This is a genomic window from Legionella massiliensis, from assembly GCF_000756815.1.
Classification (GTDB): Bacteria; Pseudomonadota; Gammaproteobacteria; order Legionellales; family Legionellaceae; genus Tatlockia; species Tatlockia massiliensis.
Map to the genome: position 1 here is coordinate 1 of NZ_CCVW01000005.1, position 57,671 is coordinate 57,671.

The following is a 57,671-nucleotide window of genomic DNA, read 5'->3' on the forward strand; positions in this document are numbered from 1 at the left end:
CATTTTCTTATCTGAATTCATTTTCTTATCTGAATTCATTTTCTTATCTGAATTCATTTTCTTATCTGAATTCATTTTCTTATCTGAATTCATTTTCTTATCTGAATTCATTTTCTTATCTGAATTCATTTTCATGCCTGAATTCATTTTCATGCTAGCCATTGAGGACGAATGATCCATATCCCCCATCATTAGCGACATCATTTCTCTCATCACCGGTTTGGGCTCAGGAAAGGGTTGTACTTGCTTAAAATTAACCACTTGATGAGGCGTTGTTACTAAAGCACCATAAGCTGCTCCTACAGTATCGATTGATTCAGCATAAATAATATAAGGGTCATTTTTTTTTATTTTAACCAACACATCAAAGGTCTCTCCTGGCGCTATTTTAAACTCATTAATAGTGTAAGATGTTACATCATTTCCTTGCACATGAACCATTTGCAGGGTGGTATTTGGAATTTTTACATTAAATATAGTACTGCCACCTGCCCCAATAAAGCGCAACCGCACCACATCGCCAACTGTCACAGGAGCAGTCCAAGGAGAGGCGTTTGGTTGTCCATTTAATAGAAATGCATCATAAGCCACATCACTAATATCATAAATACTCATGCGCATCTGCTGCATCATTTTATAATCATCAATGATTTTTTTACGCTCATCAGCAGATGCTTTTTTATAATCATGAATAAATTTGACAAGAGAGGGTTGAAGTGGAAATTTAGGAGAGTAATAATCCCCTTCTTTTTTTAAATTCGCTAAAATTTGTTCTGGGTAGGTATTGCTCCAATCGGATAAAACAACCACATAATCTTTAGTGTATTGATAAGATGGTTTCTTTGGCGGATCAATTAAAAAAGCACCATACATACCCTGCTGCTCTTGCAGACCCGCATGCGCGTGATACCAATAAGTTCCTGCTTGATGAAGAGTAAATTGATAGTGAAAAACGCCACCTGGTGGAATACCTTTTTGATTTACGCCTTCAACCCCATCCATTTGCCAAGGCATAAGGATTCCATGCCAATGGATAGCCGTATCCTTATCTAGACGGTTATACACATTAATTGTTACGTGATCACCTTCTTTAAAATGTAAGGTAGGCGCTGGAATTTGATCATTGACCGCAATTGCTTTTCTGGACTTGCCTGCAAAATAAACTGTTTTATAAGCAACCGTTAAATTAATCACACGCACCGCTGCAAAACTACTGGATACAAAAAACAGCACAAGACTGATTATTAATATTTTTTTTAACACGTGTATTCTCCCTGAATACCAATCAGCCTAACGATGTATCTATTATTTCAAGAAAGGCATTTCAAAATTCCGCACCGTGATGATGCCCCTCGCCCTCTGCTTTAGGTAGCGACATCACACCAAGTCCATAACGAAACACTAATTCAGCGCCTCGCCATGCAGTAGCCAATAATAACCCTTGTACACTAAGTAAAACAATAATAAATGTAATGGTAATTACTTTGCGTTTATAGGTGCGCCAAATAGACCAAAGCGCCGTCAGTATCATCGTGCCCGCAGTAACAAGCGCCCAATTGCGAGGATCAATCATTACAAGGTGAGAAGGAGCATCGTGCCTCACCGTATTAAAGGCATAAAGACCTGCTAACACCGTACCAATGACTAAAACACCTACTACCCATAAACACCAGCGAGCAACCAGTTCAAATTCAGCAGCTGTCTTTGGAAGGATAGCTAGCTTGCTACAGAGATAAGCTAAACTATAAAAACCTAATGAGGTGCTGAACAAAGCCACGGTAAAATGAACAAAAATGGGATGCCAATGGGTATAATTTCTATCATTTTTTAGTCCTTATGAATAGAGCGTTTAACCCTTCTTATTATTTTCTAAAGCAGTCAATTTGTTTTTCATCCAATCAATTTCTGATTGTTGAGATGATATAATTGAATCGCATAGTTTTTTAATTTCCAAATCTTGAAGAGGCGCATTCTGACACATTAAAATAGCTCCCGCATGATGCGGAATCATCGATTTAAGAAACTCTTTATCAGATATTGCCGTTTGATTTCTAATGAGCACAATAAACAGGATTAAAAAAACAACCATTAAACTGATGAGAACTGTATTAACTACCCTATTGGGGTACATCGCATTCATTAACACTAATTCAATTAAAATCATAGGGGCCATCATCATGCATAAAATGATAAAGCATTCACATCCTCATTATCCGGATGTTCATCATCGGCATGATCATAAATAAGTATATTTCAATGTAAATTTTGGGCTTGAATTGATGTAGAGGCTCACTTTCTATCTGGTTTGTTAGGCGCAGTCATTATTTTATTGCTGTGGTCACTTTAAATAAATTTTTATACAATAAACGATTGGCTTGTAAAATGCGCAGCGCTTCGGTCCAGTAATAAAGTTCTAACCAAGTTTCTCGTACATTGCGAATTAACGTTAAGGCTTTTTCGTGCGCTTTTCTATGCTCCGCAAGTGCTAGCGCCCGGCTTTGTTTTGATTTCATGGATAAGGAACGACCACGAGCAAACGTTTGTTGCAATCCTACTTGCTCCATCGTCATTTCGTCTTGGGTAAAACTAAAAGAATCAGTCGGCACATTAGCAACTCCAACGACCAATTGCGGATCAGTTAATTGACCCTCAGCAATAGCTTGTTGTTGTAATGCCGCACTCGCTGCTTGAAAGCGGTGTAATTCAGGCGAAGTAGCAAGAGCTAACGATTCTGCTTCAGATAAAGTAAGCTTTTTTTCCTTGTTTATGGCCAAGGAAGGAAAATTTATGGTCACAAAGATTTATTAGAATAACCCATCGAATAGGGCAATGTTGTTTCATGTGATACAGTCCATTCCATGTGCTCTAATGGATGAATAAATTATGGGTCATCTCAATAGTAATTATTGATTCTAACACCATAAATTCTTTCATAACCACTAAATCCATAAACATTTAGTTTCTTGTTATTATGGGCTATAAAGCGGCTAAGAAAATTTAAATCTTTATTGGATTAATTAAATAGTCTCCCTATATTGTGTTTATGATTCCGTTACACTTCTAATAGCCATTTAATAGTCAACATTATTAACCCTACGGCATAGATAAAGTGTCTTTTTGCATTCTATTTGCAAGGTAGTATGGGAAATTTTAAATTGGTTTAATAATAATAACTGAACTTCATCCCTGACCAGTTCTTCCTTAAAACGAGAATCAATGACAAGGTGAGCTGTTAAGCTAATCTTATCGGAAGTAATAGCCCAAATATGTAAATCATGTACGTCTAAAATACCTTTTATAGACATTATTCGAGACTTAATTTGGTTAAAATCAATTCCTGCGGGTACGCCTTCTAAAAGGATGTTTATAGTCTCTTTTAAAAGTATCCACGTGCGGGGCAATACCCACAATCCAATTAAAACTGCGATAGCTGAGTCCACCCAGCTCCAATCTGTGAAGCGAATTAAAAGCGCTGCAATAATCACCCCTACAGAGCCTAACATATCACTCCAGACCTCAAGATAAGCACTTTTTAAATTTAAATTTTTATCTTTGTCACGGGATAATAAATACATAGATGCTAAATTAATAAGCAGACCGAGACTGGCAATAATTAACATACCGGTGGAATAAATTTCAGGAGGTTGTTTTAACCGTTGATATGCCTCATATATAATATAAAGCGCTACTACAAAAAGAAGAGCGGCATTAAATGCAGCAGCTAGAATTTCAAATCGATAGTAACCAAAGGTACGGCGTGCATCAGCCGGTCGTTTACTTACACGGATAGCAATTAGTGCAATAATTAACGCAGTAACATCGGTTAACATATGCGCAGCATCGGAGATTAATGCAAGGCTACCGGTTAAAATACCGCCGATTACCTCAGCAATCAAAAAACCACCTGTTAATGAAAGAGCCCACCAAAGTGATTGTTCTCTCGAAACTCCTTGAACATTGGGCTTAATCTTTTTGTCCATAATGTCTTCCTAACAATGATGTGTCACATCACTCCCGATGCATCTAACAATTAGCACTTAAAGGCACTTGGCACACCCTTTATAACATTCTAAATGAAACCCCATGTAAAAAAATGGCTGCAAACATTAGAAAAATAAAGAGAACAATAATGAAATACCGGCTTTTTCTTTTTTTAAAAATGAAAAGAGAAAGCCCGCATAACACAATAACTGCGGCTGACAGAGCGACTAAAAACCATGGAGTAAGTTCCATCATCTTTCCTAGACTGATTAAACACCTGAGCTATTCTTTAGGTTCATGCAGATGTCCACCATCACCACCAAACCCTCCTTGATATCCTTCCTCAGGATGAGCTGTATCAGGATTGTTTTTTGCACAGGACATTAAACTGCAACCTAATAAGAATACCCCTATCAAAACAATAATTTTTTTAAATCCCATAGTCATTTTTTATTTCCTTTTGAATCGATACCTATTAAGCATAACATACTGAATACTAGTATGTATTCCTCTTCTATTTGAGGATAATATGTCCCAACCCCAACACTACATCATTTATTTTTATTATATTCCTCCAAATAATTAATTATCTTGGTGACATCGTTAATGTTCATAGGCTTTGCAAAGCAAGGGTAAAGACTGTTTTTTAAAATTTTATGAGGTGATGTACTCAGTAATATAATGGGGGTCAGTTTATTAAAAATTGATTGTTCCCGGATCAGGTCAATCAGTTCAAAACAATCACCTTCTTTATTAAGCTCAGCATCAATCAAAATGACATGATAGGTTTTTAATTCCACCAAAACTAAGGTGGATTCAACATCCAAAGCCATATCGACACAATGCCCCAATTGAGTTATTTGAGCGCGTATGATAATACGTGCGCCAAGAGAGGGTTCGGTTACTAAAAAATGCAATGACCCATTCATATATCACCTCTCAATACATAATCTCTTTTGTTAACACGACCCTTCTTTCTTATTTTTAATGCCTACACACGGCATGCCTTAAAGCACTACAAATCCAAACATTCAAACTCACCCTTAAGTTTTTTGCAGCCATGAATACATCCCGATGAAGTTCGGGCGAAACAGTGAGTGCCAATTGGCCTGATAAAGGTACTTCAGGCTCTTTCAATTGTTTCTCACAACTTTTTAGATAATTATCAATCGCTTCCATGAACGCATTTTTTAACTGATGAGACATGGTTGCCTGAAAAGTAATTACCGTCTGCGTATTAATTATTTCTCCAAAAAACAATTCATTGAGATCGTCAAATACCACATGACCTATGTAGCCTTTATACTGCAACATAACGACCTCCTAACTCATGTAACAAGCGTACTATTTACGCCCTTTAATTACTTAATTAACGTGTCACTTTCGGCTAAATGACTCTTTTTCATATAGCTTTTATGAGAATTCAGCAATCGTAAACCATTTGCCACCACAATTAAACTAGCGCCCATATCAGCAAATACAGCCATCCACAGGGTAGCTAATCCACTAAGAGCTAAAATAAAAAACACCAATTTAATAATCAGAGACAAGCTGATGTTTTGTCGTAGAATACGAGACGTTTTACGACTTAAATAAATGTATAAAGGCAGCATCGCCAGATTATCATTCATTAAAGCGACATCTGCTGTTTCTAAAGCAGTATCAGTGCCTTTCCCCATAGCAAAACTTACAGTAGCTGCAGCCAGGGCTGGGGCATCATTAATCCCATCACCTACCATCCCCACAGCTTTATATTCCTTAAGAAGAAGACTAATTGCCTTCATTTTGTCAGTAGGTAACACATTCGCTTGTACTTCATCAATTCCTACACGTTTTGCAATAGCACGAGCGGTAATGGCATTATCTCCTGTAAGCATCGCGGTTTTTATGCCTTGTTGATGCAAGGCTTCAATAGCCTTTTGACTGGTGGAACGAAGCGTATCCGCTACAGCAAAAATCGCTAACACCTTCATCTTATTGCTTAAAATCACTGTTGTTTTGCCTTCTTCTTCCAATCGCTCAAGCTCTTGTTCAACTCCTAAATTACATACTTCATTGTCTTCAGCTAATTGATGATTACCCACATAATAAAGTTCTTGGTCAACGAGGCCTTTAACACCTCGACCGGGTAATGCGGTAAATTGATCTATAGAGAGCATTTCTTCATTAGGTTGCTCTTTATGCCAATAGGCCACCAATGCGTGTGCTACGGGATGTTCGGAGTGAGAATCAAGGCTTGCTGCCAAGAGTAATAACTCGCTCTTTGTATGGTTTTTATCATAAGCAATAAAATCAGTAACTACCGGTTTTCCTTCGGTTAATGTGCCTGTTTTATCCAGAGCAATTAATTTTAAGCGGTATCCATTCTCTAAATAACTTCCCCCTTTAATGAGTATCCCGCTCTTTGCTGCAGCGGCTAAACCACTTACCACTGTAACAGGTGTCGAGATAACTAAAGCACAAGGACACGCAATGACCAGTAAGGTTAATGCTTTATAGATCCAATCATAAAAGGGATAGCCAAATACCAAGGGTGGGATGAGGGCGATTAGAACGGCAATGAGGACCATTATTGGGGTATAGTATCTCGCAAATTGATCGACAAATCGCTGAGTTGGCGCACGCTCACTTTGTGCTTGTTCAATTGCTTTGCCAATTTTTGCAAGTAGGGTATCCCCTGAAGCATTACTCACTTTAACCTCAAACGAACCATGTTCATTGAGTGTTCCGGCAAAAACACTATCCCCTACTCGTTTACTCACCGGCATTGATTCTCCAGTAATAGGCGCTTGATTCACCGTACTTTGACCTGAAATCAAATGACCATCGAGAGGAATACGCTCACCGGGTTTCACTCTAAATACGGCACCAGGTTGTACTTCTGTAACAAGTAGTGTGTGCCATTGACCATTGTCCCCTTTAACCAGAGCGACCTCTGGGGCAATTTCCATTAAACTTCGAATCGCCTGACGTGCCTTATCTAAGGAATAACGCTCAATACGCTCAGCAAGTGCAAATAAAACGGTCACCATTGCAGCTTCTGGCCATGCACCAATAAAGGCAGCACCCGTTATGGCAATTAACATTAAGCTGTTAATGTTCATCGCTTTCGTGCGTAAAGCAATCCACCCTTTTTTAATGGTTGCAGGACCACTTAACGCTATAGCTAATAAGGCAGGAACAATGACCCAAATGGATTGTTCTGATGCAAAATAATACGCAGCTAATTCTGAAAAAAGTGCAAATAATCCAGCAATTCCAATGGCACCCCAAGACGCATCAATACCAAAACGCTTGCCCTTTTGGTCTGACACATTGCTACTTTTAGAACGAACGCTCATACCCAGGCTTTCAATTTTTTGCTGGATGGGCTCAATAGTGGGTAAACAATGGTGTACGGTTACTTCTTCCGCGATGAAATTAAAATCTAATTGTTTTATTTCAGGTATGGTTTGTAATTGCTTTCTGATTAATTGTTCCTCAGAAGGACAATCAAGGCCTGCAACAAAAAAGGTCGTTAATGTTAAAGGTGCGGTCATAATTAACACTCCAAATAGGCCTTGTTCTACCAATTAAGATATTCAACACCTTGCTCTCAAAGACGTGTTCCATTAGAAAAATCCTATTAACTGTCCGTCTCTTCGGTAAAGTGCTTTAGCATGTCATCTAAAATACAGCGTACATGCGCATCATAAATACTGTAATAAATGTGTTTGCCTTCTCGGTTAGCAACGAGCAGTCGAGCCGAACGAAGTAAACTCAAATGATGACTGGTTAGTGGTACCGATAATTGTAATTGTTGTGCCAGTTCAGAAACAGACTTAGCACCTTCCAAACAAGTCACCAAAAGTCTTAAGCGATTAGGTTCACCCATTAAATGTAAAATATCGCTTAGCGTTATCATTTGATCGTGTGTTAGCATAATGACTTAAACAATTAAACAAGTATTTAACTATTAATATAGCTAAATACCGTGCTTTGTCAAATTCACTCTGACTTTTTTTGTGGACTGAGTTGCCCTTTTTTACGGCGGTCATGAAAAATGTAATATAGTCCTGGTAAAACCAACAGGGTCAGGAAAGTGGATGAAATAATCCCGCCAATAACTACTGTTGCCAAAGGGCGTTGCACCTCAGAACCGGTGCCTGTTGCAAGTGCCATAGGCACAAAACCCAAGGAGGCGACTAACGCGGTCATCAATACTGGGCGAAGTCGTGCTAGGGAGCCTTGCAATACTGCATCTTTTAAATAAAACTTTTTTTGTTCCCGTAACTTTTTGATGAAGGTAATCATTACTAGGCCATTTAATACAGCAACACCTGATAAGGCAATAAACCCAACACCTGCTGAAATGGATAAAGGAATTCCTCGTAGCCAGAGTGCGAAGATACCCCCTGTTAATGCTAAAGGGATTCCAGAGAATACTAAAAGGGCATCTTTTACGCTTCCAAAGCTCATAAACAGCAATAAAAAGATGGTCACTAAGGTGATAGGGATAACGATTTGTAGTCGAGAAGATGCGGACTGCAATTGCTCAAACTGACCGCCCCAAGTAATCCAATACCCACTGGGTACTTTAACATTTTGTTCGATGCGTTGTTTTGCATCCATCACAAAGGAGCTTAAATCCCGACCTCGAACATTCGCACTAACAACCACTCGACGCTTGCCTATTTCCCGGCTAATTTGATTTGGGCTTTCGCTGCGCGTCATTTTCGCAACCTCACTCAGCGGAATGAAATGGCGCATACCATCTTTAGACAATGGTAATGGGATAAAAACCTGTTTTAGCACGTCAGGGTCGAGCCGCAATGATTCAGGCAAACGAACCACCAAGTCAAAGCGCTTATCCCCTTCAAAAAGTTCCCCACCTTTTTTACCACCGGTAGCGATGACAACCGCGTCTTGGACAGTACCAATTTGTAAGCCATAGCGTGCCAGTGCATCTCGATTAATGTCCACTGTTAGCAAAGGAAGGCCGCTGACTTGCTCCACTTTCACATCCGCAGCGCCCGGTGTTTTTTCAAGTTGGGCATCAATTGTTTCAGCAATTTTTAATAGGGTGCCCATGTCATCACCAAATACTTTGACAGCCACATCGCTCCGAACACCAGAAATTAATTCGTTAAACCGCATTTGAATGGGTTGAGTAAACTCATAGTTATTTCCTGGGATTTTTTTTATGGCCTCTTCAATTTCTTGCACCAACTCTTGTTTGGTTTTTTTAGGATTTGGCCAGTCGTCCCGTGGCTTTAGCATGATAAAGGTATCCGCTGCATTAGGCGGCATAGGGTCTGTTGCCACTTCAGCAGTACCAATCTTAGCAAACACGCTCTTAACCTCAGGAAATTGCTTTACCCGCTTCTCCACCATATCCTGCATGGCAATGGATTGGGTAAGGCTGGTACCCGGTATACGCATGACCTGCATGGCAATGTCTCCTTCATCAAGGCTTGGAATAAATTCGCCACCCAGACGAAAAGCAATAATAAGGCTTACAACCACTAAGACCCCAGCAATACTCACCACCCAGATTCGCGCATGAAAGCAACGTCTTAAGGCACGCTCATACCCCTGGGAAATATAATGAACTAACCAGTTTTGCTTTTCCTGAACTCGGCCTCGCAAGAAAATAGCAATAGCCGCAGGAATAAAGGTTAAGGCAAAAAGCATGGAGGCCATTAGCGCAATAATCACCGTTTCAGCCATCGGCAAAAACATTTTCCCTTCAACACCTGTGAGCGTAAGGATAGGCAAGTACACTACAGTGATAATGAACACACCAAAAATACTAGGTCGAATGACTTCGGTGGTTGCATGGGAAATGACTTTTAATCGCTCTTCAAGGGTTAACAGCCGCTTTAGTTCATGCTGTTGTTCCCCTAAATGTTTGATGCAATTTTCAACAATAATCACGGCGCCATCGACAATCAAACCAAAATCAAGTGCACCTAGGCTCATGAGGTTCGCACTGATTTTATTCGTCACCATGCCGGTAATAGTAAGCAACATGGACAAAGGGATGACCATCGCAGTAATAAGCGCTGCACGAATATTCCCTAAAAACAAAAAGAGAATGATGCAGACTAATAAAGCCCCTTCAAGGAGATTTTTTTTCACAGTATTAATCGTGGCATTAACAAGTAGCGTACGGTTATAAACAGTAACTGCCTCAACCCCTGCGGGAAGGGATTTATTAATTTCTTTCATTTTGGCAGCCACGCGTTCTGAAACGGTGCGACTGTTTTCTCCCAACAACATAAATACCGTTCCTAATACCACTTCTTGACCGTCTTCTGTGGCAGCTCCAGTACGTAACTCCTTACCCAGTGCCACATCAGCCACATCACGAATGCGTACTGGTGTTCCTTCAAAACTGGCTACCACAATATTTTCAATATCAGGGATGTTTTGTACTTGACCTGGAACTCGAATAAGACTTTGTTCGCCATTGCTCTCAATATATCCCGCACCTACATTCGCATTATTGCGCTGAAGTGATTCAACCACATCAGTTAAACTCAAGTTGTAGCGAACTAATTTTGCAGGATCTGGCGTAATATGAAATTGTTTTTCATACCCACCAATAGTGTTGACCTCGGCAACTCCCTCCACATTGCGCAACTGGGGCTTAATAATCCAATCTTGAATCGTGCGAAGCTCTGTTGGGTTGTAACGTTGTTTCTCTGAAAGATTCGGTTTATTGGTTACTGTGAACATGAAAATCTCTCCAAGTCCTGTGGAGATGGGACCTAAAGAAGTCTCAACTTCGGGTGGTAACTTATTTTTTACTTCCTGCAATCGCTCATTGATTAATTGACGCGCAAAATAAATGTCCGTGCCATCTTTAAAAATCACCGTGATTTGAGATAATCCATAACGAGAAAGAGAGCGCGTGTAATCTAAATGAGGTAATCCGCTCATCGCGAGTTCAATAGGAAAGGTAATGCGTTGTTCTACCTCAAAGGGTGAATAGCCTGAGGCTTGAGTATTAATTTGCACCTGCACATTGGTAATATCAGGAACCGCATCAATAGGAAGCTTTTGAAAGTTATAGACACCAAAAAGTGCTATAACCAATGTAAACAGCAGGATAAACCAACGGTGTCTTAGTGAAAATCGGATGATTTTTTCGAGCATCTTTTATCCTTAGTCGTCATGGCTTGCGCCTTCCTTGCCAAGCTCCGCTTTAATATAGAAACTGTTTTGAGTGACATACTTCTGCCCGGCCTCCAGTCCTGATATCACCTCACCCCATTGTGAATCCTTTTGCCCAAGAACCACTGGGGTTGCTTCAAAATAATCACCTTGTTGTACATAGACTAAGTCTTGGTCACCAATACGTTGAATGGCTGAAAGAAGTACAGCGACAGGTACTGTTTTTTCTTTGATAATAATTTCCCCATTAACGTACATGCCCGGCAACCAAAGACGCTTCTCATTGAGTAAAACGGCACGTGCCAATGTGGTCTGACTGTCCTCAATACCAAGAGGGGCTATATAGGATATCGTACTGCTCGAATTAGGTTTGCCTTCATCGCCTGTTACCCGAATAGTCATGCCTTGTTTCACCAACGGTGCATCTTTACGGTATAGACTAAAATCAGCCCAAACATTACTTAAATTCGCAACATCATAAATAGGTTTGGTGGTTTGTGCCAACTCACCATTAGTTACGTATTTTTGGACGATGGTGCCGGTAATAGGCGCGTTAATCGTATAGTTTTGTAAGCTTTCATTGCTTTCAATAGTCACCAGCGGTTCACCTTTAGTGACTTCTTCGCCTAAATACTTATTCATCGATTTGATAATGCCCGCATAACGCGCATAAATAGGCGCCATCGTATCTCGATTAGGGACTATTTTCCCTACTACTTTTATCTGGGTTTTTATAATCTTACTTTTTGCGGTTTCCGTTTGAATGTCCGCGGCTTTAAGCGTAGCTGGCAGCAGTTTCACGCGACCTTCATAGCTTGCGTAATTCCATTCATACGATTGCCCCGATAACACTAATTTAACGGAGACATCAAACGAATGGGGCTCTTGAATCACTTGATTACTTTGCAAATAGTCTTCAACAGGAATAAACGTAATGTCTTCTTTTTTCTGATTAAAACGGGTTAGTTGTACCGTAAGCTGGGCTTGTTTTGGGGAAATTATTGTATCGTTTTGATATATATAGGCGCGAAAATGAGGAGGCATGCCCCGATTAAATAACTGAAGTTCAAGACTTATCTCTCCTTTTTTAAGTAAACGGCCGCCTGTTGGCCCCTTCTCTATTTGCTCTTTCTTCTCCTGAGGCACATTAGCTTCATTAGAACAACCTGACATAAAACTAAAACTTACCAAAAAAATGATGAGCATAAAAAAAGATTTAAATAGCAGTCGGTTCATTTACTCTCCTTAGTGGGATGTAATCCCAAGAGTCCTGTGAGCTGGATTAAGGTTTTATGATAATCCGCATGAGCTTGTTGGTAATGGCGCTCCTCTTCAAACAAAGTGTTTAAAGAAAGTGATAATTCAAGGTAGGTGTAACGCCCCATTTTGTAGCCCTCCTGAGCCAATCTAATCGATTTACGCGCCAAAGGAAGTAGGGAGTTGGTGACCAAATTGGCTTCATATTGGCTCTGTTGGGCTTGCAAGAAGGCGGTATAAACATTTTGTCTTACATCAAGGCGTGTGCCTTGATATAGGTGGGCAGTCTGCGTGTATTGGGCTTCTGCCGTAAGAATTTTCCCCTGATTTCTATTGTATACCGGCACCTCAGCATTAACTGAGGCCACCACCGCATTAGAACCGTCGTCTTCAAAATGTCGTCCGCCCAATTGCACATTTAAGTCAGGCCATACGGCCTTTTTAACGGCAGTGATGGTAGCACGTTTGGCTTGTAATTGGATTTGTACTTGTTGTAATTGCGGGCTTTGTGGCAGTTTCTTAATTAACTCTGGCCATTTCAATGTCACATCAGGAAGCCCTTTATCGACTAAACGACGGTCTTCTCGCAAACCATCACCCAAAAGGCGCGATAATTTGGCGCGTTGAGCCAGTGTATCTCGACCTGCTTTTTGCTCTTGAATGCGCGCATCACCGAGTCGCACTTGAGCTAACCGTAAATCCAGTTCCGCGCCAGCGCCTGCTTTTACCCGTCTATCAATAGCGGCTACAATATCCTCGTTGACACGAGTCAATTTTTTCGTAACCTCATGCCACTGACCTGCATACAAAGCATCTACATAAGCGGTGCCTACATTCATGTATAACGTGGCCTTATATACCTGAATTTGTGCTAAAGAAGCGAGGTAATCACCATACGTAGCTCTTTGTTGATAATACAAACGGTTTCCTAAAGGGATAGGTTGGGTAATAGACGCTGTGGTTTCTGCAGCTTCATAGCTTGAATAAGAACCTGAACCACCAAAGTTTTCTGCGGTTAAGGTCACTTGGGGATTAGGGTAGAGTCCGCTTTGGATGAAGTACCCACGCATGGCATGCGCTTTATCAATTTCAGCCTGCAATTCTGGATTGTTACGATAAGCAATATCGACTGCTTCTTTAAATGTTAGGAGGTGAGCAGCCATCACTTCGTTGAACACAAAGACGCATAAAAACCCAAGCACTCCTCTTGAAAAATAAAGCATTCCCTACCTTAAAATGTCTGCAATAGCAATCTTCTTCTGAGTTTACTCTTAAACAGATTAATTATACAGCCCTGCCATTTATTCTTTAAAAATCATTTCAAAACTTAGGGATACATGTTAAAACAAATACATTGATCATTCAATTAATGCTTTATTATAAGTGATTCTGTTATGTTGATTCGTTTTATAGGCTTAATTCTGTTGATGCATACCTCTCTCATAATAGCCAAACCTTTAACAGTAGGCATTGTATCTTACGATCCCCCATTTACTGTGCGTGCAGATAATGATCATTACTTTGGTTTTGATATAGAGCTTATGAGCAGTCTATGTACTGAAATGAAAACCCAATGCCAGTTTAAACCCATGCCCTTTAATCAACTCTTTACCCAATTAAATAAAGGAACAATCGATTTAGCCATTGCCGCAATTATCATAACCGATGAGCGACAAAAACAATTTACATTTAGTCTTCCCTATTTAGTAAGTAACGCACGTTTTATTACCACATCAAAAAACTCAATCACGTCGATGGATGATTTCAATAAAAAAAATGTAGGCGTGATACAAGGAAGTATCTTTAAACAATGGATCACCCTTAAATTGCCAGGAATATCCATTACAGAATATCCTACTACAGAACAATTAATCAGTGCATTGAATAATAATGAAGTGGACGGTATTTTGATGGATGATTTTTCAGCAGACTATTGGATTATTAATAATCAGCAGTCTTTTACAGGGATTGGAGAACCATTACTTATAGGGACAGGCTATGGAATTATGGCTAAAAATGACTCTTTGACACTCATTACGAGAGTGAATAAAGCGCTTAGAAAAATTACCAACAATGACATTTATATGACTTTATATAAGAAATATTTTCATACCATTCCTATGCACTAATGATTATAAACGCTTTCATTCTAATTCTTTTTAAATTAGAGTTAATCTATTGAAACTAATACGGATAGTAACAGGATAAGATGTTTTTTATTTTAACACTTTTAGTGTTCTTATGCTCCTGTTCCTCGTCTACAGAAAACACTAAATCTAATAATGACGCTCCGAAGAAACGCAGCTTTGGAGGCTATCAACCTCACCATCCACGACATTAACAGAGGATGAGTTACTCTCATTAGAAGGAGCAAACTATGGACATAAAACGCTTTATCCAGAGTTCATTATTCACCAAAAGTGCTAAAATCCCATTGCTTTATTCTATTGATATCACTGGCAATAGCAAGTGATCATCCTGCATCTGAAGTGATTATTCCTACGACTGCTCTAGAAATTTTTCAAGAGATTGATGAGTGCACTAGGCCTTATTAGATCACCGAGTCTATATTAAAAAATACGGTGTTGACCCAGACGAGATAGAAAAATGGTAATGGTAAATGAATAAGGTTTTAGCTTTTTTCGAAATTTTTATTATAAAGTCAAAACAATATTTGTAACCAGCAAATACGTTCCCCTTTTTTGATTTCCAAATAAATTTTGAGTAACTGGTAACCCAAAACCAAACTGAAAGATAAGTTTTTTTGAGGAAATCCACAGTGAAGGGGGCTCTGTGGAAGAACCCCCAAAAGTGGTCGTTCTGAGTTAACACGTTTCAGATCGCTAGCCAGCATGTCTTATTAGTGATCTATTGTTGTCCCACAAATTGTTATTTGATAATTTATCAAGAAATTCCTGTAGGTTTTTGGATAATAGTTTACTAACTGATAAGATTCTTTTATCAAATTGTTCCTTAGCATTCTTACTGCCAACAATATGCGTGATCCCTTTTATTGCAAACATAGGGGTTGTTGTTAACATGCTAACCCAAGCGACTGCAGCTGCTTCCATGTCCCTTGCAGCACATCTGTTTTTTAAAATAATTTGGTAATCAGTGTCATTTTTATCAAATGAATCACCAGAGCATATTATTCCTTTTTTTAGATTAATCTCATTTCCAATTAAGTGGGTATCAGAGGAGATATAGCCACCAAACCCATACTGGGAATAACCTGAATTTGGCATTCTTCTATCAATAAAATAGATTTTTCGGCTTATGTAAATATCTCCAATCTGAGCACCACTCTCTGCTATACCCCCAGCTGTACCTATGTTGATGACTAGATCGGGATGAAAATAAGAAATTCCTAGATAAGTAGAAAGCGTAGCGGGTTGAGTTCCTATATTTTGAACATTATATAAAGGGTCTGTTCCATTCGTTATAAGAAATATATCAAAGTTAGCATATTTTCCTACATAACCTTGCATAGGCATTTTATCGAAATGGTGCTGACTTTTATGTAAGTTTAACTTGGCTATTATTGGTTTTGCTTCTTTATCCAAGGCAACAACAATTAAGATTTTTTGAATTTTTTTATCATCTATGTTGGTATTAATTTCGTTCGCATAATTATCAGGGGAGAGTAGCAACAAAAAAAACAGAAGTATTAATATAAAAACGATATTTATTAGACTGTTAATATTTTTTTTGGAAATTGGAATATTAAATTTCATTTTTTACACCTATATCGACATTTCTGTGTCTTAAGTACAAATACAGGGTGGTTTTAGAAATATTTAATTGTTCAGCAATTTTTTTTACGGGAATAGTTCCATTTTTATAAAGTGCTTCAGCAATAGCAGCTTTTTCAATGGCTGATTGAGACATGCCTTTTGGTCGACCCCCTTTGCGTCCTCTGGCGCGAGCCGATTTTAATCCTGCTTGTGTGCGTTCACGAATTAATTCTCGCTCAAACTCTGCCAACGTTGCGAAAATACCAAAAATCATCCGACCCTGCGCAGTTGATGTATCAATCGGATCATTCAAACTGATTAAGCCAACTTTTTTCTCAATCAGTTTATTAGTTAAATGGACGAGATGTGCCAGATTTCGACCCAGTCGATCCAATTTCCAAATGACCAAGATATCTTCTTCTCGAAGATTTCGCATAATTTCTTCAAGCACTGGTCTTGCCGTTTTGGCACCACTGGCAATTTCCTCATGAATTTGATCACAACCGGCTTTTTTTAAAGCATCAACTTGCATGGACAAAGATTGCTCTTTGGTTGAAATACGCGCATATCCAATTTTCATACATATGAGTCCATTTTACTAACTAAAAAATGATATTTTGAACCAAGATTTACTGAACCGCTTTATCTTACCAAAAATCGGCGTACAATACGACCTTCGTTGACTGAAAGCCCAGTCCATCCAAACCTCCGTTTTTTTGAACCCGCATGACGAACCTGAAACGTATTTATCTGCTGCCAGAAGCTGAAATTGCTGATCTGTATGCAAGACCAGTTTTTAATCAAAATGAACAACAGCTCTATTTTGATCTCAATCAGGTCGAACTGGATCAGCTGGAACAATTTGGTACTGTCAAAACAAAAACGTATTTTATTTTGCAACTTGCGTACTTCAAAGCCATGAACCAGTTTTTTACTTTTACCTTTGATGATGTTCGGTCGGATGTTGAATATGTCCTTGCCAGATTTTTTAAAAAAACAGATCCGGCTTTTGATGGTAGCATCTACCGTAAATGCATAAACCAGCAAAAACAGATTATTCTCAACCTTTTTGGGTACCGGGACTGGTCAGTGGAGCTTGCGACTGGAGTTCAGGCACACATCTGTGAATTGTTGCGATACTACCCAAAAGGTCATGACACATTTCGTCAACTGCTGGTCTGGCTTGATAATCAAAAAATTGTCATTCCAACTTACCGAAGCTTGCAGGATATGTTTACTCAGGCCTTTGTCAGTGAGGGCAAAAGACTTGATGAGCTTGTATTGTCAATACCTGGGGAGCAACAGGAGAAGTTATCAGAATTGGTCGACAGGGAAGAAGGTATAACCAAACTTAACATATTACGGGTTGATCAAAAAAACTTCACATATACCGCGTTATGTACTGAAGTTAAAAAAGCATTGGAGATTGCCGGTCTTTATCAATTTTCAAGGAATTTTCTTCCAACTCTGCTGTTATCCAAAAATGCCATTCGTTATTTCGCTGATATAGCGGAACAATATGCGGCTTCACGATTGCGAAGACTGGCCAGACCACAACAATAGTTACATGCCCTCTGTTTTATCTATCACCGCTATCAACAGATTATGGATAATTTGATCATCAGTTTTATATACCATACGAGAGCTATCATCGTTGACGCGAAAGCTTATGCAGAAAAGGCAAAAGCCGAATATCATTCGGGCCTGGTGGTTGATTTACCAAAGCTGGCCAGATTTCTCAAATGGTTCCCAAAGCGCAAAAAAGGTCTGAGTCACGATGAATTGAATCAGGCAGCCTACAGGATTCTACCGGAAGAGCAGTTTTCAACGCTGGCACAATTTATACAGGGTAGCACCTTCGATACGAAAGCAGCCATGCGTGAATTTTATCTGGAATCATCACGTCTGTTCGCACTGTATCTGAGGCCAATTCTACTGGCAGTACCCTTTGTATTTTACAGGGAAGACAGTGAGATCATGGAGTATATTGAGGTGCTGAAAACCCATTATGGCAGTGGCAAAAGCCCGGCATCGTTTAAATTACCGCAGGAGCTGGAAGACACCATATCCAGAATACAGTTTTCCTATCTGAAAAAGGATCCTGATGATAAAGAAATAGACCCACATCTATTCGAGTTCTTTGTGTACCAAAAAATGTATCGCCGCCTGGAGAAAGGTTTGCTCTGCTGTAATGAAAGTGTTTCCTTCTGTGATATAGAGCATGATTTGATTGACGCAGCTATGGTCGATGATGTTGAAAAAATAGCCAGTGAATTTGGCTATTCCAAAATTCCCGTTTATTGTGATGAACGTCTGGATGAGGCGCTCAACGAGCTGGATACCACATGGGATAAAACAACAGCACGAATAGGAAACAGTGAAAATGCTGCATTCAACGTCAGGGAAATTAAAACTAGTGGTAAAGATGACTGGAGCTTAAACTATGATAGCTTGGACAAACTGGATGATGCATTTTTCAGAACCCTGACCCAGGTGGAAATACCGGATGTCATGATGTATATCGGCGAGCGCATCAATTTGTGGCAATCCTTTACCCACATGAAAACCCGGTATAATAAAAAGAAGGCACCATCAGTTTTGGCCATCAATGCCTGCATTTTGTCCGAGGCTTTTGGAATTGGTATTGAGAAGATGGCTGAAATGTCTGATCTGAATTACAACCAGATGCGCTCGACACGGGAAGATTTTATACGCATCGAAACTCTGTGTGCAGCAAATGACATGGTGGGTAACCTGATTCATTCGCTACCTATTTTCAAGCTATGGAATTTAATGGATGACAGATTACTGGCCGATGCTGACGGGCAAAAATTACCAACCAGTGAAGGCACGATACAATCAAGATATTCAAAAAAATATCTGGGAAAATCGCCCGGCCTGTCGATTTATACCCTGATTGCAAACTTTGTTGCCGCAAATGCTAAAAATATTGGGCTTAATGAATATGAGGGACACTCTCTTTATGACCTTATCCAGGGGAATAAAACTGACATCAACATCGATATGGTAACGGGAGACAATCATTCCCTGAATAAACTCAATTTTGTTATCCTGGATTCCATCGATGTTGATTATGTCCCGAGTATCAAGGACATAAAAGAGGCAGCAAACAATCTGTATTCAGTCAAAACCCTTGAAAATTATACCGGAATTATTCGACCCAAAGGTGTTATTGATAAAAATCTGATAAAATCGCAAAAACGGGATATTATGCGGGTATTGCTTTCCTTGCTGTTACAGGAAAATACGCAAAGTAACATCGTGAGAAAATTAAACACCCATGCGCGCTATGCCAGACTTAAAAAAGCCCTGATTGAGTACAATACTATATTTAAAAGCACACATGTGTTGAACTTGATTGATAATATGGGGCTGCGAAAAGCCATACGAACCGCCAGAAATCGAACAGAAGCTTATCATCAGCTTCAGGGACTTATCAGAAAAATTTATCGGGGCGTTTTTAAGAGTCGTAAAACAGTAAACAATCAGATAAGCGCGCATGCAGTAAGATTGGTTGCAAATGCCATCATCGCCTATAACGCCATTATTTTGAACACAGTTTATGAAAGAATGCTTGCTGATAGAGTTGATGAAGCAATTATTACCGAATTTGCCAGAATTTCACCTATTGCCTGGTCGCACATTGCTTTTACCGGCAAGTACAATTTTAAAAAGAGCAATGGTGATATTGATATGGATGCTATGGTCAATGAACTTGAAAAACATTTAAAACGGCACTTCTGGAAGGAGAACTAATTCAGAACGACCACTTTTGGGGGTTCTTCCACAGGACCCCTATAGGACATGTGTTGTGACAGATCATTGATAATTACTAGCAACGAGTTGGAGGTTAAAAATTAAACATGACTCTTTTTAACCAGGATCCCAGCCTGAGGCCTTGATGCGCCGCAGATCAAACAGTGGGCATCCATCTAACTATCATTGATTTCAAAGTATTTAGCAGAGTATTCACAAACTTACCCACAGAATTTGTGGATAACCTAACAGGGTATTTTAAAAGCAATTAATACCAACAGCCCTTATGAATAAAGAACTTAACAGAATAAGCAAATGAGTATGTACTGAAAAAGGCGAGCTAATAAAATAAAATATCCACATCGTCTACGAAAGAAGACTAGGGGTCGGAGATGATAACAAATAAATAATAAAAAAACAGTCTTGACTAACGATTAATATTGATTAATTTTTTCTCCATTAATGCCACTGGCGTCTGAGATATAAGAAACTGACCTTCCTGCAATCGTGCAGATAGGTCAGGATGAAGCGTGTTAGTTTTGAGGAAAAGGGATAACTTGTGCAGTATTCGATTTATCAACTGAAAATGATGGCATCCGGTAGGGAAACGATTGAAAAGGAACTAAATTTGGATACTGTAATAAATGATTCGCTCTGAGATAGTTCAAACATTTAACCCGAATATCGAGTTGAGAAATAAATGTTAGTTCATCCCAATATTTCACTTGTTGCGTCATCATATCCATTATTTTTACAACATCAATGTCGCCATCAGGCTGGCTGTCCCATTCATCGTAATCTTTTGGAAAAACGTTATAAAAGGAAATTTGTAACCTTAAATCAGACTCATTCTCTGTTGGTGGATCATCAAGTGTCTGTATTATTTTTGTTTCGAAACAATGCAGCTTCATTATAGACTACTCTGCGGGCTAGCGAATTGAAGCTCATCATCACTTTTCAAGACGGCCAACTTATCCTTAGGCTTACGCTTTTTAAGTATTGCAACCTCTTCCCTATCGACAGATAGGGTTTTCGGGGCTTTAATTGTAATGGCTAAACCACTAAACTCTCGATTTTCTTCGACAGTCGGCGTGATTATTTCTTGATTGTATTGAATGATAATTTGCTCGTTGAGCGTCATTTGGATTATATCCATTCCTATCTCCATGATTTTCCGATGTGCAAGGTATACGTTGTGTTGCTGGTTAGGAGTATACCCTAACCCTTTCTAACAGTGAACCAAGCAATATACAGGCTATAATGACCGTCCCTCTAAAAACGCCCAGCACGCTTGTCTTAATTGAGCATATTCATTAAAGCTTAAATCGATTAGCCTCTCTCCTGAATGACAGTCTTTGATATGAATGAATTGAACGCTACCGGCTTTTTCCTGCCAATTCATGGTGCAAGGCAGTGGATGAAAATCAAAATGTAACTCGATAGCTAACTCTAAACCGCTATCTCGCTTTAGGAGGACATTGATGAGAAATTGTTGCATGGTTAATTCGATAAAACGGTTCAATCCGATTGTAGTTGAATCGGGTTTATTGTATCAACACCCTGATAGCGTGAGTTATTCACTTTTGTTGAGACGGGATAGCAATGGAGATCTGTACCCGCATAAGGCACTAATAATGAAGTTAGCTCGTTGATAGACGAATTACAGTTAAGCCAAGCCTGTTGTTCCTTCTCAGTTAAAATAACCGGCATTCTGTCATGAATTGGCCTCATCATCTCATTGGCAGAAGTCGTCAATAAACAACAGGATTGAATCACATCTTCCTCACCTGGTGCTTGCCAACTATCCCATAAAGCTGCCACAGTTAACAGCTCATCTCGTTTCACACTCTCTATATAATAGGGTTGTTTCATGCCTAATCGTTGCTGCCACTCAAAAAAACCGCTCATGAGCATTAAACATCGCTTCGATTGAAAAGATCGGCGAAAAGCAGGCTTGACGGTGACTGTTTCCGAACGGGCATTGGCAAATTTATTGCCAATTTTCTTATCCGTTGCCCAAAAGGGTATAAGTCCCCAACGAAATAAAACAACATGCCATTGATTATCAACAGCAACAATTGCTAAAACCATTTGGCTCGGCGCTATATTAAACTGATTGGTAAAATCAGGTAACTTATCAATACCAAACTGTTCACGAACCCAGTCTTTTGAAGTAAACAAGGTAAATCGGCCACACATCGTTGTTTCATCCCTTGAGTGTCTCACTTAAGTGTAGAAAATATCTGGCTAAAAATTCAAGATGGATAGCTAAGCACCTTGATTTATTGCATAGTAGTGCGATAAAAATCCTTTTCCACTAACCCACGCTTGTTTAGAGCAATTTTTATGATCGAAGCCCTTATCCAACAAATCAAAGCCCATCCTGATTATCAACTATTAAGGCGTGTGCCAAATCACTTTGTCAAACGTTCTCCCTTAAAATCTGACTGTTTTAGAGCCTGTATCATCGATTTGGAAACGATGGGTCTTGAGGCTAAAGCCCATGAGATTATTGAATTAGGTCTGCTTTGTTTTGACTTTTCGACAGCTGATGGCATTGTTGAAGTCCTGTCTACCTATAATGAGCTCAACGACCCAGGAAAGCCTATTCCCCCTGAAGTGACTAAAGTTACGGGTATTCGCAATGAAGATGTACAAGGGAAGGCCATTGATTGGACTTTTGTGGCCAATGAACTTAAATCCGCTCATCTTATCATTTGCCACAACGCTGGCTTTGACCGAAATTTCCTTGAATTGCAAACACCTGACTTTGTTAAGCCTGTGGTTGAGGCCCTACCCTTTGCCTGCACGCTAAAAGATATCGACTGGAAAGAGCGCAGTTTTGAAAGTGCTAAACTCGATTATTTGAATTGGAAGCTTGGTTTTTTCTATGATGGCCATCGCGCGCTCAACGACTGTTGGGCGACTTTTAATCTACTTATCCAAGCGGAGGGAGCATTTGATGAGCTAAAAGCCAACGTTCGCAAAAAAGAGACCTTGCTAATCGCTGAAAACGCCCCTTTTGATAAGAAAGACTTGTTAAAGGCACGCAATTATCGCTGGTCGGATGGTAGCGCGGAACTCCCCAAAGGCTGGTATTGTGTCATTGCCAATGACCAGCTCGCTGAGGAAAAACAATGGCTCGATACCGATATTTATGGGCGAACGGGTATTAGTAAGCAGCTGCCACAACTAAGCATTACAGCAAGAACCCGCTATTCGTATCGCGCGCACACCATGAAGTGAGTGAATCCCCTACCCTCTTTGGGTAATGTACGGATTCTCATAGCCTTCGATTGCGGCTACCTTCACAGCCCAGGTCTTTTCCCAGACATCGGGCGGATAGAGCTTATCCCAAGCCTCTAATAATTGCCGTTGTGAGCGGCTTAGTTTTATGGTGTAACGGTCGGCCATGAACAAATTGGCTCGTGCCACTAACCCCTTAATCGCATCGTCAGGCTCGGCCTTGCGCGCTTGCTTATCAATGGCTATTGAACAACCATAAAAGCTGGTTTTATCACTCACCTCGCCGTAACGATAATTCGAACGGGCTTGATTCACTAAGCCTTCGGCAGGCCACAAGTTATACAGCTCCGCTTCTGCTTGCTTAAAGCGTGCATCAATCTTGGAGCAACAGCGTCGCCCCTTGTAGGGTTTCCCCTTGCTTTCACATAAGGCTTCTCGCCAACAAGAAAACTGCTGACCAAAATGCTCCGCGGGCAACATATGTTATGGTGCTATAAATGTGTTACAAAATATTTGTAGGAAATATCAACGAGCTTATTTATTAGACTTCATAAGGATAATCGATCATGCGATTAGTTTTTTCTACATCAGATTTTAAGCTTTATGGAGTAAGTTACGAAAATTTTCCAATCCTACTCAATGCAGAAATGAATATTGTCGAAGAGGTATTATTATTTCTTGTTCAGTATTGTATTAAACGAGGAAGAGTAAACAGCATTAGGAGTTGGGAGGCGTATGGCCAAACTCTCTATGATTATTTTAGTTTTTTAGAGGCCAATGGACTTGATTGGCGCATAAATAAATATGGCGTAAACCACAGCATTCTTGCAGCCTACCGCGATTGGTCTCTTTCTGAAATAAAATTACATCCTAATACGGTTAATTACCGTCTCCGCTATATCATCAAATTTTATCAATTTGCATTTGAAAATAACTGGATAAAATCATTACCCTACCATTTAGAAGAAATACGCATTAATCCATCAAAGCACTTTTTAACTCATGCTGATGGTAGAGGAAACTTCAAATTATCGCCTGATATTTTACTCAAAAAACACCACAGCCCTATAAAGCTATTGAATAAACAGCAAATTAGAGAGTTCTTAACAGCCTTAAAAAACCCTACACAGAAATTGATAGCTCGATTGGCTCTTTGTAGTGGCCTTCGTAAAGAGGAATTAGCTTCCTTTCCCGTTACTTACATATTCAATCCACAAAATTATATTACTTATAAAAGCCTTATTCGTATTCACTTAAATCCTACCGAAATGAAAATAAAGGGAAATAAGCCTCGTGGAATTGATATTCCGAGATCGTTGATGAGTGATCTTTGGCAATATATTTTGCATGAGCGTGCGCAATTAGAGAAAAGAAGCGGGGAAAAACAACCTACACTGTTTTTAAATCGAAATGGCTACCCCTGGGGAAATTCAGGAAAAAGCCTCAATAATTTATGGAAGCATTTAAATTTACCGTTCAAGGTCACTCCACATATGCTTCGACATACCTATGCAACACATACACTCTATGAAATGCGTAAACGTAAATCCCAAATTGACCCTTTATTGTACGTAAGAGAGCGTTTAGGCCATAGTAGCATTTTAACCACAGAAAAGTATCTCCATTATATCAACGATCTGGAGGATAAATTAATGACAGATTACCAAGAAGAAATTGACGAAATTTCTAGCTCAGGTATTTCATGAAACGAAAAAATTTTAAAAGTACGCAAATTTTCGATGGCACAACAAAAACTATTCACATCGACGAAATTATCTTACCGCCCGCTGAAACCATTATTAAATTTCCCAAACATGCCAGCAGCTTAAGAGCAGTTGATTTTGCCCCTTATTATGGTAAGGGATACGATATTATTGTGTATGAATGTCAAATGGCCATTGAAACTTTGTTGCTAGAGCATTCTCAAAGCAATGGAAAAGCACTTACTGTTGATTCTATTTCTTCATACTGCCATGGTTTAAAGATATTTTTTTCATTTTGCCAACACTCTTCGGAAGCATTGAGAAAAGAATTACTTATCGGCGATATAACTAGATTGTTTATTGACCATTTTATTGTTTTTTTGGCAAGTAAAAACTTTCAAAGAGTAACTCAAAAGAATTGTTACACACATACTAAATCAGTGTTAATGAATTTAGTAAAAAAAGGGTTTTTAGATAAAAATATTTTTCCTAGAAACCCTTTCCCCCGTATTAATCGACAAAAAAAGGGGCAGCATCCTTTATCTAAAATTGAACGGGAATCTGTTACCCTCGCCCTAAAAAAAGAATTAAAGCGGATTCAAAGTGAAACAAAGTTGCTATCAAGTTATGACCTAACCATTTGTGTTTTATCAATAGCATTACGAACAGGCCTTAATCCAACATCTATATTGGAGTTAAATACAGATTGTGTTCAACCTCACCCCATTAAAAATAATCGCCAATTATTAATTAGCCACAAAAGACGAGGTAGAAACACCCATATTAAGACTATTCGGAATTCTGATCATAAGGAACGATTAAAAACCATCATGATGGATGTGAGCGATATTATTAACCTAATTAATCACCGTAATCATGAGATTCGTTTAAAATTTAGAATCGCTTATCCCTTATTTGTTTTTCAGTCCAAAGGCGGCAATCGAGGGGCTATTAACCTCTTATCGAATAATACTTTAAACAAATGCATTGATTTATTTGTTATAAACAACAAGTTGCAAAACGCTGATAATCAACCCTTAACCCTCAATGTGATGCGGCTTCGAAAAACATTTGAAAACCGTATCTGGGAATTATCAGGACAAGACCCTTTTGTTACTGCTTCACTAGCAGGTCATACTGTTAAAGTCTCTAATGATTTTTATCTAGAAGCCCCGGATGAAGCAAAACACAATTGGCGATTCATGGGCGAGCTTCGCAACAAAGAATTACTTGCTAATAGTTCGCTGCACTCATTAGCTAATAAAGAGAATACGCCCATTGCTGGTTGTAAAAATTCTCAATATGGTGTTTACGCTCCTAAAGATGGAAGCCACTGCACAAAATTTTTGGCATGTTTTCGTTGTTCTAGCTTTGTTGTAACTGAAGATGATCTTTATCGATTGTTCAGCTTTTATTGGTTACTTATAAATGAGCGTAACTTAATAGGGACAAAAGCCTGGAATCGTTACTACGGTTATATTGTTAATGTAATCAATAACCAGATAATCCCCCATTTTGATCGGCAAAAAGTTTTACATGAGCAAGAAAACGCGAAAATAAACCCCCATCCGTTTTGGCGCTCCAATGAGCAACTCAAACTGGAAATAGAATGAGCACCTTGTCAGCAACAGATTTTCTTGAACATCCTTTAAAAAAGATAAGCTCCATTAACGAGTTATTGTCAGCTTCTAATTCAATAGTTATTAATAGCACACAAGGTAAGGATGGGATTAATCAAATTATTAGTCTATTCAAAGACGATATATGGCGTTTACCTGACAATCTATTCGTTCAGAACCATCCTGAACATATGAAAGTTTTAAATTTTAAAAGAGTTCCAAAGCAATTTCAGCTTATCTCTAAAGTCACCTGTCTAAAATATTATCTAAATGGAAGGGAAGGTTCTATCCGTCCTAGAGGATCAACTACCGTCAGTTTTCTTAAAAATACTCAATTATTTTTTAACTATTTAAACAAGTTAAGAGTTAACTCCCTGATGGATGTCACAGAACTAATGTGTAGTAATTATGTACATGTATGCCGTCAAGGCGTTAACTCAATTACCGGGAAAAATCATTCAAATAAGACCTTAAAAGGGAAATTTTCTTCTATCGAAGCCCTATTTGAGTTAAGCCAAGGAACATTTTCCCCTATGAGAGCGCCATGGCCAGGGACATCCTCCTTTTACTTATCTGGTATTCAAGGTGGCATCAATAAAACTGCATCAACACAAATAATTCCAGACAAGGTCTTAGCCGAAATTTTCTCACTCGCGGTGACCCATCTGAATGATGCTGATTCATTATTAACTATTCGTGATGAAATAGACCAAATTCGTATTCAAAATTTAACTCTTGTTGATTCTGTCATTTGCGATAAAGTAAGTCGCTTTTTAATAAGCCTTGGCCATAAGGGTGGGTTAAGAGCATTTAATCAAAAATTAAGCTTAATTTTAGACAGTTGCTTGATTACAATTTTAGTTACAAGTGGTATTCGCGTCCATGAATTGGCCAGTTTAACAATTAACTCGGTCTATACTACCTTGCATAACGAAGAAACGTATTATTGGATGAAGGGTCGCTCGGATAAAACACATGAAGGGAATACTGATTGGCTGGTCACAGCCATCACTCACCAGGCCATCAAAATAGCAATACGTCTCTTATCGCCACTACACACCGAATTAAATCAACTCATTAAAACAATGGATACGCATAATGTAGTTCAGATCAATAAGCTACAACGTCAGAAAAACATTCTATTACTTAATAAAAAGAATAAACAATTTCATACGCTGTCTTCTCCTGCCATACGAAATAGGATAAATAAATTTGCACAATTTTATGGCATTGATTGGCATTTTACACCTCATCAATTTCGGCGAACTTTTGCAGTCTATGCAGCACAGAGTGCTTTCGGCGACTTACGGTATTTAAGAGAGCATTTCAAACACTGGTCTTTAGATATGACAGCACTTTATGCTCTTAATGAGCAGCAAGATACTGAGCTCTACGATGATATTATGATCGCAATAAAAAGTAATAAAGTTTCAATAGTGGAGCATTGGCTAGAAGAAGATACTTTAATTACAGGAGGGATGAGTGAGCAAATCATTAGCTTCAGAAACAAACATCAAAACGTTAGAACCTACGAATCTCGAAAAAAACTCGCTGAAAATATATCAGAACAAATTCATATCCGAGCGACCTCCGTTGCCTGGTGCACAGCAGATTTAAAAGGTTGCCTAGGCGGGACAGGATTTGAAAAAACTCGTTGTGGGAAATGTTGTAATGCAGTCATTGATGATCGGAAAATTACCATTTGGCAAGAAATTTATAAACAACAATTGGAATTGAGAAATATTTCTGATATCGGTCCTTCTGGCAAGGAGAGAATAGAACGAGACATTCAACGATGTGAGCAGGTTTTAAAAGGGCTAGGCATTCAAATTAATAATGAGGAGGCAACTTCTTATGAATAAGCAATCAAAAAGTGAACTGACAAGACAGAGAATCATACAAGCTATCGTTCGAATACAATATAACCGGCCTAAAGTTATTGCAAAAGACCGAAAACTATCTATTTCGTCTGTAGCACAAGAAGCAGAAATAAGTCGTGCATCTTTACATAATAATTATCCAGATATCATTAAACGGATCCAAGAAATTAAAAGCGCAATAAGCCCTACCCCAATAGATAAAAAAGACTCATCTTTAAAAAAATTGCAGCGTATTAATAAGGAATTAAGGTTAGAAATTCAGCATCTAAATTCGGAATTGAGCAAAATTACATCAATCAATGCTACAATACTTATGGAAAATGCAAGACTTCACTCTATAGTTGATAGTAATAATATCGTTCTTTTGGGGAAAGATAATTGACTACCGGCATATGTAGACTTTGTAACCTTACAAAACCACTGTTAAAAAGTCATATAATACCTAAATTTATATTTACTTGGCTTAAAAAGACATCCTCTACAGGCCGCATTCGATCTAGCCAAAATATGAACAACCCCGTGCAAGATGGACTTAAACTTCCTTGGCTATGTTCTAATTGCGAAGAACTTTTCTCCCAATTTGAGAAATATTTTGCAGATAATGTTTTTTATCCGCTGCACAATGGTCAGAAAAGCGTAACCTACAACAGTACCTTACTTAAGTATGCTGTCTCTATTGCGTGGAGAGTATTAAATTACCAAATTGAAAACAATCAAACAGAGCATCTTAATCAATCCTTATTAACAACAAGTACCAATGCTCTTTCCACATGGCATGATTACTTATTCAATAAAACAAATAGCCTTGGTGAGCATGAAGTACATTTCTATAATTTTTTAGTCGATATAATTACACCAGGTAGCAATTTACCTACAAACATTCATCGTTATTTGCATAGAGCCGTAGGGTTTGATCTAAAAGCTAATGGTACAGTCGCTTTTATTTATATAAAGTTACCTGGAATAATAATTATTGCTTATATTATGCCGTTCCCTTACATCAAGGAACTTCAGAAGACAAAAATTTGTATCAATAAAGGTAAAATTGAACCCATAAATGGAGATTTTCCTCAGGCATTGTGGGATATTATTACTGAAGAAGCAGTTAAAACCGAGAAGCTGCAGAGTTCGATATCGCATAAACAACAAGAAAAAATAGATAAGCTTTATCGAAATAACCTACCAAAATCTGCCAATTCTGAAACAATAAAAGTTATTTCGAAAGATGTAAAACTCTTTGGAGCAGATGCGGTGTTTAAGAAAGAAGAGTAATTTTTCTTATCTCAAGCTACTATAGAGCTGACAACATATATCCAATACATTTAGCGCGCTTTTTCTCTTTTGCTTCTTACCATGATGCTATAGTGGCATTTTTTGCTCATGGGAACAGCTACCTAAGTTTTATTTTTTTGGGTTTCCCATTGGCTAATGTACGGGTTTGGATATCCTTCCAGTTCCGCGACTTTCTCAGCCCAGGTAAGCTCCCAAATCGTGGGGGCAAACTGCCTATTCCAAGCCTGAAACAATTGACGTTGGGCGGAACTCAAAGAAATCTGATAATAGTCGGACATAAAGAGGTAGGCGCGCGCCACAATACCTTTTACCTCATCAGCCGGCTCGACCCGTCGCAAGCGCTTATCTATTTTAAATGAACACCCATAATAACGGTCATTCCCAGGTAAAACACCAAAGCGGTAATTGGAACGAGCTTGATTAATTAAGCCTACCGCAGGCCATAAGTTATAAAGTTCAGACTCCACATGCCTAAATTGAGCATCCACATGCTCACAGCATTTTCGCCCTTTAAACGCCCTACCCTGCGCATCAGTGCATATGGGGATACGCCAACAGTCAAAGTGTTGGCTAAAGTGCTCCACTGCCATAACATGTTCTATTTCGATGCGATTCGCCCTGCTTTTTGTCCCTGCCTCGCTCATGCCACAGGAATCAAGATGCACCGTTTTATCCTGATAAGTACAACCGCAATAAATCGTTTGTGGATGATTTTTAAATAATTGCTGGACTATTTTTTTAGACTGATTAAACGAGTTTGGAGATTCGGCCCATACAAAGTGACTCAGACATAGGACACTATAGAGTAAAAAACGCATCCTCAACTCCTGCCCAAAATTAGGTGCCGAAGTGTACTGCATCCAACCCTTAAAGCATAGGCCCAAGTGCCAACATTTGAAGGCTGATTTTTAGGTTGATCCGGGTATATGCAACAAAGTTTGCAGTCGTGCTTTGCTTACCAATTCCATGACGGAATGAAATATTCCACAATGGAATTAGCAACTTCCATAATTCCATAGCTACTAGTGTTATCATTCCGCCCCGTTAGTTAACAACAATTTTTTTGGAGAAGTAAGATGTTGAGTAAATCAGAGCAATTAAAGGTGGAGCGAGAAGCGTGTACCTTACTGGATCGCTTACCTATTACCATGTTTGGCGCGAGAATTCACAATCCAGATGGACCCAAAAGAAAATCCTATGATATTCATCCCTATACCAAACAAGGCTCAGGTGTGTCTTGTACTATCACTTATACTGATGATGAAACCGGTGTTATTCAGGTACTTCACGCCAGGAAGCCTAACAAGGTCAATTACGAGCAGATAGGTGGTTACACACGAGGTCAAGGTCCTGCTGGTAGTGAAGTAAATTTTGATACTCGAAGTGAAGATCAAAGAGATCAGGAAGAGGAAGCGCTTATCGGAAATCTTAATGCAATAACTCTGACTGATGAAAAAGCATCGGATAAGCGCACATCATCCTATAGTTTGAAGCAATTGCAAGAAAATTCTTATAAAGGGTTTCTTCAACAACAAGGTGAAAAATTAGGAAAAAAAATTAACCCCCTAGTCATGAAAAAATACTTGGCTGATGCCGGTATTAATTATACTAATGACTATAATGCCTGGGAAACAGCGCTCCGTGAAGCTCAAGAAGAAACTGGCTTAAATTTAATGGAGCATAAGCCTCGTGAGTTGTATACCTCTGATGATTTTGGTGTGACTAATGAAGAGAGATTGCATACCAAGGTAACTCATTATCTGTTTCATCTAGGTCGTTTAAAAGAGCCACCTACCACCAAGGCAGGAAGCGATATTGCAGAAGTAAAATGGGCCCCAGTTCATGCTATAAATTTGAAAAAAAATGATTTAGAAGGAATGCCTCTGCGAGAAAGCTATTTATTACAAACCTTACCTCGCGCTATTAAAAAAGTAAGAGAGTTGGAACTTAAAAAAGTAAGCAACAAAATCTTTTTAAGTTATGAAAGTATCGGTGAAAAGATGGATTTAGATCCTTATTCTTTTGAAGCACACGAGCACCACCAAAAGGTTCTAACAAAGGCTCAGCTTTTGAGTCCGCAAGTAGCAGAGCTAATCAGTAAATTTGACTCAGCTAAGTTAGATAGCTCTATAAAACTTGGATCCTAATAGGGCCAAGGGCCCCACAACGTCATCCCTAGGTACCACGTGGGATGACGTATGATCGGGGCATAAAATACCCATCAAATGAATAATATTTCGTAGCTTGTGTGCATGCGAGTTCTTTTTACGATAGCAGAATAGAATAATAATTTTTTATAACACGTTGCTAAAGCGCCTTAACATATGTTCGAATTCAACGCGGCTCGCGCGTTTTTTATCAGCCGCCTCTTGCATCTGACAGCTCGCTAAATCAATGTGCTTGTTCGCATCAAAGGCGCAATGGCAATATAGCGTTAGACGATGTTCTGCAAAAAGCTGAGTAGCTATTCGCTTTGCCTGTTGGAACGAATGAGGCGGCTCAGCAAATAACGCTAAGGGCAATACGAGTAGACTGACTAATAATCGCAGTTTTTGCAGGTTAAGAGTGAACAACTAAAAACTCCCGATGACACATTTAAGTGTGCAGCAGTGTACGCCTGGCGCCCTCCCCTATCAATGTCAAATCAAGCTTTGACTATCGGCAAATCTGACCATCTTGTTGTGTAGGCTGGTGATTTTAACTCAGCTCGCATCGCCCAGGGCTTGGAATACCCTTCTGCAGCTAGGCGAATCGTTTGTCTGCCGTATTTGTGATTAATGCCCTCGATAACCTTCATGACTCGCTCATAATTAGCGATGGCTTCATCACTAGGTTGATGAAAGATATCCAGTTGCCGCGGGTTCTTAGGAATCAAATCCTCTAAACAAACACCGACCTTTTTGTATTGGTAGCCGCTACGATACAGTTTCTTTAAACACAGTTTTGACACTTTGGTGAGCAAGCTTAAGTCATCGCTGGGATTAATTAATTTAAAATGCATGCTCTTACAGTATTGCGGCAAATCGTCGCGAAACGAGTTGGTCTGCACAAAGACAAACAGCGCTTGCGCAACAAGCTCTTGTCGCCTTAACTTCTCCCAAGCCCTAGCACAATGTGAGCTGATGGCCTCGGCAATGGGTTCGAATTCAGTTTGCATCCCGCCAAATGATTTGGATGACATAATGGATTGTTTAGGCTCTTCAACGAGAAGCTCCGCGCAAGACCGGCCCTGCAGTTCCATGGCAGTTCGCATCATCACCACATTGTATTGTTTTTTTAATAAGTGGGCGTTCATTTGCGCTAAATCAAAGGCCGTATAAATCCCCTGCCCCACTAGTTTCTTATGCCATTGCCGCCCTATTCCCCAAACATCACCTACCCCAATACGCTTAAGCCACTCGCGTTGATGGGTGATGTTAAAGACCGGGATTTTCAATTCCTTTTTGCAGATGTGATTCGCGACTTTCGCGAGTGTCTTGGTAGGGCCAATACCTATTGAAGTTGGAATCCCTGTTTGTCTAAGAATACGCTGTTGCAGCTCAAGGCAAAAGGAATCATGCGAGTCTTTAGGCAGACTACTTAAATCAATAAAGGCCTCATCAATCGAATAGATTTCAACCGCATCCCAAGACTCTTGGATGACTGACATGACGCGATGCGATAAATCCCCGTAAAGGGTGTAATTCGATGAAAATATCTTAACCTTGTGCTGTTTGCATAAGGCCTTCACTTGAAAATAAGGCTCGCCCATTTTAATGCCTAGGGCTTTCGCCTCATTGGAGCGCGCAATCACACAACCATCATTGTTCGATAGGATACAAATGGGCTTGTCTTGCAAATCAGGCCGGAACAATCTCTCACAGCTAGCGTAAAAATTATTACAGTCAATGAGGGCGAACATGATTAACTCGCCTGATGAATGACAAAGGTCACAACACCCCAAATCACCAATTCAAGGTCTTCGCTAATATCAAGTGGTGGATAGCGGTCATTATCCGGCAATAATTGCACGCGCCCATCGTGAATTCGCAGTCGCTTAACTGTCAGCTCACCATTAATCGCAGCAATAACAATTTTCCCCTGCGCTGGCTCAAGACCTCTATCCACAATCAGTAAATCACCCGAATGAATGCCTGCGCCAATCATTGAATCGCCTGATGCCCGTACGATAAAGGTACTCGCTTGGTGGCTAATCAGATACTCATTTAAATCAATATGCATATCGATATAATCATCGGCAGGCGATGGAAAACCTGCACGCACAGTGCTGGCATACAAAGGTAATTGATGAGGTGTTCGACTTTCAAGGAAAGCAAAAACTCCCTCAAAGCGCGAACCGGGTATTGCTAGTTGTTTTGTCGACTCTCCATATCGCCCACCTTTTGGCCTCCTTGCTCCAGGACGATAACCGCCTTTCGCCATCATAAAAGCCTCTTTGATTGTTGTCACATAAATCAATGGTAGGACGAATTTTCATCACTGTAAATTGCTGTTTGCGAGACATGCGCCCAATTGCGGCCTAAGCGATGGATTGTTAATGAGAAAATTTTTATTCAAAAATGAAACGTCATTTTCGGGGTGCCGGGCGCGCTAATTTGTTAACGCGCTTTCGCAGGAAAGGGCTAGCCCTTGAAAAATCAACGGATATTTTCTGAGCAAGCCCCTTATTTTACTCGCTCTTCTCAAGCAGGTGTTTTCTTGTTGCTCTTGTTATTTTTTGAATACAATTTCCACTCTTTATCCTTTGATAACACATACTTTGCGGCTTCCTCAAAGAACCTATCTGTGCCATTTATATCAGCCCATGTGCAGTAGTCTTTAATTTTTTCATAAAGCGAACCATCGATAGTGAATTTTACTTTTTCTTTATTGTTTGCATCGTTTATAGATAGTAATGGCACCGTAGCCTCCAAAATTAGTTTGATCAAAATTAATTAACGACCAACTCAATGGCAGAGCGGGCCGCACGACCTCCAACCTTACACTTTTTTTATTTGACAACCAACCGTCTGTATTTGATTATTGTAAAAATTCAATGATAAATTAAGGTGCGCCCATGAATAAGAAAGAATTAGTTGCCGCAATTAGCGAAAAATCCGAGCTTAGCAAAAAAGACTCCGAGCAAGCGCTAAGCGCGTTACTTCACCACTTAACAGACACATTGGCTAAAGGCGACTCGATTGTCTTGCCTGGTTTTGCCAGCTTCTCGGTCAAAGAACGCGCTGCTCGAACAGGACGAAACCCTGCAACTGGGGATGCCCTCGAGATTCCTGCATCTAAAACCGTTAGCTTCAAACCGCTCACTAAATTAAAAGAAGCGGTGAATATTGAATAAATCAAATTCGCAGGGAAAAATCCGCAAAACCCATCCAGACCAAGGTATACCCTGTAATTGCCGAGGTCTGGTGGCAAGAAGAAAACAACTGCTTTTTATACGTTGACAGGATATAAAGACCAGGGTGACTCAAAACGCCTTCCAAAACGCGCTATACCCATGAAAAAGGGCTCGATGAATCGCAATGAATTGACTGAAATGAGTATCATAGAGCCTGTAACGGGTAACGCCTGGTGACGTGTTTTTTCACCCTGCCCTGGGTTCATTATCTGCATTTTAACCCCAAGGAATGTTTTCATAGTGCACGTTTTGAGAAAGACACACGCTATTATGTCATCCGCCTGGAGAAAGACTTATTAGGCGACTGGACGCTTTGCCTGACCAATGGACGACTTAAGTCCAAACTAGGACAAACTCGCATTATTGCCTTTTCAGGATTTTTCGAGGCCTATGACCATTTTTGCCTAATCGCTAAAGAACGTTATCAACGCAACTATCAGTTAACCACCTACCACACAGACGACGCCATTCACCAAGCCCTGCTGTTATCGCTATGCCTCGCAAAAACTCCTAATCCTGTACAACAGAACAATAGCCGAGCAGGTAAAACGCAAGTACGCAGCCAATCAAACCCAAGAGCAACCGCCCTGCCCCAAGGCCTACCTTCCAAGCAACTGTTATTCGATTTTTAAGCCCGAATACTGTTAATTAATGAACAAATATCGCTATTATTGAACGAGTTATCCCCAAGATATTTCTTACACAAGAAGAAGAAAAAGCCTTAATGACTTTTTTATGGGCTTCCTAGACAATGTTTTTGATGGCGGTTGTTGGCTTTTTAAAGACCAAGAGGGTTGAAAGGATACCGGTACAAGGAAGCACCGGCCACAGGATGTGAAAGCCAGCAACTGACCAACCAATGAGGTCACTACTCTCAGAATATATTGGTGTTAAAGCAAGTTAGAGCCGCGCAATGGAAACAGCCCAATCAACGTATCCCTCTTTCACTCGTTGCTTCTACGCCCCTTAAAGTTACTAGTTAAAGGGAATCATTACTTATGTTAACTCTCCATTCAACGGAAGCAGAAATCGTAGCCGCCTTTGAAACTTATGGCCCTATTACTGTTCTGAATCAAAGCCCAGACGAACTAAGGCAGCAAAAGAAAGTGATGCAGCTTGCGGTTCGCATCGACGGCTTAGCATTAACCCTTGCATCCCCTGAGTTAAAGGGTGATAAAGAACTGGTGATAGAAGCTATTGAACAATCCTTAGGCTGGGCGGTTTTTAGTGCCTCAGCAGAACTCAAAATTGAAGACGATATTGTAGAGCTCGTTAAACACTTAAACGCTTGGGCTTATTATTACTTATATGAATCCCCTGACAGATATCACTATTTTAGAATACCTGAAGAGTTGGAATACGAGGTCATTGAAAATATTAAACGAGCAGAACTCGCCACCTTATTAAAATACCCAATGTGGCTATGCCGTGCGCCTTTCTTCATTAGGGACAATACAAAAATAGTGCAGTTTCTAGTAGCAAAATACGGTTTGGCATTGGGGTCTGCCTCCGAGCGTTTGCAAAATAATTTCACCGTCGTCAAAACAGCCGTCACAGAAAATGGTAAAGCACTTGAGCGTGCGTCAAGACGATTACAAAACAACCCTGAGCTGTTAAAGTTAGCCGCCTGGAATAGCGGGATTAACGGCTGGTTCTATTATGGGTCTAAATTGGGGTATCTTGCCCTGACTAAAGACAGTACCGATGAGGCGACTATAGCGATTGATTTATCGGTTGATGAGGCCTTAGACAGCTTAAACAAAGAAATTAAACGTCAAAAATACACCCTTAGAACCGGGCTAATGACCGTGAATGACAATATCCAACAAACGATTGCAACGCAAGATAAAATTGGCGAATCGCTGCGCCTCGCAGTAGCCACCAATGAGGCGCTCGGCCATGAAAATGAGCGGCTTAAGGAACAACTTGCCACCACAGGCAATAAACTCGATGCCACTGCAAGCTTGTTACAAGAAAAAGATGACGAGTTGGCTCATCTAGTCAATGCCTTGCGTATCGTTGAAAGCGCGTTAACCCAAAAAGACGGGCAGCTAAGTGAGACTGTTGCTGGTTTACAAGAAACTAAGGCCCGCTTTGATGAGCAACTGGAGCGGTTAGATATCACTCAGGGCGTAATTGATGGGCTCTCCATTGATAAAGAGAAGGCGCTGGAGAGAGTCGCGACAGCCGAACGGCGCGCTGAATTACTTGAAATCAAGAATAAAGAGCTTGCTGAATCGTTACAAGCATCGAAAGCACAAATGGCGTCAATGGATAAAAAAACAACCTTCTTTGAAGAAGAGGTTATCCAATTAAAAGAAGAAGCAAGTAAATCCCGCGAACATGAACAACAACTTAAAGATAAAATAAGGGGTTTAGAAACGTCGCGAGCCCAGTTACTAAGACTATTAAAAGAAACCCAACATTTGGCTGTGGACGATAACCCAGATGACAAAGCCTCTTCACGCCGTGAAAGCTCATCGCGTTTTTTTTCCACAACACCCTAGCAAGGAGACGTTATGAGAGCCAGGCAAATTATAGACGGCGTGTTGGCCGTCGAGGAAGTCAAAGAAGAGGTCTTGCGTAAAACACAAACAGCCATTTTTGTAGAAGAACAAATCGAACAAGAAAAAAAGAAACGCGAAACAGAGGTTTCGGATATCCTTGAGCGCCATGATGACGAACTGCAAAGCCCATTTTCAAAAGTGGCGCAATGGGTCGGAGAGATCGCCTGGTACAAGCATTTAATCTTGCTAACCCTGGTGGTTGCTGCCGCAGCAACCGTAGGGATTTTTTTAAATGCTATTGCGATTTGCGCCATTGCAGCCGGCGCGCTTTATATCGCTATTGTAGGCTTATTGAAATTACATCATTACTATGACCAAAAGCGCTTCAACGAAACAACAAAACTCGCTGTCTATGCCGAAGAACGACTTAACGAGGGCATTGAAGAGGCCAAAGAGATGGGGGCAGAATTGCAAGACTTGGCAACTGGTCTTCAAGGTGCTAGTAACACCATGGATGCCAACAGCCAGGCCTTTGCAGCACAAGCACAGATTCAACTAGAGCAAACCCAGTCTACTCAACAGTTGAATCAGCAACAGCACCAAATACTGGCAGAACTTCAAGACACTCATGCAATCATCGACCAAACAAGTGAGCGCATTAGTGAAGCTTGGGAACCCCTGCACTCCAAGCTTGCTGAAAATGTCGCTCTTTTAGATAAAGCTCAACAATCGATTACTCAAAGTGCCTCGACAATTGCCCAATCGACAGTCTCATCAACCCTCGTGCATGAAGAACTGGCTCAAAATGTTAATGCGTTTGCCAGCAGAGTCGATAGTCTAAAGGAAAACGCCTCTATAGGACTTTCTCTAATAGACCGACTAGAGCAAAGTACACAACGTGTATGGGAAAGCACAAAAGAAGTTGACCAGGCAAATAAAGAACTTCAAGAGGTATTAACAACAACGTCCGAGAAAAATTCACATCGCGACGACGTCATTAAAGGTTTTGCTGAAAATCGAAAGCTCGCAGAAGAAGACCGAATACGTCGCGAGCAAACGATGAAGGAGTTAGAACAAAACGAGCGTGAATTCCAAGAAGAGCTAGTAAGAGTTATGGGCAGAGGAAGGTCTAAAGAGAAGTCTCATCGTCTTTCATATAGCGCTTAAGAAACTAGAACAGGATTGCATGACATTCCCCTGAAAAGTTATTGAGAACAATGTGAGTCATTTTGTGGTTTTATAATGCATACTGAGTTGATGGGATTATCTTTTTGAGCCAGTAACCCATCAATTCGCTTTGCCGTCTCTGAAATTTTAGCATCTGATAACAGGGTATAAGCGGGTAACTCGACAGCAAATTTCTCCTTCAGCATGGTCACTATATGCATAGCCAACAATGAATTACCGCCAATTGAGGTAAAGCTATGATTAATGCCTATCGGAAACTTAAAAATTGTTTCCATGATTTCAAGCATATCTTTTTCAGTGGTTGTACTGGGTTCTTCTATTTTATTAAGCGAATAAGCGATCGGTTTGTTATATTTCTCTAATTTTTTCCTATCAATTTTACCACTATCAGTTAAGGGCATTTGATCAATAAGATTAATCACCGATGGCACCATATGAGGTAGCAATCGTTCTTGAAGAAAGGAATAAATAAGATTAACTACTTTCTCATCGCTATCCTCTTCAAGCACAATAAAGGCCTCGAGATGGCAAACTGCATCAAAGCCTTTCCTAGCAATGACACCTGCTTCTCGAACCCCTGGATATTTGACTAATTCTAATTCAATTTCTTGAGGCTCAACCCGAAATCCACGAACCTTTAATTGCTCATCTTTTCGACCAAGAAAAACAAGGTTGCCATCAGGAAGAAATCTCGCCATATCCCCTGTTTTGTACAATCGAGCACCCTCTTCCTCACTCAAAGGATCTAAAATAAATTTATCTTTAGTTAATTCACTTTGATTGATATATCCCTTTGCTAGAGAGACTCCTCTTATATAGACTTCTCCGCTCTCACCAGGCATCACAGGTTGTTTACTCTCATCTAACAGCAGAATTTCAGTATTGAAAATCGGCCGTCCGATAGGCGGATAATCGGGCCAGTCACTTGTTTTTTCAGGAAAGGTAAACGCAGTAACCACATGCGTTTCAGCGGGACCATAATAGTTTAATAGTTTGCACGAGGTATGATTCGTAAAGAATGATAAAATTGCCGGATTAATGGTAAGTTGCTCTCCTGCAACAATAACCTCTTTTAAGCTATTGAAATGACTTCTATCGATGGGTGTCGAAGTGAGAACTTTTAAAAACGATACAGGGAGAACTAATTGTTGAATACTATGTTGTTTAACTAAGTTTGACAATTTCCAAGGATCTAGGCGCTCCTCTTCTGAAAGTAGTACAAGAGTACCGCCTGAGCCTAGAGCTGAAAATATTTCAATGAAACTCATATCAAAACTTAGGGTTGTAAATTGCAACACATTTCTTTTTTCAGAAATTTGTTCAAAATGCCAACTCATTAAATTAGTTAATGCTCTATTAGGCAACATAACACCCTTAGGTTTACCTGTTGAGCCAGAGGTGTAAATCAGATAGCCAAGACTATCTAAGTCCACATTCAACTGTGGATTCGTATCAAACTCTGCTGATGCAAGGCCCAGAATATCCTCAATAAAAAATACATTTTTTGCTGTAAAGGGCAACTTGTTTTCCAAGGCTCTATGCGTTAATACGACTTCAGCACCGGAGTTTTCAAACATATATTGCAGACTCTTCCCAGGATAGTTCGAATCCAAAGGTAAATAGGCACTACCTGCTTTAAGGATCCCAAGCAGACCAATAATCATTTCACTAGAGCGCTCAAGATAGAGTCCAACCATCGTATTAGCACCAAATCCTTTATTTATCAGAAAATGGGCCACTTGGTTTGCATTAGCATTAAGCGCATGATAAGACATTTGCTCATCACCATTGACCAAGGCAACGGCATCAGGAGCCTGAACCGCTTTGCTCTCAAAGAGCTGATGCACATAAGCATTGGGAAGAGGAACGGTATCAATATGCTCTATCTTTGCTATCGCAATGTCATCATAACTCTCAATATCAGTTAATGGATTGTGACTGACCATAGATCTTTCTTCTTTTAAAGCGAAATGATTGTCTTTTATTTTTAAATAGTCATCGATTGCTACATCCTGTGATTGCCTCACTTGCTCAATATTGCCGATTGTTTGACTGTAATCAGAGACAATGCCATGCAACTCGGATTGCTGGATTAAGACCCGTTCGCCCAAGGTAGTATTTAATGCTTTATTCACAATTTCATAGTACTTATAACGCGCCCAAAGCGAGGCACGATATAATTTGGATGAGTTGGTTTTAGTGAATTGATAATCGGTGAATGCTAATAGAAGGCCGTAGGTCATGACTTCTCCAACCAGTGCTTGGCACCAATACTCCTTTGAAAATTGCTTATTCCCCAATGCGTTTCGGCGAAAACACTTCGCTTTGACTTGTGAAATTGTCCGATTTATTTCCTCAAAAAGCGCCTCTTGGTTTAGTAATTTGGAAATAAAATGTTCAAGTTTAGAATTCATATCCAAAACGCGTGAGCCTAAGTACATATTTAAAGCCTCAGTGGGGCCTTCAAATATTCTAAAAACTCGTGCGTCTCTGAAATATTGTGAGACGCCACTACCTTCTTCATAACCCCTGGCACCTAAGAGCTGAACTAATTGATCGGTTATCTCACCTAGATATTCAGAACCTAAAATTTTCGCAACGACGAAGGCTTCTTCCGGCACTAAGTCAGGCTCATCATCATAAAAACTAGCAGTGGAGAAAACAACGTTATCAAGCGCTTCAACAATTGCGGTCATCTCACTTAATCGGACTAAGGTCACTGGATTATCGATAAGTAAGCCCGTCACTACTCGCCGCCTTTCGGCAAAACGACTCATTAATTGTATACAACGCTTCATACTACCGATACTTGCAGCTGCTAAGCATAACCTGATATACATCATGTTATCTTGAGCAATTTCCATGCCCTGCCCTGATTCGCCTAACAAATTTTCCGGTGTAACTTCGATATCTTCAAGATAAATAGTATGTTTAGAAAAGCCACGCAAGCCCATGGTCGGAGAAGCAGCCCCTATATGGAGCCCTGGTGTATTGCGAGGAACTAGAAAACCACTCATCCCAACCCAACTATTGTTTGCATCGAATTGTTGGACGTAAATTGCAATAAGCTCGGCAGAGTTTGCCATCCCTACCCAGCGCTTGCTACCTCGGAGTAACCACTTACCCTCTTGATGCGGAACAGCCATAGATTTCATTGCCCTGGGATTCGATCCCGCTTCCGCCTCAGTCATAGCACCTGAGGTAAATAATCCCCCTTTAGCCAGTTTAGTTAAATACTGGTTTTTCATGCTTTGAGAGGCATAGTTTTCTAAGGTATGAGCACCCTGGATGACTTCAATCAGTATTGTAGATAGCGTTAAATCGATAGCTCCGAGTTGTTCAATGACTCGAAGCATATCAAACAGTTTGAGCTCTAAGCCCCCATATTGGCGGGAAACGTGCATCCCAAAGAACCCTTCTCTCGCTAAATCCATAAAAACATGTGGCGGAAAAGAGCCCTGTGCATCAGCAAGATTAGAATCAATTTGTGTAGGAGCATAGTCACGCAACCAATTGATTAAAGTATCCGCAATTTCTCTGCTTTGGCTATAGTTCATAGGGATTCCTTAGAGGTAAGATCAATCAAATTATCCTTCGACGCACGATCTATATCTGTAATTCAAAAGGCAAATTCTACAATATTTCACTATAAAAGTGCATAAACAAATCAAACAAGCAAAAATTAAACTGATTTGAGACGACAAAATACATATTGGACATGATAATAACCATATGATTTTTCGATAATTAGAATCTATCAGCCAAAAAAGACCTCTTTATAGAAGTATATAACTTAATTTTTAAGCCAATGTGTTTCTTATAAGCTAAACTTGTATAAAATATATTTCATGAAGAAGCGTAAAAGGAATTAAACGTGTCCGGGACTAAGCCTATTGATTTTAAAACCGCTTCGCAGCTATTCCTAAAACATACAGATAATTTATGTTTTGTATTATCAAATACCCATACCATACAAGAAGTAAGCGCATCATTATTAAAAATGCTAGGATGTAAAAAGAAAGACATTCAAAATTGCCCTATTACTGATGTATTTGAAAAATATTCTGTTCAATCATTTATTAATACAAAACTACCTATTAGAAAGCTCAGTACCACCGGATTTATATCAAGCAATCATAAAGAACTACAAATCAAGTGGGACATTATTCCTATTTATAATAAGAATGATGAGGTTGAGCAGATTTATATCATTGGGAAGCAGCTAGCGGATTCCTCTAACAGCCAAGTAGAACATTTACAGCTGGAAAATATAGTGCGATACGCTCCTGGCTTTTTTTATTGGAAAGATAAAAACAGTATTTACCTTGGCTGTAATGATGAGTTTGCTCAATTAGCAGGTTTACAATATCGAAGTGAGGTCGTTGGCAAATCAGATTTTGATCTGATATGGCGCGAAAGAGCACAACTATATGTCGATATTGACCAAACCGTTATGAGGACTGGAAAGCCAATATTGAACCATGAAGAAAAAATTACCATTTCAAATAACAGGACGATTACAGCCATTACCAACAAAGTACCGCTAAGGGACAGCAAAAATAATGTCATTGGCATGATGGGCATTACAACGGATATTACAAAACAAAAAGAAATTGAAGAAGCTCTCGTTCTGGCTAATATTGCAGCCGAAGAAGCCACCCTACTTAAAACTAATTTTATTCAAAATATGCAGCATGATATCAGAACTCCAGCCTCTAGCGTCTGGGCCGTTTTAGATAATCTCGTTCAGAATCGTCAAACGCCTGATGAAGAACTGCTTACTATGTTAAGAAATAGTTCGAAGCAATTATTAAGCATCTGTAACGATGTCATAGACTTTGACCGAATCGAAAATTCCATAGTCCCTGTTCTTTCAAAGCGTTTTAATCTCCGTCAATTAATTAACAACGTCATCGAACTCAATCAAATAACCGCTTTTGATAAGGGATTGACTCTATCGTCAACCATCGATAGGGATATCCCTGAGGTTATAAAAGGTGATGAGCGCCGATTGAGTAGGATATTAATTAATTTATTAGGTAACGCATTAAAATTTACGCATAAGGGTTTCATTCTACTATCAGTCAGGCTTATCGAGGCTTATGAGAAAAATTATATTTTACAATTTATACTACAAGATACAGGGATAGGCATTCCCCTTGAAAAACAAAACACAATTTATGAAAAATTTAATCGTTTAAATCCCGCCAACCGAAATACCTATAATGGCTCAGGTCTTGGTCTACGAATTGTAAAAAAATATGTCGAAGATATGAATGGAGAAATCAATGTTCAAAGTGAGCCTGATAAAGGAAGCATTTTTTATATTGATATTCCCTTCGAAAAAGCGTTGGTTGCAAAAACATATGACAGTATGACAGTTACTGAGACTCATCGGGCAGTTAATAAAAAGTTGGCGCCTATATTAGATGAGGAAGAGCCTAGTGAAAGTCTTTCTACTGTGACAAAACTGGATATTAACAAACTAGATGTTCTTCTCATTGAGGATGATATGTTAGCAAGAAAAATTGGGTTAATATTATTAAAGTCTCTTGGATTAAATGTCAGTACAGCTATCGATGTTGCCAGTGCGATCAAATCCCTTAATCGTGCAAAATATGACTTTGTTGTCGCAGATATCGGCCTACCGGATGGCACAGGAATCGATGTCATAAATACAGTCAAACAAAATAAAAACGCAATTAATTTCCTAACCCCTTTTATAGCGCTTACTGCGAACGCTGATACAAGTACGATTGAAGCATGCAAAGAAGCGTGCTTTCTCCATGTTTTGGAAAAGCCATTAAAAACGCCACTTCTACAGTCACTGATAGAACAATTTGTGTTGGTACCCTATCAAGGTTCCCCTTGTGATATCAACGATGACAGTAATAAACCCTTAGGTGCCGATTTACCTGCATCGGAAAAAGAATTATTTGAAATCACACAATATCCCTTATTCGATTTAACCAATGCCATTACCACTCTTGGCGATGAAGGAATCTTGCGCGAACTATTGAAAGATTTAAAATTTAATATTCCACATGAAAAAGCAGAAATTGAACGAGCACATATCAACAATGACTGGAAACGAATAGAAGAACTTGCTCATAAAGCCAAGAGTGGCGCTTCTTACTGTGGTACTCTCCGTTTAAAGTATGCTTGCCAATACCTGGAGCGTTATCGTAAAGCGGGTTACACTAACCTATTAGAAAACCTCTACCAACAATTACTTAAAGTTTATGATGATACAAAATTGACCATAGAGGAGTGGCTTGCAAAGGAATAAGAACTTTATCATTTATAAATCCTAGCGTGAAAGCAAGTGGTGAAGCTCTAAACCATAGTACATACTTGTCCGGAACATGAACTCCACATGGATATCCACAGATTTTGTGGATATCTATTTTATTCACATCATTCATTTAAATAATGAGGAGCTGATGTTAATCAAGATTATTTTTGGCTATAATAAAAACCAAACCGCTATTCTATCAATTAGCCCCCTACCCTCTTAGTTATTCAATATCTATGTACGCTATTAAGCATACATCCTTTTGCTGTTTAATACCTGTTGCTTATTTTCCCTCTCAACATCTTGTTCTATGAGCTTTTGACGATGATAAAGGTGTTCTAATTCAAGTTTAACAATCCGAATCTGCTCCCGAATTATATCTATATCCTCTTGGCATGATTGATGATGAAGGCTTTTTGTTAACTTCTCACATAAATCCTGAGTTTGTTGCAAGCGTGCGTGACTAAAGACACCTCTTTTGTTTAGCCTGTAGCCTCGATGATTCTAAGAGGTCGCTTTATGAAAAGTGGAATAGATAGACTAGACTCAGTCAAACAACCGTTTAGACACTGGCGAGCAACACGAACAGCGCGGGGACGAATCCCTGATGAGTTATGGGAGCAAGTTAAAGAACTATTGGTTGATTACCCACCTTCAAAAATCGGCATTCATTTAGGTATTAGCCCCATCCAAATTAAGAAAAAACTACAGCTTCAAGAGAACAGAGGCTTGCAGTTTGTCGAGGTAAAGCTCGCGTTACATAACATTGAAACATAGTTTATCTAGTACTCTCCAGACTCAAGATTTTTTAGTTTCAGAGACTGTTAATGAGAACCTGCTTAGTTCATCCTCTTGGAATAAGTGCTAGGTAAGCAATTACTGTGCTTGACTATATAGTGTGAAAATCAGTAACGCTTCTCTAAATCTAAAACCTAGCCTAGGCCTGATTGAGACATGAACTCCACATAGATATCCACAAAAACTGAGGATGTCTATTCCATATAATCTGGGTTAGGCAAACGTTGAGGAACAAATACAACGCTCTATCTTCTTGTGTTATTCCATCTCCGCTAACATTAAATAGAAAGCGCTGCCCTTTTGTATTATTTTATTTTCATCTAGATTTTAAGCGCACAACATACTGCTGCTTTAAAAAATTATCTAAGTTACCTACATAGACTGTTTGAAATAATACTACTAGGCCAAACTAAAATAATAGATATTCGCTTTTCTTTTCAGGCCAAATATGATCTCTGAAATATTTAGAAAGCTTAGCTGCAGGTGGTGTCAGATCACCTTTAGCTCTTTCAGTAATTTTATTCCGCTCTTGTTCTGTTATTCCAGAATCCCATTCACTTAGAGCAAGCTTATAAGCCTCTTCTTCTAAAGATTTTTTACGTTCCATTTCAGAGCGTTTAGCTTCTAAAAATTTTTGTTGGGCAATTTCGATTGCCGATCGATAATCTGTTTCAACCCATGCTTGTCCTTTTCTAAGAACTCCCATTAGAACATTCAAAGGATCCTCATATTTTTTAAATTTTGGATTGTATTCTAATCCGAAGGCAAAATGGTTTATAGACTCTTGGACAACAGAAGGATCACTTTTTCCAATAATTTGTTTGATTTGTGTTTTTGAGAAGCCAATATGTGCAAGAGGTTCAAAATTAATATTTTCCCATTCAGGTGGAATTTGTTCAAATCTTTTATTTAAAGTAGTAGTAATTATATTATTACTACTACTATTATATTCATGACAGATATCTTTTTGATATCTATTAGACAAGATAATGTCACTATCAAATAAATTGTGTTTATTGGAAGTTTTTATACTGTTTACCAGGTCTAAAATTCTTGAAGTAATTCCAAGATTTATATATCCGCCTTTAGCATTTTTTCCGGGATGTCTTATCAGTAATTCTTTTTTTATTAAACGAGCTAACATTATTTTAACAGTACCAGTTGTTGTTTGTGCAAAGCTGGCTAAAGATGCTGTTTGTACCGGTCCTGTTGATAAGCTATTTCTTGCTGAGCATATTTCAATAACCATATCAAAAATTACTTTTTGCTTTCCTGATAGACTAATTATTTGTTGCTCTAGCCCCATCGATAAGTCATCAACCGCATTTTGCATTTTTAAATCTGAAATACTCTCCTTTTCAACCGATACTTTCTGTTGTGTTAAGTTGGATTCTTTTTCAGATTCACTTGAATGATCTGATATCTTATCGATATCTGAATTAGTATCTAAAGGATATCTAATAGATTCCTTTGGGTTATCTATCTGATTCCGATTAGATATCTCACGGTTGTCTTTTGAGTTATCTGATTGGTATCTGGTTGTTACCTTATTGCTATCTTTATTTAATTTAATTTCTTCAGGTAAGGTCTCAGACTTTGTAGCCTGCTCGTTAATAATACCTGGGTTATTATCTGCGGAAGCAACAGAAGTAGTATCATTTCCAGAAAGATCCCATGGTCGGTATAATTTTTTTGAAAATTTATTTACATTTCGTTCTTTTAGAAGCTTTTGTAAGTCAGGCACTATTATCTCCTTATGCTAAGGCTGCTTCTTCTCGAGTAATTTTAGATTGAGCTTTTTCATCTTTTGAGAATACTTCACTAGAGATCTCCAGTAATTCTCTGGTTAAACGATCAAAATCATCTCTTACCAAAGACTTCTTTAGATTACTAAATGAGCTTTTATTATCATCTGTGATGTTTGGAATTTCCTGTGCATATTGAACAGTTGTAGATAATACCTTCCCTTCTAACTCAGGATCTGAAATGAGAGACATTATTGCTTTGTCTGATAAAATCGTTTTAGCACTGAATTTATTTAGAAAAACTCTATACTCGATTTTTTTTTCAAATCGTTTGTTTAAGGTGTCTACTTCCTGTTTTAATATTTTTAAACCCTTAGCACTGAATTTGTCAGGATTGAGTGGAGCTAGGATTGTATCTGCATATAAGCTAGCCGCTGTAACTGCTTGACCCATAGTTGGAGGGCAATCTATGAAAATAAAATCGTAATTGTTTTCAATGGAGCTTAGAAGGTTGTTATACAACTTTTCTAAAGGATATCTTCCATTTACGATTTCGTTATCAAGTATTACATTCTCAATACGGCTAGGTATGAGGTCCAAACCACTTGAAACGGTAACGATACTATCGTTAATAGATGCATCGCCCTTCAGTAAATCAATCAAAACGGGAAAATTTTCTGCGTCAACACCATTTGCATCAGTTAGATTTCCCTGAGGGTCTGCATCTATAAGAAGTACTCTTGCTCCATAGGTATTTGCACAGCTAGCGATATTATTGATAGTAGTTGTTTTACCTGTGCCTCCCTTAACTATTTGCACGGCGATTTTTTTTTGTTTGAATTTAAAATTAAATAATTCTTTAGCAGAGTTGAAAGTTAAATAGGACTTGTTACCGACCTTATCGCAGTTGATACTTTTGTTTTTTAATTGCTTATGAACTGCCTGCATTGAAATTTCAAGAAACTCTGCTACATCAGAAATTGCTCGTTTGGGTTGTCTGCTCTGATTATTATTATCCATATACTCTTATATTTTTTAAGTTGATGTTATAAATGAATTTAAACATAAATCGACAACCGTGTAAATGAGGGATATATTGCATAAGCATAAAAAACTCGCAACATTGAATTGAGCAAAAAAATCCATAAAAACAATGTTTATTGAATAGCGTTATTTAACAATATACGGTCGAATTTAATATGATTGATTTCACCCATATAATAAGTATATTAACTTGCCTATAAATGAATTGTGTTTATATCGCTTGTCTTGAAGTATTACCAATATTACTTCTTATTATGAATGCCTTATCCTGTTGTCAGACATTTCATTGTCTAATGTGTATTTGGCATCACTCTTTATAAAATAAAAAATGTGCTTTTTTTCCTACCTTCATTATCGTATATGATATCCAAATAGATGCCTATTTTGATATCCAATAAGATATCTAAGTAGATACCCCCTTGGATAACTAATAGGGCTTTAAGTTGATTCCTGACATGTTATCTAATGTGATATCTAAGTCGATGCCTCAGAAGATATCTAATGTGGTATCTAAGTAGATTCCTGAGATGATATCTGATGTGGTATCTAAGCTGATCCCTAACATGATGTCTGATATGGTATCTAAGATGATTCCTGAGGTGATATCTAACATGGTATCTAAGTAGATTGCTTATGTGATATCTAATGTGGTATCTAACCGATTCCTGAGATGGTATCTAATGTGGTGTCTAAGTTGATGCCTGAAATGATATCTAACACGGTATCTATTGTGGTATCTAGGATGATGCCTCAAGTGATATCTAATATGATATCTAAATTGACGCCTGTGATGATATCTAGTGGGGTGTCTAAGTTGATGCCTAATAAGATATCTAATATGGTATCTAAATTGATGCCTGTAATGATATCTAATGTGGTGTCTAAGTTGATGCCTGTAATGATATCTAATGTGGTGTCTAAGTTGATGCCAGGAATGATATCTAATATGGTATCTTAGCTGATGCCTAATAAGATATCTTCTGTGGTATCTAAAATGATGCCTGTATTGATATCTAATGTGGTGTCTAAGTTGATGCCTGTAATGATATCTAACATGGTATCCATGTAGATTCCTGATGAGATATCTAATATGGTATCTAAATTGATGCCTGTGATGATATCTAATGTGGTGTCTAAGTTGATGCTTAAAATGATATCTAACAAGGTATCTATGTTGATGCCTAATAAGATATCCAATATGGTATCTGCTTTATTTATCAACTTAGCTCATTAGGTAATCCCCCCGAAAAATAAGTGATGTTAAAAGTAGAATTTTCTCATACGCTATATAGGAAGAGATTCTTCAGGAAAAGATCAAAATTTACAGACAGCCAAATCCTGTTGATTCTAAAACAAGCCGAAGGTGGCACCTCTGTATCAGAACTCTGCCGAGAACATGTCATTAGCGCAGCTACATTTTACAAATGGCGAGCTAAATTTGGAGGAATGGACGCATCGATGATGTCGCGGTTAAAAGAGCTGGAAGCAGAAAATAGCCGGCTTAAAAAGATGTATGCACAGGAACGATTGAAAGCGGAGATACTGAAAGAGGCCATTGAAAAAAAGTGGTAACACCGTCACGTCGATGAGAATTGGCGAGAAAGGCGGTGGCTAATAAGGATATTTCAATTCGCATGTCGTGTGAGTTATTTGGCCTCAGTCAAACCTGTTATCGGTATCAGCCACAATTAGACGATGAAAATGTAATCATAGCGGATTGGTTGATGAGTTTAACAGAGAACCAACGTAATTGGGGTTTTGGCTTATGTTTTCTCTATTTGCGTAATGTGAAGGAGTTTATCTGGAATCACAAACGCGTTTATCGAATCTATCGGGAATTAGAGCTCAACATGCGAATAAAACCCAAAAAACGGTTAATAAGGGAAAAACCAGGGGCATTGGCGGTGCCAACTGCAATCAACGAATGCTGGTCGATGGACTTTATGCACGCTCAGCTAAGAGATGGTCGGAGTTATCGGTTATTTAATGTACTCGATGATTTCAACCGCGAAGGTCTTGCTATCGAGGTCGATTTATCTTTGCCGGCAGAGCGGGTCATACGGACTCTTAATCAAGTCATTGAGTGGCGTGGCAAACCACGGCAAATACGTTGTGACAATGGCCCTGAATATATCTCTAAGTTGTTAGAACAATGGGCTGATAAAAATCAAATACAATTAGTCTTTATTCAACCAGGCAAACCACAGCAAAATGCTTATATTGAACGGTATAATCGCACTGTTCGGTATGATTGGTTAAGCCAATATTTATTTGAATCTATTGCTGAAGTACAACACCATGCGACACAATGGTTATGGACGTACAACAATGAACGTCCAAATACTGCTATTGGAGGCAATCCTCCAAGGCAAAAATTGGCACTAGTTGCCTAATTCTCTACTTTTAACTTCAGTTAAAAATGGGGGGATTACCCTAGCAATCACTTGGCAATCACCTAGCAATCACTCAGCAAGCAATTTGCAAGCACTTGGTATCACCTGTCATATGTAACCTGATTGATATTTTATCTTTAAAGTAGGTTTTAGTGATTTATACTGATTTCTATCCTGCGCCATCCATATGCGGGTTTCGGTAACCATCTAGACATGTCACAGGTTTTCAAGATAGTAGTTAACAAAAATTCATAGAAATACAAATTAACTCTTCCTCAGAAGAGCTTAAGAATATGGCAAAATCGTCAATAAATTATTTTGAGCTTTCTGCACGAATGGAGAAAGCTCATGCAACTTATTGTTCTGCTATTATTTTTACAGGAATCTCATTCAATACACACTTAGGCAAAAGCCAAATACCTAATTCTTCGGCTGTTCTTTGAAAAATATTTTTCTCAGCATGACTTGTTATTAAAAATCCTCTTTGTTGTGGGTTAATTGACTTCAAAAGATCAACCCCGTTAAGAGATTCCTTTCTAAGTTCATAATCCATAAAGTATAGTGTAGAATCCGATTTTTCAGATTGGCCATACCATTCTACAAATTCACTTCCAGAATAAAATTGAATCAATTTAACACCTGTATTTCTTAACTTTTTTTGCCAAAAATTATGAATAGAGAGATCATCATCTAAAAGAATTATAGTCTGATTACTGCATATAATTATCTCTTCAGGTAACCATAAAGGATTTTTAAAAAAAGGAAATGTAAGCGTAACCTGTGTTCCTGAATTTTCTTGTGAATTAATAGCTAAACTACCTCCCAAACTCTCCATATACTGTTTTGCATTAGAAAGCCCAATTCCTTTTCCTGGGTGTTTGGAGCTGAAACCATTCAGAACGGATTTAAGATGGGCAAAGGGAATACCTATGCCATTATCGGAAATGATAACTAATAATTCATTGCTATTTGATTTTAAAGATATGTCTATAGATCCATTATCCCTTAAAGATTCATAAGCATTATTCAGTATATTTGATAATACTCTTCTTGTTTCAGATTCAATTGAATTTATCCATTTGTTTTTAGCATTTTTATGAGCATTGAAAATTAGCTTACAAGGTTTATTTTTCCATTCCTGCTTTTTGTGGGAAATTACTGTATCTATAATAGACGAGAGCAGTAAAGGTTTAATTAAAAAATCAGTTTCTATTGGCGTTAATAGCTTTGCATTGGGTTCTCGATATTTATCGAGCAAATTATTTGCAATGTCTCTAATATTTTGTAGCGCTTCGACTTGTATTTGAACATCTTTCTTGGGCAAATAATCCTTTGCCTCTATAATACAAAATTCTAAAATTGAGAGAGGGGAGCGGATGTCGTGGCATACTCCTGCCATAACATCAACTAATGCCTTCATCTTTTCAGCCTCAATACGCCCATTATATTCTTCTTGTAAGTTTGATAATAACCTTTCAAACGCATCCTTAATTTCAACCAACTCCCAAGGTAGTTTTTTAATTTCCTCTATTTTGGGATGTATTACGTTATGAAGAGACCGGTTTAAGATGGCATTCTTTAATTTAAGCAATGGCTGAAGTAATTGCATATATAATATTTTTCTTAAGAGAAATATCAAAGTTAAAAATAGTAAGGTCAATATTAAAATGAAATAGATCACTGCTGGAGAAAATAAAATAAAAGGGTTGGATTTTGTGAAACTGAAAAGTAATCCTATTTTTTTATTGCTGGAAAATATACTATTGTCTATTAAGCTCGAGCAATAAATTGAGTACTTCTCTTTTTCTATGGTTTGATCAATTAGACTCGGTCTGTTACAAATTTTCCAATTATTAAAACTTTTTCCAAAACCATAAAGAGATCTATTTCCATAATCAGACATTATAACTGTGCCATTATCATCAATTATCATATACGTTTCATCAACTCCAGATGACATGTGCAACAGTTTCCTTACTTCTGATATATCAGAAATGGCCAAAGAGGGAACGATCAGTTGTGACAAAAGATGATGTCTTCTTTCTATATTTTCATTTTGTTTCTGCTGTTCCTCATATTTATTAAAATATATTCCAACTAGTAAAGTTGCCATTAAAACAAGAAAAATCGATGCAATAAAAAACGTCTCAATTAAAATTATAATTTTTGGTTGCTTTAGAGTCATGGTGCGTCTCTTGAAATGTTTCCAAGAAAATATTGGTGAAAAACAGATAATCCAATACCTGGTGTGTTTAAGTTTTTTCTAACAAAAATTTCTTTTGTTAGAGAAGTAAAAATTGGTCTAACTACACATAAATCAGCTATGTTATCAACAATATTCCTATATGCTTGAACTCTTTTTAAGGGGTTTGAAATAAATTGGCTCTTTGTAATTTGCTCATCTAATTTTTTGCTGGCTATTCCAGTAAAATTAGCTTTATTATCTTGATAAATGGTTAGAAACTCATAGCCATCAAAATAGTCTGATACTAGACCAAAAATAAGTACATCACATTTGCTGTTGGCAAAATATTTGCCATATTCTTTTACATTTGAAATCTCTTTCAAAGAAATATTTGGATATATCTTTTTAAACATATTTTGATATAAGATTTTTTGCTTTTCTTGTACTGATACTGTCAAGTAAGCTAAGCACAATGGTTGAGGATTTGAATTATAAATTGCCGATTTAGCTAATTTACTAAGTTTTTTATTAAAATCACTTTCTTTGTCATATCCGAAGGTCCCTTTTGGGAAAAAATCGTTCGCTAGCTCAGTTTCTTTCTCATAATTATTCAACAATTGTTCGTCAATCTGTAGGCTTGATAAAAACAAACAACGCTCATACTTATTTTTCCAGCGATTACTATTTGAATTTAAACCCACATAAAGTTGTTTGGGGCTATATAAGTCTATAATATTAAAATTCTTGAGTTGTTCAGAGTTCCCTCGAATATTTAAATTAATAATGTCGTATTTCGTTAAGTCGTTAGAGTCAACTTGATTATCTTTAATTACATCAAATCTGATCGGCAAACCCTTAGAGATAGGTGCTAATTTAATTACATGTTTACCAAATTGAATGACTTTATATCCGCCACAACCAATAGGTTTCTTCCATAGTCTTGCATCAATTTTTGCATTTTCAATAAACTCCTTTTTAAAAATTGTATAATTTGACGATGACAACACTCTTAATAGTTGAGGAGCTTCTTTGTTTAGGCTGATTTCAATGGTTCTATCGTCAATGGCTTGGATTTTATCAATCCAAGTCCAAAAGTTATTAAAAACGCTTTTTGATTGATTTATATAATCAAAGCTTGCAATAACATCTTCTGATTTTACTAATGATCCATCATGAAATTTAATTTTTTTTAATTTTATCCTAATTTTTAACGGCGTTATGTAATTTATTGTATCAGCAGCTTCTAAAACATAGGCGGAGCCCTGATTACGTATCAGTTCGCAATTAATTTGCCTTGAAATAAATAAGCTTTGTGTATCACGAATGCTACCTGGGTCAAGTGTAATATTTGATTTTTGAAGAGTGATTCTTAATTCTTCATTTACTGAGTCTGCATTTATGCTGTTTGCTGTCAAAAGAAAAATAACTATAAAAACTTGCTTTAATAGGTTCATAAACTTCTATTGCTTAATTAAAATTAAAAATCATGTCATCATAAAAGTAATTGCCGATATTCATTAGGCATTTCTTTTAGGAGAAAATTTTTTGGAGGCTCAATTCCCAATAAATTTCGCACAAAAAAATCCCATGTTTTACGAATAAAATAAGGATGAGTAGGAGTTGTCTTATGATTTTGATTTGGCATAATTAATAGCTCAAAATCTTTATTGTGAGTTATTAATTCATCAACTAATTGCATTGTTGCGCAAGGATGCACATTGTCATCCATTTCACCATGTACTAGTAATAATTTACCTTGAAGATTTTTTGCTAACACAGTATTAGACTGGTCTTCGTAGGTTGTAGTATCCAAGCTATTGTACTTTTCCCCATAGTTTGCAGGATAGCAGCGTAAATCATGATTGCCTGCTGCGGATACACATACATGATAGAAATCTGGATAAAGGAGCATCGCTCGCATTGCCGCATATCCTCCTCCAGAATAACCTGTTATGCCTGTTTTATCTTTATTAATAAAATCATATTTTGATGCAAGTTGTTTAATGGCTATTACATGGTCGGGTATGCTACAGTCTCCCATATTTTTATAAGTTGCGTCATGAAAATGTTTAGATCTTCCTGGAGTTCCTAATCCATCAAGCTGCATAACAATAAATCCCAATTCAGCAAGAGCTTGAGCTATCCATGCGGAGCTCGTTATTGACGAATATATGTTAAAGTCCGAAGGTGTTCTATAAATCTGTGGGCCAGGATAGATATGGTCAATTATAGGATATTCTTTTGAAGAATCGAAATGAGATGGAAAATAAAGGTTGCCATAAATATCAGTAACCCCATCTCTCGCTTTTACACAAAAACGTTTAGGGAGCATCCAATTTAATTTAGATAAACCCTTAATATCAGCAACTTCAATAGAAGTAACTAAATACCCCTCCATATTTTTAAGTGCGGCAACGGGAGCAGTATTAATGGTAGAGTAACTATCTAAAAAACAATGCTTTTGGGGTGATATATGAATACTATGGTTACCATATTCTTTCGTTAAACATTCCATTTCACTCCCATTTAGTCGGCATCTAAATAAATACTCATGATATGGATCTTTATTCTTATCGAAACCACACGCAGTAAAATAAAGTAAATTCTCTTTGTCATCATAAAAAAGGAGTTCTCTTACACACCAATCTCCTTGTGTAATAGCTTGGACAGGAGTATTGTTCTCTTTATCAAACAAATATAAATGCGGATAACCACTTCTTTGCGACATCCATATAATTTTTTGGCTTTCATTTAATATCAGAATCTGAGGGATCCAAGGTGCATGAGGGCTTGGTTCAACGTAAGTACGCTCTGCTTTTTCATCAATTAATAATTTCGTGTCACCAGACTCAGCATCAATTTCATACAGCATTAATGCTTTAGCACCACGAGTTTCTTTGAGAAAATATGCTTTTGTACAATTGTTATTCCACCAAACCCATTTAAACTCAATGGGAGTCAAATAGGGTGCTAATAAAGGTTCTGCATTAACACTTACTACTAATTTACTTTCGATATCAATAATTATTAACTTAACTAACGGTAGATGCTCATCGCCTGAAAAGGACATACGATAACTATGCAGCTTAGGTCTTTGTGAATTCTCTGGTGCATTTTCTAACAGAAATAAATTTTTAACTTTCCGTTGATCCAATCGATGAGTAATAATTTTTTTAGAATTTGGAGACCAAATAGCAACAGGATCAGGAGTAATTCCTTGTATTCTCTGGGTAATAGCATTTGTATTTGTTTCTGGAGAAGTTGCGTAATTATGATAAGGCTCGCCATCACTTGTCAGTTGAAATTCTTCTTCATTTATCAAGTCTCTCAAAATAAGATTATTTTTTTTTACCCGTAACCCCCAATTTTTATCGGGTGAAATCAAGTGTCCCGGAGTAATTTCATTAATATGCTCACAAATATCACTATCAATGTAATAGCACCAAGAATGGTTATTATGGATAAAAAATATTTTTTCTTCAGGGGATTCTTCTATGATAAAACCTGATAGTGATTTCTCAGAATTAGAACCAATTTGAAGAAAAAGTTTATTTAAGATCTGATCATATTTTAAAATATGCTTTTTTACCCCAGTTTTGATATCAACTCGTATTAATGACTTATCTGACTCAGTATCTTTGAAATAATATAATGCGTTATCTGTCCAGTATGGAGTAACTGTAGTATTGAATAAACATTTATGCAGATTCCATGGTAAAAATTGTTCTGCTTTTCGGTATAATTCATCGATATTCATATATGCTTTTTACCATTAAAAGATTACTTTTCTATAAGGCAGTAATAATAATTTTTCCTCTTTTCTAAAGGATATAGTAGGTTTTCCCAATTCAAAGCTGGAACTTTATAATCCTCTTCCTTTAGAAAAATAGGGGCATGTGTTTTGTTAACAATTTTCTCCAATAAATCAGGGGCAACATTTGAACTTTGTGCAACGTCAATAAGTTCATCTAATTGCGTGTTGGTTAAGACTATAAAATAATAGTTATGTCCTTGCTCTGAAATAATCAAATAACTACCTAAAGTATCCAATACATAATATTCAATAGCGTTTAAATTTTTTACTATATCTTTAAAATGATTACTATATTCCGATAAGCTAACTAGAGTGTTTTTGTTTGCGGACAAACAACTTAACAAAGGGAACGATTGTTTTTCAAAAAAAGTTTTTTGCATAATATCAATACTTTCATTAATATTATAAAGCATATTTTTTGAGTCTTTAAGTAAGAATCTATCTATTATCCCACGATTAAAAGCATTTATCGCAACATTAAAATCAGCGTGTCCTGTCAGCATTATTTTAAGAATAGGAAGATGGGAAATTTTTTCACAAAACTCTATTCCATTCATCAAAGGCATAGAGTAATCAACAATGACAACTGAAATAACTTTATTTCTTTGAGAATTGTCTGCTAAAGACCTAATTTTTGAAAATTCAACAAAATAATTATC

The 57,671-nt window shown here is 38.2% G+C and carries 50 protein-coding genes and 1 pseudogene (1 of these 51 running past the window's edge); 17 read left to right on the forward strand and 34 right to left on the reverse strand.

Annotated features, from left to right (window positions below; genetic code table 11):
• The 13 genes from BN1094_RS17755 to BN1094_RS17810 all read right to left on the reverse strand — a co-directional run.
• On the reverse strand, positions 1–1,263 hold a 1,263-nt coding region (locus tag BN1094_RS17755), incomplete at its 3' end, for a multicopper oxidase domain-containing protein (RefSeq protein ID WP_245614403.1).
• 61 nt (positions 1,264–1,324) lie between these two features.
• On the reverse strand, positions 1,325–1,777 hold the full coding sequence (locus BN1094_RS17760; protein ID WP_342666492.1) for a DUF2231 domain-containing protein: 453 nt from the start codon (positions 1,775–1,777) through the stop codon (positions 1,325–1,327).
• Positions 1,778–1,849: 72 nt separating this feature from the next.
• Complete coding sequence (locus BN1094_RS17765) at positions 1,850–2,164, reverse strand: DUF305 domain-containing protein (protein WP_245614404.1); 315 nt, start codon at positions 2,162–2,164, stop codon at positions 1,850–1,852.
• 157 nt (positions 2,165–2,321) lie between these two features.
• The gene (locus BN1094_RS17770) at positions 2,322–2,795 is read right to left on the reverse strand and encodes a TolC family protein (protein WP_044012621.1); all 474 of its coding nucleotides are present in this window, start codon (positions 2,793–2,795) and stop codon (positions 2,322–2,324) included.
• A gap of 276 nt (positions 2,796–3,071) precedes the next feature.
• Positions 3,072–3,980 (reverse strand): cation diffusion facilitator family transporter, encoded by a 909-nt coding sequence (locus BN1094_RS17775; RefSeq protein ID WP_044012622.1) that lies wholly within the window; start codon positions 3,978–3,980, stop codon positions 3,072–3,074.
• 283 nt (positions 3,981–4,263) lie between these two features.
• Entirely contained in the window at positions 4,264–4,428 is a 165-nt protein-coding gene (locus BN1094_RS19940) for a hypothetical protein (protein ID WP_169043394.1), read from the reverse strand.
• 104 nt (positions 4,429–4,532) lie between these two features.
• Positions 4,533–4,910: a response regulator gene (locus BN1094_RS17780; protein WP_052403375.1), complete on the reverse strand. Its 378-nt coding sequence runs from the start codon at positions 4,908–4,910 to the stop codon at positions 4,533–4,535.
• Positions 4,911–4,965: 55 nt separating this feature from the next.
• Positions 4,966–5,295: a type II toxin-antitoxin system HicB family antitoxin gene (locus tag BN1094_RS17785; RefSeq protein WP_044012623.1), complete on the reverse strand. Its 330-nt coding sequence runs from the start codon at positions 5,293–5,295 to the stop codon at positions 4,966–4,968.
• 47 nt (positions 5,296–5,342) lie between these two features.
• A complete protein-coding gene (locus tag BN1094_RS17790) occupies positions 5,343–7,520 on the reverse strand; it encodes a heavy metal translocating P-type ATPase (RefSeq protein WP_044012624.1) in 2,178 nt (725 codons plus the stop codon).
• Positions 7,521–7,606: 86 nt separating this feature from the next.
• The gene (locus tag BN1094_RS17795; RefSeq protein WP_028383794.1) at positions 7,607–7,903 is read right to left on the reverse strand and encodes an ArsR/SmtB family transcription factor; all 297 of its coding nucleotides are present in this window, start codon (positions 7,901–7,903) and stop codon (positions 7,607–7,609) included.
• A gap of 65 nt (positions 7,904–7,968) precedes the next feature.
• Positions 7,969–11,121 carry a CusA/CzcA family heavy metal efflux RND transporter gene (locus BN1094_RS17800; RefSeq protein ID WP_044012625.1) on the reverse strand — a complete coding sequence of 1,051 codons (3,153 nt, stop codon included), beginning with the start codon at positions 11,119–11,121 and terminating at the stop codon, positions 7,969–7,971.
• 9 nt (positions 11,122–11,130) lie between these two features.
• On the reverse strand, positions 11,131–12,375 hold the full coding sequence (locus BN1094_RS17805; RefSeq protein WP_044012626.1) for an efflux RND transporter periplasmic adaptor subunit: 1,245 nt from the start codon (positions 12,373–12,375) through the stop codon (positions 11,131–11,133).
• A complete protein-coding gene (locus BN1094_RS17810; RefSeq protein ID WP_425411925.1) occupies positions 12,372–13,559 on the reverse strand; it encodes a TolC family protein in 1,188 nt (395 codons plus the stop codon). The genes BN1094_RS17805 and BN1094_RS17810 overlap by 4 nt, the downstream gene beginning before the upstream one ends.
• Positions 13,560–13,790: 231 nt before the next feature.
• Here BN1094_RS17810 and BN1094_RS17815 point away from each other — a divergent pair, with 231 nt between their 5' ends.
• On the forward strand, positions 13,791–14,525 hold the full coding sequence (locus tag BN1094_RS17815) for a transporter substrate-binding domain-containing protein (protein ID WP_245614406.1): 735 nt from the start codon (positions 13,791–13,793) through the stop codon (positions 14,523–14,525).
• Between the two features lie 714 nt (positions 14,526–15,239).
• On the opposite strand, the gene BN1094_RS17825 is transcribed toward BN1094_RS17815, so the two are convergent.
• Entirely contained in the window at positions 15,240–16,130 is an 891-nt protein-coding gene (locus BN1094_RS17825; protein ID WP_044012629.1) for a phosphorylase family protein, read from the reverse strand.
• A complete protein-coding gene (locus BN1094_RS17830; RefSeq protein WP_044012630.1) occupies positions 16,120–16,710 on the reverse strand; it encodes a recombinase family protein in 591 nt (196 codons plus the stop codon). Before BN1094_RS17830 ends, BN1094_RS17825 begins: the two co-directional genes overlap by 11 nt.
• 146 nt (positions 16,711–16,856) lie before the next feature.
• On the opposite strand from BN1094_RS17830, the gene BN1094_RS20155 reads away from it, so the two are divergent.
• Complete coding sequence (locus BN1094_RS20155; protein WP_245614408.1) at positions 16,857–17,693, forward strand: DUF4158 domain-containing protein; 837 nt, start codon at positions 16,857–16,859, stop codon at positions 17,691–17,693.
• Between the two features lie 42 nt (positions 17,694–17,735).
• A complete protein-coding gene (locus tag BN1094_RS17835; protein ID WP_245614409.1) occupies positions 17,736–19,907 on the forward strand; it encodes a Tn3 family transposase in 2,172 nt (723 codons plus the stop codon).
• A gap of 533 nt (positions 19,908–20,440) precedes the next feature.
• Here the strand turns inward: BN1094_RS17835 and BN1094_RS17840 are convergent.
• The 4 genes from BN1094_RS17840 to BN1094_RS17855 form a co-directional block, all read right to left on the reverse strand.
• On the reverse strand, positions 20,441–20,818 hold the full coding sequence (locus BN1094_RS17840) for a hypothetical protein (RefSeq protein WP_044012631.1): 378 nt from the start codon (positions 20,816–20,818) through the stop codon (positions 20,441–20,443).
• Entirely contained in the window at positions 20,818–21,063 is a 246-nt protein-coding gene (locus BN1094_RS17845) for a hypothetical protein (protein WP_044012632.1), read from the reverse strand. The genes BN1094_RS17840 and BN1094_RS17845 overlap by 1 nt, the downstream gene beginning before the upstream one ends.
• Positions 21,064–21,162: 99 nt before the next feature.
• Positions 21,163–21,405 carry a hypothetical protein gene (locus BN1094_RS17850; RefSeq protein WP_044012633.1) on the reverse strand — a complete coding sequence of 81 codons (243 nt, stop codon included), beginning with the start codon at positions 21,403–21,405 and terminating at the stop codon, positions 21,163–21,165.
• 20 nt (positions 21,406–21,425) lie between these two features.
• Positions 21,426–22,106, reverse strand: coding sequence for an SOS response-associated peptidase (locus BN1094_RS17855; protein ID WP_044012634.1), 681 nt, complete (start codon positions 22,104–22,106; stop codon positions 21,426–21,428).
• Between the two features lie 147 nt (positions 22,107–22,253).
• Between BN1094_RS17855 and BN1094_RS17860 the strand changes: the two genes are divergently transcribed.
• Positions 22,254–23,153 (forward strand): 3'-5' exonuclease, encoded by a 900-nt coding sequence (locus tag BN1094_RS17860; RefSeq protein WP_044012635.1) that lies wholly within the window; start codon positions 22,254–22,256, stop codon positions 23,151–23,153.
• Between the two features lie 9 nt (positions 23,154–23,162).
• Here the strand turns inward: BN1094_RS17860 and BN1094_RS17865 are convergent, their stop codons facing one another.
• Positions 23,163–23,633, reverse strand: coding sequence for an endonuclease (locus BN1094_RS17865; RefSeq protein ID WP_052403376.1), 471 nt, complete (start codon positions 23,631–23,633; stop codon positions 23,163–23,165).
• A gap of 86 nt (positions 23,634–23,719) precedes the next feature.
• On the opposite strand from BN1094_RS17865, the gene BN1094_RS17870 reads away from it, so the two are divergent.
• Genes BN1094_RS17870 through BN1094_RS19035 form a run of 5 tightly spaced genes read left to right on the forward strand, consistent with a single transcriptional unit; the run spans position 23,720 to position 29,627 of the window.
• Positions 23,720–24,859: a tyrosine-type recombinase/integrase gene (locus BN1094_RS17870; protein WP_044012636.1), complete on the forward strand. Its 1,140-nt coding sequence runs from the start codon at positions 23,720–23,722 to the stop codon at positions 24,857–24,859.
• Positions 24,856–26,469, forward strand: a complete 1,614-nt coding sequence (locus BN1094_RS17875) for a phage integrase SAM-like domain-containing protein (protein ID WP_044012637.1) — start codon at positions 24,856–24,858, stop codon at positions 26,467–26,469. The genes BN1094_RS17870 and BN1094_RS17875 overlap by 4 nt, the downstream gene beginning before the upstream one ends.
• Positions 26,466–28,337: a tyrosine-type recombinase/integrase gene (locus tag BN1094_RS17880; RefSeq protein ID WP_052403377.1), complete on the forward strand. Its 1,872-nt coding sequence runs from the start codon at positions 26,466–26,468 to the stop codon at positions 28,335–28,337. Before BN1094_RS17875 ends, BN1094_RS17880 begins: the two co-directional genes overlap by 4 nt.
• Positions 28,330–28,737, forward strand: coding sequence for a hypothetical protein (locus BN1094_RS17885; protein WP_044012638.1), 408 nt, complete (start codon positions 28,330–28,332; stop codon positions 28,735–28,737). The genes BN1094_RS17880 and BN1094_RS17885 overlap by 8 nt, the downstream gene beginning before the upstream one ends.
• Positions 28,734–29,627 carry a hypothetical protein gene (locus BN1094_RS19035; RefSeq protein ID WP_141650515.1) on the forward strand — a complete coding sequence of 298 codons (894 nt, stop codon included), beginning with the start codon at positions 28,734–28,736 and terminating at the stop codon, positions 29,625–29,627. Before BN1094_RS17885 ends, BN1094_RS19035 begins: the two co-directional genes overlap by 4 nt.
• Before the next feature lie 122 nt (positions 29,628–29,749).
• Here BN1094_RS19035 and BN1094_RS17895 read toward each other — a convergent pair whose 3' ends face one another.
• Positions 29,750–30,466 carry an endonuclease gene (locus BN1094_RS17895; protein ID WP_044012639.1) on the reverse strand — a complete coding sequence of 239 codons (717 nt, stop codon included), beginning with the start codon at positions 30,464–30,466 and terminating at the stop codon, positions 29,750–29,752.
• A 49-nt stretch (positions 30,467–30,515) separates the two neighbouring features.
• A complete protein-coding gene (locus BN1094_RS19945; RefSeq protein ID WP_176695322.1) occupies positions 30,516–30,683 on the reverse strand; it encodes a hypothetical protein in 168 nt (55 codons plus the stop codon).
• 41 nt (positions 30,684–30,724) lie between these two features.
• Between BN1094_RS19945 and BN1094_RS17900 the strand changes: the two genes are divergently transcribed.
• Entirely contained in the window at positions 30,725–31,795 is a 1,071-nt protein-coding gene (locus BN1094_RS17900; protein ID WP_044012640.1) for an NUDIX hydrolase, read from the forward strand.
• Positions 31,796–31,942: 147 nt separating this feature from the next.
• Here BN1094_RS17900 and BN1094_RS17905 read toward each other — a convergent pair whose 3' ends face one another.
• The 4 genes from BN1094_RS17905 to BN1094_RS17920 form a co-directional block, all read right to left on the reverse strand.
• Positions 31,943–32,221 (reverse strand): HNH endonuclease family protein, encoded by a 279-nt coding sequence (locus BN1094_RS17905; protein WP_044012641.1) that lies wholly within the window; start codon positions 32,219–32,221, stop codon positions 31,943–31,945.
• A 71-nt stretch (positions 32,222–32,292) separates the two neighbouring features.
• Positions 32,293–33,549, reverse strand: a complete 1,257-nt coding sequence (locus BN1094_RS17910) for a Y-family DNA polymerase (protein WP_044012642.1) — start codon at positions 33,547–33,549, stop codon at positions 32,293–32,295.
• Between the two features lie 2 nt (positions 33,550–33,551).
• Positions 33,552–34,073: a LexA family protein gene (locus tag BN1094_RS17915; RefSeq protein WP_483805269.1), complete on the reverse strand. Its 522-nt coding sequence runs from the start codon at positions 34,071–34,073 to the stop codon at positions 33,552–33,554.
• Positions 34,074–34,330: 257 nt separating this feature from the next.
• On the reverse strand, positions 34,331–34,549 hold the full coding sequence (locus BN1094_RS17920; RefSeq protein WP_044012643.1) for a hypothetical protein: 219 nt from the start codon (positions 34,547–34,549) through the stop codon (positions 34,331–34,333).
• 155 nt (positions 34,550–34,704) lie between these two features.
• Here BN1094_RS17920 and BN1094_RS17925 point away from each other — a divergent pair, with 155 nt between their 5' ends.
• From BN1094_RS17925 to BN1094_RS17945, 4 genes are all read left to right on the forward strand, one after another.
• The gene (locus BN1094_RS17925; RefSeq protein WP_044012644.1) at positions 34,705–34,983 is read left to right on the forward strand and encodes an HU family DNA-binding protein; all 279 of its coding nucleotides are present in this window, start codon (positions 34,705–34,707) and stop codon (positions 34,981–34,983) included.
• A 233-nt stretch (positions 34,984–35,216) separates the two neighbouring features.
• Positions 35,217–35,675 carry a hypothetical protein gene (locus tag BN1094_RS17935; protein ID WP_052403379.1) on the forward strand — a complete coding sequence of 153 codons (459 nt, stop codon included), beginning with the start codon at positions 35,217–35,219 and terminating at the stop codon, positions 35,673–35,675.
• Between the two features lie 366 nt (positions 35,676–36,041).
• The gene (locus tag BN1094_RS17940; RefSeq protein ID WP_044012647.1) at positions 36,042–37,550 is read left to right on the forward strand and encodes a DUF4116 domain-containing protein; all 1,509 of its coding nucleotides are present in this window, start codon (positions 36,042–36,044) and stop codon (positions 37,548–37,550) included.
• 12 nt (positions 37,551–37,562) lie between these two features.
• Positions 37,563–38,717 carry a hypothetical protein gene (locus BN1094_RS17945; protein WP_044012648.1) on the forward strand — a complete coding sequence of 385 codons (1,155 nt, stop codon included), beginning with the start codon at positions 37,563–37,565 and terminating at the stop codon, positions 38,715–38,717.
• A gap of 38 nt (positions 38,718–38,755) precedes the next feature.
• Here the strand turns inward: BN1094_RS17945 and BN1094_RS19040 are convergent, their stop codons facing one another.
• Entirely contained in the window at positions 38,756–42,295 is a 3,540-nt protein-coding gene (locus tag BN1094_RS19040) for an amino acid adenylation domain-containing protein (protein ID WP_052403380.1), read from the reverse strand.
• 317 nt (positions 42,296–42,612) lie between these two features.
• Here BN1094_RS19040 and BN1094_RS17955 point away from each other — a divergent pair, with 317 nt between their 5' ends.
• Positions 42,613–45,027, forward strand: coding sequence for an ATP-binding protein (locus BN1094_RS17955; protein ID WP_044012649.1), 2,415 nt, complete (start codon positions 42,613–42,615; stop codon positions 45,025–45,027).
• 525 nt (positions 45,028–45,552) lie between these two features.
• Entirely contained in the window at positions 45,553–45,810 is a 258-nt protein-coding gene (locus tag BN1094_RS17965) for a hypothetical protein (RefSeq protein ID WP_044012651.1), read from the forward strand.
• A gap of 430 nt (positions 45,811–46,240) precedes the next feature.
• Here BN1094_RS17965 and BN1094_RS17970 read toward each other — a convergent pair whose 3' ends face one another.
• The 3 genes from BN1094_RS17970 to BN1094_RS17985 all read right to left on the reverse strand — a co-directional run bounded on the left by BN1094_RS17970 (position 46,241) and on the right by BN1094_RS17985 (position 49,841).
• On the reverse strand, positions 46,241–47,575 hold the full coding sequence (locus tag BN1094_RS17970; protein ID WP_044012652.1) for a hypothetical protein: 1,335 nt from the start codon (positions 47,573–47,575) through the stop codon (positions 46,241–46,243).
• Positions 47,576–47,585: 10 nt separating this feature from the next.
• Positions 47,586–48,596, reverse strand: coding sequence for a ParA family protein (locus BN1094_RS17975; protein ID WP_044012653.1), 1,011 nt, complete (start codon positions 48,594–48,596; stop codon positions 47,586–47,588).
• A 978-nt stretch (positions 48,597–49,574) separates the two neighbouring features.
• Positions 49,575–49,841, reverse strand: a complete 267-nt coding sequence (locus BN1094_RS17985) for a hypothetical protein (RefSeq protein WP_044012655.1) — start codon at positions 49,839–49,841, stop codon at positions 49,575–49,577.
• Between the two features lie 36 nt (positions 49,842–49,877).
• Between BN1094_RS17985 and BN1094_RS17995 the strand changes: the two are divergent.
• A pseudogene (locus BN1094_RS17995) lies at positions 49,878–51,013 on the forward strand (IS3 family transposase).
• A 355-nt stretch (positions 51,014–51,368) separates the two neighbouring features.
• On the opposite strand, the gene BN1094_RS18000 reads toward BN1094_RS17995, so the two are convergent.
• The 4 genes in view from BN1094_RS18000 to BN1094_RS18015 are tightly spaced (at most 38 nt apart) and all read right to left on the reverse strand, a layout consistent with a single transcriptional unit that may run on beyond the window.
• Complete coding sequence (locus BN1094_RS18000) at positions 51,369–53,198, reverse strand: hybrid sensor histidine kinase/response regulator (RefSeq protein WP_044012658.1); 1,830 nt, start codon at positions 53,196–53,198, stop codon at positions 51,369–51,371.
• Positions 53,195–54,652: an ABC transporter substrate-binding protein gene (locus tag BN1094_RS18005; protein ID WP_044012659.1), complete on the reverse strand. Its 1,458-nt coding sequence runs from the start codon at positions 54,650–54,652 to the stop codon at positions 53,195–53,197. The genes BN1094_RS18000 and BN1094_RS18005 overlap by 4 nt, the downstream gene beginning before the upstream one ends.
• 38 nt (positions 54,653–54,690) lie before the next feature.
• Positions 54,691–56,955, reverse strand: a complete 2,265-nt coding sequence (locus tag BN1094_RS18010) for a S9 family peptidase (RefSeq protein WP_052403381.1) — start codon at positions 56,953–56,955, stop codon at positions 54,691–54,693.
• 23 nt (positions 56,956–56,978) lie between these two features.
• Positions 56,979–57,671 carry the 3' portion of a response regulator gene (locus tag BN1094_RS18015; RefSeq protein ID WP_044012660.1) on the reverse strand. Its footprint extends 222 nt past the window's final position, so only the last 693 of its 915 coding nucleotides appear in the window; the start codon falls outside the window, past its right edge; it ends in the stop codon at positions 56,979–56,981.

What these genes read in the sequence shown, in the direction of transcription:
- BN1094_RS17765 (WP_245614404.1), bottom strand. Translation starts at nt 2,164, where the DNA reads ATGATTTTAATTGAATTAGTGTTAATGAATGCGATGTACCCCAATAGG.
- BN1094_RS17775 (WP_044012622.1), bottom strand. Translation starts at nt 3,980, where the DNA reads ATGGACAAAAAGATTAAGCCCAATGTTCAAGGAGTTTCGAGAGAACAA.
- BN1094_RS19940 (WP_169043394.1), bottom strand. Translation starts at nt 4,428, where the DNA reads ATGACTATGGGATTTAAAAAAATTATTGTTTTGATAGGGGTATTCTTA.
- BN1094_RS17780 (WP_052403375.1), bottom strand. Translation starts at nt 4,910, where the DNA reads ATGAATGGGTCATTGCATTTTTTAGTAACCGAACCCTCTCTTGGCGCA.
- BN1094_RS17785 (WP_044012623.1), bottom strand. Translation starts at nt 5,295, where the DNA reads ATGTTGCAGTATAAAGGCTACATAGGTCATGTGGTATTTGACGATCTC.
- BN1094_RS17790 (WP_044012624.1), bottom strand. Translation starts at nt 7,520, where the DNA reads ATGACCGCACCTTTAACATTAACGACCTTTTTTGTTGCAGGCCTTGAT.
- BN1094_RS17795 (WP_028383794.1), bottom strand. Translation starts at nt 7,903, where the DNA reads ATGCTAACACACGATCAAATGATAACGCTAAGCGATATTTTACATTTA.
- BN1094_RS17800 (WP_044012625.1), bottom strand. Translation starts at nt 11,121, where the DNA reads ATGCTCGAAAAAATCATCCGATTTTCACTAAGACACCGTTGGTTTATC.
- BN1094_RS17805 (WP_044012626.1), bottom strand. Translation starts at nt 12,375, where the DNA reads ATGAACCGACTGCTATTTAAATCTTTTTTTATGCTCATCATTTTTTTG.
- BN1094_RS17810 (WP_425411925.1), bottom strand. Translation starts at nt 13,559, where the DNA reads ATGGCTGCTCACCTCCTAACATTTAAAGAAGCAGTCGATATTGCTTAT.
- BN1094_RS17815 (WP_245614406.1), top strand. Translation starts at nt 13,791, where the DNA reads ATGTTGATTCGTTTTATAGGCTTAATTCTGTTGATGCATACCTCTCTC.
- BN1094_RS17825 (WP_044012629.1), bottom strand. Translation starts at nt 16,130, where the DNA reads ATGAAATTTAATATTCCAATTTCCAAAAAAAATATTAACAGTCTAATA.
- BN1094_RS17830 (WP_044012630.1), bottom strand. Translation starts at nt 16,710, where the DNA reads ATGAAAATTGGATATGCGCGTATTTCAACCAAAGAGCAATCTTTGTCC.
- BN1094_RS20155 (WP_245614408.1), top strand. Translation starts at nt 16,857, where the DNA reads ATGACGAACCTGAAACGTATTTATCTGCTGCCAGAAGCTGAAATTGCT.
- BN1094_RS17835 (WP_245614409.1), top strand. Translation starts at nt 17,736, where the DNA reads ATGGATAATTTGATCATCAGTTTTATATACCATACGAGAGCTATCATC.
- BN1094_RS17840 (WP_044012631.1), bottom strand. Translation starts at nt 20,818, where the DNA reads ATGAAGCTGCATTGTTTCGAAACAAAAATAATACAGACACTTGATGAT.
- BN1094_RS17845 (WP_044012632.1), bottom strand. Translation starts at nt 21,063, where the DNA reads ATGGATATAATCCAAATGACGCTCAACGAGCAAATTATCATTCAATAC.
- BN1094_RS17850 (WP_044012633.1), bottom strand. Translation starts at nt 21,405, where the DNA reads ATGCAACAATTTCTCATCAATGTCCTCCTAAAGCGAGATAGCGGTTTA.
- BN1094_RS17855 (WP_044012634.1), bottom strand. Translation starts at nt 22,106, where the DNA reads ATGTGTGGCCGATTTACCTTGTTTACTTCAAAAGACTGGGTTCGTGAA.
- BN1094_RS17860 (WP_044012635.1), top strand. Translation starts at nt 22,254, where the DNA reads ATGATCGAAGCCCTTATCCAACAAATCAAAGCCCATCCTGATTATCAA.
- BN1094_RS17865 (WP_052403376.1), bottom strand. Translation starts at nt 23,633, where the DNA reads ATGTTGCCCGCGGAGCATTTTGGTCAGCAGTTTTCTTGTTGGCGAGAA.
- BN1094_RS17870 (WP_044012636.1), top strand. Translation starts at nt 23,720, where the DNA reads ATGCGATTAGTTTTTTCTACATCAGATTTTAAGCTTTATGGAGTAAGT.
- BN1094_RS17875 (WP_044012637.1), top strand. Translation starts at nt 24,856, where the DNA reads ATGAAACGAAAAAATTTTAAAAGTACGCAAATTTTCGATGGCACAACA.
- BN1094_RS17880 (WP_052403377.1), top strand. Translation starts at nt 26,466, where the DNA reads ATGAGCACCTTGTCAGCAACAGATTTTCTTGAACATCCTTTAAAAAAG.
- BN1094_RS17885 (WP_044012638.1), top strand. Translation starts at nt 28,330, where the DNA reads ATGAATAAGCAATCAAAAAGTGAACTGACAAGACAGAGAATCATACAA.
- BN1094_RS17895 (WP_044012639.1), bottom strand. Translation starts at nt 30,466, where the DNA reads ATGCGTTTTTTACTCTATAGTGTCCTATGTCTGAGTCACTTTGTATGG.
- BN1094_RS19945 (WP_176695322.1), bottom strand. Translation starts at nt 30,683, where the DNA reads ATGATAACACTAGTAGCTATGGAATTATGGAAGTTGCTAATTCCATTG.
- BN1094_RS17900 (WP_044012640.1), top strand. Translation starts at nt 30,725, where the DNA reads ATGTTGAGTAAATCAGAGCAATTAAAGGTGGAGCGAGAAGCGTGTACC.
- BN1094_RS17910 (WP_044012642.1), bottom strand. Translation starts at nt 33,549, where the DNA reads ATGTTCGCCCTCATTGACTGTAATAATTTTTACGCTAGCTGTGAGAGA.
- BN1094_RS17915 (WP_483805269.1), bottom strand. Translation starts at nt 34,073, where the DNA reads ATGATGGCGAAAGGCGGTTATCGTCCTGGAGCAAGGAGGCCAAAAGGT.
- BN1094_RS17925 (WP_044012644.1), top strand. Translation starts at nt 34,705, where the DNA reads ATGAATAAGAAAGAATTAGTTGCCGCAATTAGCGAAAAATCCGAGCTT.
- BN1094_RS17940 (WP_044012647.1), top strand. Translation starts at nt 36,042, where the DNA reads ATGTTAACTCTCCATTCAACGGAAGCAGAAATCGTAGCCGCCTTTGAA.
- BN1094_RS17945 (WP_044012648.1), top strand. Translation starts at nt 37,563, where the DNA reads ATGAGAGCCAGGCAAATTATAGACGGCGTGTTGGCCGTCGAGGAAGTC.
- BN1094_RS19040 (WP_052403380.1), bottom strand. Translation starts at nt 42,295, where the DNA reads ATGAACTATAGCCAAAGCAGAGAAATTGCGGATACTTTAATCAATTGG.
- BN1094_RS17965 (WP_044012651.1), top strand. Translation starts at nt 45,553, where the DNA reads ATGAAAAGTGGAATAGATAGACTAGACTCAGTCAAACAACCGTTTAGA.
- BN1094_RS17975 (WP_044012653.1), bottom strand. Translation starts at nt 48,596, where the DNA reads ATGGATAATAATAATCAGAGCAGACAACCCAAACGAGCAATTTCTGAT.
- BN1094_RS18000 (WP_044012658.1), bottom strand. Translation starts at nt 53,198, where the DNA reads ATGACTCTAAAGCAACCAAAAATTATAATTTTAATTGAGACGTTTTTT.
- BN1094_RS18005 (WP_044012659.1), bottom strand. Translation starts at nt 54,652, where the DNA reads ATGAACCTATTAAAGCAAGTTTTTATAGTTATTTTTCTTTTGACAGCA.
- BN1094_RS18010 (WP_052403381.1), bottom strand. Translation starts at nt 56,955, where the DNA reads ATGAATATCGATGAATTATACCGAAAAGCAGAACAATTTTTACCATGG.